This is a genomic window from Pseudomonas sp. GCM10022186, from assembly GCF_042656385.1.
Taxonomy (GTDB): Bacteria; Pseudomonadota; Gammaproteobacteria; order Pseudomonadales; family Pseudomonadaceae; genus Metapseudomonas.
Genome location: NZ_JBHSOU010000016.1, coordinates 1 through 56577, shown reverse-complemented (window position 1 = coordinate 56577; position 56577 = coordinate 1). Strand labels below are relative to the sequence as shown.

Below are 56577 nucleotides of genomic sequence, written 5' to 3'. Positions count from 1 at the left end.
GCAGACAGGTCAGGGCCTGTTCCACATGCAGCTGGTTGGGTGTGGCGAGGATGATGCCGTCGGGGCGGCCGGCCTCGAACAGAACTTCCAGCGAGGCGAACAGCGGCACGCAGGCGCGGCGGGCGACTGCCTCGGCGGCGGGGCTCGGGTCCACCAGTGCGGCAAGCTGGCAGGCCGGGTTGGCCTGGATGAGTTCGAGGTGGCGCTGGCCGATCAGGCCGGCGCCGGCAATGGCGATGCGGAGGTTGTTCATGGGGCGATCCATTCCTGGGGAAGCGGTGGATCGAAAGACTAATATTCGCTATCAAACCTATAATCAGCCCCCATGAAAAATCAGAATGCGCTATTAGCGAACAATGATCCCTTCCTGCGTGACCTGCTGCTGTTCTGCGCCGTGGCGCGGCGTTCCAGTTTCATCGCCGGAGCGACGGAGCTGGGCATTTCCCCTGCCCATGTCAGCAAGCGTATCGCCATGCTGGAAGAGTCCCTCGGGGTCAAGCTGTTCAACCGCACCACGCGGCGGGTGAACATCACCGCCGATGGCGAGGCGGCCTTCGCCTGGGCGCAGAAAATCCTCGAAGACGTGGAAGGCATGGTGGAATCGCTGTCCGGATCGCGCGGCGAACCGCGCGGGGTGCTGCGCATCGCCACCAGCCTGCGCCTGGGTCGCGACCACCTGTCGCCGGTGCTGTCCCTGCTGCGCCAGCGCCATCCGGGCCTCGAGGTCTGGCTGGAACTGCTGGACCGGCGGGTGGACCTGATCGGCGAGAACTTCGACATCGACCTGCGGGTGGGCGAGGTCCAGGAACCGCACCTGATCGCCCACAAGATCGCCGAGAGCCACCGGATGCTCTGCGCCGCTCCCTCCTACCTGGCGCGCCGCGGCCAGCCACGGACCCTGGCCGAACTGGCGCAGCACGACTGCCTGCTGTTCCGCGAGCGCGAGCTGGGTTTCGGCGTCTGGCGCCTGAGCGGACCGGGGGGCGAAGAAACGGTGAAAGTCACCGGCCCCATGGCCTCCAACCACAGCGACGTGGTGTGCCAGTGGGCCCACGAAGGGCACGGGGTGATCATGGCCTCGGTCTGGGACGCGGCCCCGAGCATCAGGGCCGGCAAGCTGGTACGGGTGCTGCCGGCCTACCAGCAGGCCGCCGACGTCTGGGCCGTCACCGCCGCGCGGGCTTCGGGCTCGGCCAAGGTGAAGCTCTGCATCGACTTCCTCAAGGAGCACCTGACCCAGGGCCCCCACGCCCTCGATACCCACCTCTGAACGCCGGTTCGACAAGCCCGCCAGCCTTGGCTAGACCTCTAGGCAAGTAGTCCCGCGTCGCGCGGGGCAGTACCTGGCAGGAAGCACCGACGTGACCCTCAATCCCCTCGAAACCCTTCTCCTGGCCGCCCTCGCACTGCTCCTCGGACGCTGGGTCAACCGCCTGATTCCCGTGCTGTCGCGCTACAACATCCCCGAGCCGATCACCGGCGGCCTGCTGTTCGCCATCGCCCTGTCGGTGGCCGGCGCGTTCAGCGATTTCCGCGTGGAATTCGACAGCACCATGAAGCCCGCCCTGCTGCTGGCATTCTTCTCCGCCGTGGGGCTGTCGGCGGACCTGGCCATGCTCAGGCACGGCGGCAAGCGGCTGGTGCTCTTCGTCATCACCCTGATCCCCTTCCTGTTCCTGCAGAACATCCTCGGCATCCTGGTCGCCTGGGGCCTGGACATGCACCCCTTGATGGGCCTGGTAGGCGGCACCATCACCCTGGTGGGTGGCCACGGCACGGGCGCGGCCTATGCCGAGCGCTTCGCCGAGGTGAACAACCTCCAGTCCATCATGGAGCTGTCGATGACCGGCGCCACCCTCGGCCTGGTGGCCGGCGGCATCATCGGCGGCCCCCTGGCCCAGTGGCTGATCAAGCGCCACAAGCTGGCCGGCAGCGGCCCCCGGGGCGAGCACCATGAAATCACCGGTGAATCGGCACCGCCGGTGACCACTACCAACTTCCTCAATGTGCTGGCCGCCACCATGGCCGCCCTGGTGGTCGGCCAGTTCCTGGCCGGGAAGTTCGGCGAAGGCGCGGTGACCCTGCCGAGCTTCATCTGGTGCCTGCTGCTGGGAGTGACCATCCGCAACACCCTGCCCCTGGTGGGTGTGCGACTGAACGACGGAGGCATCGACCTGCTGGCCTCGGTGACCCTGTCGCTGTTCCTGGTGATCACCATGATGGCGCTGAGCCTGGGTCACGTGGCCAGCGTGGCCGGCCCGCTGTTCGTGATGCTGATCGCCCAGTCGGCCCTGGCCATGGCCTTCGGCGCCTGGGTGGTGTACCGCTTCACCGGCCGCGACTATGAAAGCGCCGTGCTCTCGGCGGCCTTCTGCGGCTTCGCCATCGGCGCCACGGCCACCGCCATCGCCAACATGCAGGCCATCGCCCACAAGTACGGCCCGGCGCCGGAGGCCTTCATCGTCGCGCCGCTGGTGGGCGCCTTTCTCATCGACCTGCTCAACGCGCTGGTACTCACGGGTTTCCTCGCGTTGCCGGGAATGGGAGGTTGACCATGCTGCGCGCCCTCCTCCTCGCCCTGCTGTCCCTGGCCCTGGCCGCCTGCTCCAGGGGCCCCGACCAGACCACCCTGGAAGCCGAAGTGCAGCAGCGCCTGCAACAGGCCTTCGGCACCGGCGTACTCAGTCTCAGCGAACTGGACCGCCGCGGTTCGGCCAGCGACGCCAACGCACCGGAAGGCGAGAAACGCCTGGTGATCTATTTCGACAGCACCCTGAAAGTGGAGCGTGACCAGGACTTCGGTTCCTGGGATTCCCCCGGCGTCGCCAGCCTGATCAGCGCCCTGGGCGCCGGGCCGCGCGGGCTGTCCGGCATCCGCAACCAGGGCAACAAGCAGGGTGACCTGCTGAACGCCCACGGCAGCCTGATCTACCGCCAGACCGACAGCGGCTGGGAAGCCGTGGTGCCCCAGGGCTTCAAGGCGCCACCCGCGCCGGAAACCGTCGAGCCCGGCGTGGGCCAGCCCCGCGAGCAGCTGATGGCGGCGATGAGCACCGCGCTGAACCTCGCCCCCGGCGGTACCGGGGCGAAGGAGCGGGACATCATCTCCGACGAGCTGAACCGTTCCCTGAGCAATATCCAGGGCCGCCTGAGCCGTCTGCAGAAGGGTTTTCCCCTGGCCGGCGGGCCAGCCGCCGGGCAGTACGCGCGGCTGGCCCAGGCCATGACCAGCCTGCTGCGTGCCAAGGGCGTGCAACTGACGCCGCTGACCACCGAAGGCGGCCTGGACAACCTGCGCATGCTGCGCAGGGGCGATGTGGTGCTGGCCCTGTCCCAGAGCGATATGGCGCAGCTGGCGGTGAATGGCGCCGGCCCGTTCGCCGAATCCGGTCCCTACGCCAGCCTGCGCGCCCTGGCCAGCCTCTATCCCGAAATGGTGCATGTGCTGGCGCGTGCCGACGGGCCGGTGCGCGACATGGCCAGCCTGCGCGGCAAGCGGGTCAACCTCGGCCAGCCGGGCTCCGCCTCGCGGGATACCGCCATCGCCGTCCTGGCCGCCCACGGCATCGAGCCGGAGGACCTGGCCGCGGCCGCCAGCCTCGACCTGCAACAGGCGCTCACCGCCATCCGCGACGGCCAGCTGGACGCCACCCTGCAGGTGATAGGCGCCCCCGCCGACAGCATCCGCGCGGCCAGCGAGGCCATGCAGCTGCGCCTGGTGCCGCTGGACGAACAGGCCATTGGCCAGCTGGAAACCAACCGCCCCGGCACCTTCGCCACCCAGGTGGCGGCCGCCACCTACCCCAACCAGGCGGCGCCGGTGCCCACCCTCGCCGTCAGCGCCCTGCTGCTCTGCGACGAATCGCTGAGCGCGAGCGAAGCCGAACAGCTGATGGACCTGCTCTTCGCCACGGACAACGACTGGCTGGCGGCCGGCAGCATCCAGGGCGAGCAGTTGTCGAAGGCCAACGCGCGACGCGCCCTGGCCATTCCCCTGCATGAAGGTGCGTTGCAGGCGCTGGAGAAGCCGTGAACGAAGGGGCGTCAGCCGCCCGACCCATCCTACGAGCGACCGGCTGGAAGCTGGAAGCTGGAAGCTGGAAGCTGGAAGCTGGAAGCTGGAAGCTGGAAGCTGGAAGTGCGTAGGGTGGATGTCGCTTTTCACATCCACCAGCGGAGCCTGGGCGAACCGCGAAAGGTGGACCGGTGAAGCGTGGTCCACCCTACGGGGCCGCTGCGCAGCCCTTCGCGAATGAATTCACCCCACATCCCGTTTTTCGTCCAGCCTCCAGCCTTCAGCGCTTCTGTCGGCTTTTCCGACAGTTCAGCCGCTCAAGAGGGCATACCTGTCTCGTCGGCCTCCGGGCCACCACGGTCACCGACCCGGGAGCGGGCCTGGGCGCGGTGCTGGAGTTTGCGGCGCGCGGGCTCGGGGAGGTCGGTGTAGTTCAACAATCCCCGGCTCACCAGCACCTGCAGCAGATCCTCGAGTACCCTCACCAGCTCAAGGTCGGAGTGCTGCAGGGCCATCAGGTGGTCATGCAGGCAACGGCTGGCGAACCAGGTCCGCACCTCCGGGTCGTTGGCCGACAGGCTCTGGGTCATGCAGTCGAAGGGCTCGTGCTCCACCCGCAGGACCCTGCCCTTCTCGTCGCGCTGTACGTAAACCATGGTCCCTCCCCTGCCCCCGACACCTAGACGTCCACCTTGAGTGCGTTGTCTCCGAGCATGTTGTCGATGATCTGCGCCTCGTCGGTGGTGCCGTACAGCGTCGCAAGGTTCACGTTGTCCAGCACCACTTGCTGCTCCACGGGGCCCGTCGCCTCGGTCTTCACGGAGACGCTGGTGGTGGTCCCGGCGAAGGCGAAATCCAGGTAGTTCTGCAGCTCGTTCGGGTCCTGACCCACGCCGCCCAGCAGTTGCGACAGGTCGAGCACATCGGAGTTGGCGCCGCTGGTATCCACCTGGAAGTCGGTGATGTGATCGACGTTCCCATCCAGCCCGCCTTCCTGCCAGACGAAGCTGTCCTTGCCGGCGCCGCCGCTCAGCGTATCCGCCCCCAGGCCACCGACCAGCCAGTCATCGCCATCGCCGCCCTGCAGGACGTCGTTGCCGGCAAGGCCGAACAGATGGTTGTCGCCGCCGTTGCCGGTCAGGGTGTCGTTGTGATCGGAGCCGACGAGGTTCTCCAGGTTGGCCAGCGTGTCGCTGCCCGCTCCGCCGGTGTTCTGCGCCGTGGTGGTATCCAGGCTTACCGTGACGCCGCTGCCGGCATGCCGGTAGCTGGCGGTATCCATGCCACCCAGGCCATCGATCAGGTCATTGCCCGAAGTGCCCTGGATGACCTCGTCGGCGGCGCTGCCGGTGAAGCTCGAACCGTTGACGATGGCGACCTCCAGCACCTGGGGACTGGTCACGTCGCCGTCGGCATCGACCAGCGAGAAAGTGAAATCGAGGTTGGCGTTCTGGGTGTTGCTCTGGGTGGTGACCAGGCCTATGTCGACGATCTTGATGACATCCTGGTCCGCGGTATCGGCGACCACGCCGCCATTGGCCTCGAAGGCCACCAGGGCCGCCAGTGCCAGGGAAGACCCGCCGGCAATGCCGGTATTGCGGTTCAGGTTGATGCCATGGCCCGTCACGCTCTCGGTCGAGGTCAGCAACTGGGCGCCGTAGATGAGGTAGTTTTCGCCCGCGGCGTTGTAGTCGTTCGACTCGATGATCAAGACGCCATCAGAGCCGTCGCCGAAGGTGATGCCGTAGGGATTGGTCTCGCCGCTCAGGAAGATGTCGGCATAGTCGACGACCACCGCCCGGGTGATCATGGAGTTGTCATCCGGGTCGATCAGTTTCAGCAGGACCACGAAGTCCTCCTTCCCGGTCAACTGATCGATCTTGAGGAACATCGCATTGGCGCGGGCATCGCCGGGGCCGGGGTCTACCGCGCCGCCGGGGCTGGTGCGATAGAAGTCCATGTTCAGCGCATCGCCGGCCTTGATGGTGTCGCTGGACACCCCATTGGCATTCCCCGAAATGCTCACCCAGCCCTGCCCTGCGGTGAACACATCGTTGCTGCCGAGATCCAGGTCGCCACCGGTGGTTTTCAGGGGTGACGGGGTGGATTGTGCGAGCCCGGTGAAGCGCACGTAGAAATCCCCCGACAGCCTGGACACCACGATTTCCGGCTGCGACGCGCCACCCGACACCAGGTCGAAGGTCTCCCGGCTCAGGGTATTGCTGGTCTGGACGATGCTGTAGCTTTCGATGGGCGAGTCCAGTTCGACGTTGTAGGTCCCGGCCAGCTTGTCGAAGGTGAGCGTCCCCGTCGCCTGGGCCAGGGGGTTGCTCGAGGACAAGGGATCCGGGTCGTAGCTGAACTGGATCTTGAATACCGCCGACGTATCGCTCTCCGACATCCAGCTGACCGTCGCCGCGGAAATGGACGAGGCGCCCACGGTGCCACTCAGGGTGATGGCCGAGAAATCCGAATGGGAGGCGCTGTAGGACGTCCGCGTATCGGCACCTATCAGGTAGTCGAAGGTGCCGGTCCCGCCGGTCGAGCCATTGCTGGCGTTCGCGTACACCAGGTTGCTCCTGGCTATCACCGCCGGGACATCGTCGACTATCTCGATGCGGACAGTGGCCGAGGCGCTCGCCTGGCCGTCGTCCACGTTGACAAGAAAGCTGTCCGTCTCCGTTGCGGGGCCGTCGGTAGTCGCTTCGCTCAGGGTGTAGCTGAAGCTGTAGGTGCCGTTGCCGTCGTAGCCGGTGATCGTCACCTGGCCATGGGCGGTGCTGAAGCTCTGATCGATCAGGCTGGCAAAATCGAAGCCGCCGCCGCTGAGGTCGAACGTCAGGCTGCCGATGCTGAGGAATTTCAGATTATCCAGCCCGTCCGTATCGCCCAGCCTGAACGTGCCGGTGACCACATTGCTGCCGTCGCCGGCGCTGGAGCCGTCCGGCAGGCCCTGCTCGTACACCTTGGCCAGGTAGCCTTCGCCGCCAGGCGAGCTGACCCCCACCGTGGGGGCGTCATTGCTGCCGCAGATGGTGAGGGTCAGGGTCGACTCGCTGGTGTCGCCATCGGCATCGCGCATGCAGTAGGCGTACTCCAGGCTGACCCGTTCGCCCGGGGCCAGGCCCTGCACCGCCGCGGAACCATTGGCCAGTTCGAAGCTGTAGCCGCCGTCGGCATAGAGGGTCAGCAGGCCGTAGGGGGTATTCACCAGCAGGCTGCCGTTGTCGCCGGGAGTGGCGCCGGCCACGGCGTTCCAGCTGGTGAAGGCCTTGGGCTGGTCGGCGCCGCCGGCATCGTTGTCCAGCACATTGCCACTGAGGCTGGTGGAGGGGCCGTCTTCGCTCAGGCTGCCGCTGTCGGCATAGGCCCGCGGCGTATCGTCATCCACCTTGATGTAGAGCGAACCGTCGGCGCGGTCGCCATCGCGATCGACGATCTTGTACTCGACCTCGAAGGTCAGGTCGTTCTCGTCGTACCCGTCGGGATGCAGGATGGGGGCGTTCTGGACGACGGTGTAAGCGCCAGTGAACCTGTCCAGGGTAATGGTGATGACGGTCACCTCACCCTGCTTGATCAACAGGCCGTTCGAGGTTTCCACGTAGGTGAAGCCATAAGGCGCACCGCTGTCCTGCAGCTCGATCTCGCCGGGGCCGTCGGCGCCGAAATCGTGGGGGATGATGCCACTGGTGTTGTGGCTGTCCGGGTCACTGTCGCCCCAGCCACCGGGGTTACCGTAGGGCAAGGCGTCGTCGTCGAGGCAGACGGTCACATGGGGGTCGATGCAGGGAGCGTCATCCCGGAAGCTGATGGCGCCGCCCAGTTCGAGGGTCGCGCTGTCCGTGTCGCCATCGCCATCGGTGAGGGTGGCGGTCAGGGTGACCAGGTCGCCGGCAGCCAGGCCGGTCACCTGGTCCGGGCCGCTATCGGGGCTGTGGAAGATCGCCCGCGACTGTTCCAGGGTCAGGGTTCCATCGGCCGCCACGCTGACACGGAAGGCCAGTTGTCCGCCCCCGGCCACGCGGCCGACGATATCCGCCCCCTCCTTGAACAGCAGGATGCCGTTGCCGGTCGCGCTATCCCGCAGCCCGCTGTCCACACCCGGCGACTTCACACCCAGGCTGTAGCTGATGGCATTGCCGGGCGCGGCGCCGTCGGCACCGAATACGGACGTGAAAGCGCCGGCGAAGTTGGTACTGTCGGTGACGCCGAGCGTGGTTTCGTCCACCTGCAGCTCGAAGCCGTCCAGGCCCTGCACGCGGATGTCCGGCACATCGTCGATGATGGCCACGGTCAGGGTACCGGTGCCGGTGTTGCCATTGGCGTCGGTCACCAGGAAGGTGAAGGTCTCGGTGAACTGCAGGTTGTTGCCGTTATCGCCCGGGTTGACCTTGGGCGCCGAGGTCAGGGTGTAGCTGTAGCTACCGTCGCTGCCCACCACCAACTGGCCGTACTGGCCGATACCGGCACCGGCTCCCAGGCTGAAGCTGTAAGGGCCGCTGCCACCGCTGGCCACCAGGGTGCCGCTGGCGAGCTCGTCGTTGCTCGCCGGTTCGCTGCCGAAGCCGAGGGCGGCTTCGCGCACCTCGGTGTCGGAGCCCGCCCCTACGCCGCCGATCACGGTGATGCTGGCGACATCGATGGTCAGGGTCGTGGTGCTGATATCGCCGTCGGCGTCGACCATGGTGTAGGTGAAGGTGTCCACCGCGCCGGCCTGGGCCAGGCTGTCGGGGTTGCTGGTGTAGCTGTAGCTGCCATCGGCGTTGAGCACCAGGGTGCCGAACAGGGTATCGATGGGCACGCCCACGCCCCCCGACACCGGGGTCGTCGTATCGCCACCGGCACGCACACCGACGACGCCGGTGGTCGGCGACGGGCGGCCATCGGCGCCGAACCGGTCGGCCACATTCCCCAACCCGGCACCGGTCACCACGTTGCCGTTGACGCTGCCGCCTTCGCTGACAAAGGCACGGTCGGCCATTGCCCGGGGCAGGTCGTCGACTATCTCGATGCCGACCGTGGCCGAAGCGCTGGCCAGGCCGTCGCTCAGGGTCACCAGGAAACCATCCGTCTCCGGACCATCGGCGTCCATGGTGGTCTCGTTCAGGGTGTAGCTGAAGCTGTAAGCGGCGGCGGCGGCGTCGAACCCGGTGATCAGCACCGTACCGTGGGCCACGGCGAAGCTCTGCCCCACCAGGCTGGCGAAGCTGCCGGTGCCGAGGTCGAGGCTCAGGCTGCCGACCGTCAGGGACTTGAGCGTGTCCAGCCCATCGGAATCACCAAGGCTGAAACTGCCGTTGACCACGGTGCTGCCATCGCCGGCACTGGAGCCGCTCGAAAGGCCGCGCTCGAAGACCTGGGCCAGGCCGCCCTGGGTATCCGGGGAACTGACTTGCACCGTTGGCACGTCATTGCTGCCGAGAATGCTGATGGTCAGCACTGCATCGCTGGGGTCGCCATCGCCGTCCCGCATGGAGTAGGCGTACTGCAGGCTGACCTGCTCGCCCGCGTCCAGCGCTTCCACCGCCGCCGAGCCGTTGGCCAGCACGAAGGCGTAGCTGCCGTCGGCATTCAGGGTCACCAGGCCGTAGGGGGTATCCACCAGCAGGCTGCCATTCGCCCCGGGAGTGGCGCCGGCGACGCCGTTCCAGCTGGTGAAGGCCTTGGCCTGGTCGGCGCCGGACAGGTCATTGTCCAGCACGTTGCCAGCGAGGCTCGATGGCACGCCCCCCTCGGCCAGGCTGCCGCTATCCGGGTTGGCCCGCGGCAGGTCGTCGACTATCTCGATGCGGACAGTGGTCGAGGCGCTGGCCAGGCCATCGCTGACATTAATAAGGAAGCCGTCCGTCTCCGGACCGGCGGCATCGAGGGTGGCTTCGGTCAGGGTATAGCTGAAGCTGTAGCTGCCGCTTGCGACATCGAAGCCGGTGATCAGCACCGTGCCGTGTTCCGCCGCGAAGCTCTGCCCCACCAGGCTGGCGAAGCTGCTGGTGGTCAGGTCGAGGGTGAGGCCGCCCACGTTGAGGGACTTCAGGTCATCCAGGCCATCGGGGTCGCCGAGCTGGAAGTTGCCGTTCACCACCGTGCTGCCATCCCCGGCCCCGGAGCCGCCGGGCAGGCCGCGCTCGAATACCTGGATCAGGCCGCCTTCGCTCTGCGGGAAGCTGACCTCCACCGTTGGGCCGTCGTTGCGGCCGACGATGGTGATGGTGAGGGTCGCCGAGCTCTGGTCGCCATTGCTGTCCTCGATGGTGTAGCCAAAGCTGAGGTCGACGCGCTGGTCCTCGTCCAGCGCTCTCAGCAGCGGGATCGCCCTGGCCAGTTCGAAGTCGAAGCTGCCGTCCGGATTCAGGGTCACCACGCCAAAGTCGGTGTTCACCTGACGACTGCCATTGCTGCCCTCCAGGGCCACGCCGACCTGCCACGACACGAACCTGAGGGGCAGGTCCGGCCCGCTGTCGTCGTTATCCAGCACATTGCCCAGCACGCGCGGGCCATCCTCGTTGGCGGTCCGTCCATCGTCGCGCGCCTGCGGCACGCCGTTGGCCGGCTCGTCGGCCGGAATGGCCGTCTCGGGCAGGGGGAATTCCGGGACGGAGCCGATGGGGCCGGTGGGGAATCCGATGGCGGGGTCCACCGAGCCGGCGGTCTCGCCCAGCAGCACGAAGGAGTGCCCGCCACCGGCGTTGCCGCTTCCGGCGCCGCCTGAACCGGGCCCTGCGGCCGTGGCCTCGGCAGCCCTGGTGGGGTCGACCCCCGCCTCGATGGCGGCCTGCAGCTTCTCGACGTCGGTGAGGTCCTGCTGGCTGGGGGCCGCCGGTGCGCTGTCGGCGGTCCGCTCCGGGTCGGGACTGCCGGCCAGCAGGGTGTTGTCCAGCGTCATGCTGCTGTCGCGTCCGAGCACCAGTTCCCGGCCATTGCCCAGGGCCACCGCCACGGCCCCATTGCTGCCGGTTTCCAGTTGCTCGCCGAAATACACGCGGTCGCCTTCGCTGAGCAACCGGCGCAAGCCATCGAGCCTGACCGCAAAGACTTCACCAACGACCTGACGGACGACCCCGATTGATCCAGCCATGACTCCTTCCTCCCGCACGACGTGCTGCCAGCCGGACAGCGCCGATCCCAGTCAATGAGGGGTCACAGCACATCCGGACCGAATACGGGTACGTGAAGGAGCATCGGGGGTGGGGACCGCGCCGAAAGAACAAGCACGAGTCGTCAATAAAACGTCACGCAACCCGGCGCCTGTCGCAGCTCCGGATTTACCCCGCCCTGATGATTCTCTAGTTGTGCCTGACCGCAATCCGCATTCGCTGACCAGGGCCAAAGGCCCTGAAAAACGCGAGATGCTGGCGAAAAGATGTCCGGGATTTCCGACGAATGCATAAGAATTTTTGCTGATAACGCTTGTGAGGATTTCTTCTTAGCCAAGCCAAAAGTTGTTCTTAGCTCTGTTGTTACAAGCCTGAAACGGTTTGCCTTGGATTTTCGCCAATTTACTGGCGCCAGGGAGAGTAGTTCTGACAAGGAGAACGACCTGAAATGCGCACCCTCAACCCCCTGTGGAGCGGAATCTTCCTGGCCGTAGCCGCTTCGCAAATCCAGGCCATGACGCTGACCGACGCCATCCAGAGCACGATCGACAAGCACCCCGAACTCCTGGCAAGCGCCCAGAACCGGCTCGTCGCCGACGAAGAGGCGAAGGTCGCCAAAGGGGGCTACCAACCGACCGTCGACCTGATAACTGGCGTAGGTCGCGAGCACAGCGACAATCCCACCACCCGCGCCCTCGGCGATCACCACACCGAAACCCTGAACTTCCGCGATGCCGAACTGCGCCTGCGGCAGATGCTCTTCGACGGGTTCAACACCCCCAACGAAGTGAAACGCACCAAGGCCGTGGTCAACTCCCGTGCCTACTTCACCCTGGGCACGGCAGAAAGCCTGGCGCTGCGCACCGTGGAGGTCTACCTGGAGGTGCTCAAGCGCCGCGAGATGGTGGTCCTGGCGAAGAACAACCTGATGGCCCACGAGCGCATCCACGACCAGATCGGCCTGCGCAGCGAACGCGGCGTGGGCAGCACCGCGGATTTCGACCAGGCCGAGGCGCGCCTGGCCCTGGCGCGCAACAACCTCTACACCGAGGAAGTGAACCTGGCCGACGCCGAAGCCAACTTCTACAGCGCCGTGGGCCTGCCCGCCGATGAGCTGGTGACCCCGGGCACCATCAAGGGCGAGATGCCCGCCGACCTGCTGGCCGCGCGCCAGGGCGTGATGGATACCAACCCCTTGCTGAAATCGGCCCAGGCCGACGTGTACGCCGCCGAGAGCCAGTACGAGTCGGCAAAATCGCCCTTCTATCCGCGCCTGGATGCCGAGCTGGCCACCACCGCCGACGACAACGTGCAAGGCGACGAAGGCCACAACAACACCTGGCGGGCCGGCGTGGTGATGAATTACAACCTGTACAACGGCATGCGCGACAAGGCACGGCTGCAGGCCGCCGCGCATGAAATCAACCAGTCCATGGACATTCGCAACAACGCCCTGCGAGTGCTCAACGAGAATCTCTCCCTGGCCTGGAACGCCATGGAGAACGCCCGCAAGCAGACCCCCGAGGCCCGTACCTACGCCGACTACACCGCCCGTGTCCGCGAGGCCTACCAGCAGCAGTTCGGCCTTGGCCAACGCACCCTGCTCGACCTGCTGGACAGCGAGAACGAACTCTTCACCGCCAACCGCCGCTACGTGGAGGTGCGCTACACCGAGGAGTTCTCCATGTACCGGGTGCTCTCGGCCATGGGCGACCTGCTGCGGCGCCAGAATGTCGTGGTCCCGGCCGAAGCCGTCGCCCTCACCGAGGTGAAGAGCGAAGCCCGGTTGCCGGAAATGAAGTGAAGCACCATGGGAGGCCGTGATCATGACCACCATGGAGCGGACTGACAGTCCCCGGGACCCGCGCCAGGGCCATGACGACCCGCTGCTCGACGGCCTGCTGATCCTCTGCCGGCTGCATGGCTGCGCGGCCAGTCGCGCCAGCCTCTGCAGCGGCCTGCCGCTGCCGGGCCAGCGCCTGTCCGCCGACCTGCTGCCCCGTGCCGCGGCCCGCGCCGGCCTCCAGGGGCGCTTGCTGAGCCGCGAACTGGACGCCATCTCGCCGCTCAACCTGCCCCTGCTGCTGCTGCTCAAGGGCGGTCGCAGCGCGGTACTGACCCGGCTCGACGACAGCGGCCGCGCGCTGATCCTGCCCTGCGAGGCCGATGGCGGCGAGCAATGGGTCGCCCGCGAGCGGCTGGCCCTGGAATACACCGGCCAGGCCCTGTTCGCCCGCCCGCGCCATGAACTGGAAGACGCCCACAGCCCGCTGCTGCCCCGGGTGCAGTCCTGGTTCCGCGACACCCTGAAGCTGTCCCGCTGGCTCTACGCCGACGCCATGCTGGCGAGCCTGCTGATCAACCTGCTGGGCATGCTGGTACCGCTCTTCGTGATGCAGACCTACGACCGCGTGGTGCCCAACCAGGCCACCGCGACCCTCTGGGTGCTGACCATCGGCCTGTTGATCGGCAGCGGTTTCGACCTGCTGTTGCGCGTCCTGCGCGCCAACCTGCTGGACAACGCCGGGAAGAAGACCGACGTCGTGCTCTCGGCCACCCTCTTCGAGCGCATCACCGGCATGTCCCTCAAGGCGCGGCCGGCCACCGTCGGCGGCTTCGCCCAGAGCATCCACGACTTCCAGGGCCTGCGGGAATTCCTCACCGCGGTGACCCTCACCAGCCTGATCGACCTGCCCTTCTCGCTGCTGATGCTGCTAGTGATCGGCCTGCTCGCCGGCCCGCTGGTGGCGATCCCGCTCCTCGCCTTCCCGCTCACCGCGCTCTTCGCCTGGTTGATCCAGATGCGCCTGCGCGACACGGTGCAGCGCAGCCTGGCCCTCGGCGCCGAACGCCAGGCGCTGTTGATCGAGACCCTCGCCGGCCTGGAAACCCTCAAGGCCTGCGGCGCCGAAAGCGAGCGCCAGCACCGCTGGGAGCGCACCCATGGCGCCCTCGCCCGCCTCGACAGCCACGCCCGCTTCCTCTGCGCCCTGGCCACCAACGGCACCCTGTTCATGCAGCAGTTCGCCGGCCTGGCGATGATCGTCAGCGGCGTCTACGCCATCATCGACGGCAACCTCAGCGTCGGCGCCCTGGTGGCCTGCTACATGCTCAACAGCCGGGTGCTCTCGCCCCTCGGGCAGATCGCCGGGCTCATCACCCGCTACCAGCAGGCGCGGCTGACCATGAAGTCCACCGACGCGCTGATGGCCCTGCCCCAGGAACGCGAATCCGGGCAGAGGCCGCTGGAGCACCAGTCGTTCAAGGGCAACCTGGAAGTGCGCCATGTGGAGTTCCGCTACCCCGGGCAGGCGGCCCCGGCGCTGGACAGGATCAGCCTGCGGCTCAATGCCGGTGAACGGGTCGGCATCATCGGCCGCAGCGGCTCGGGCAAGAGCACCCTGGCGCGGCTGATCCTCGGGTTCTACGCCCCGGACCAGGGCCAGTTGCTGCTGGACGGCATCGACCTGCGACAGACCGATATCGGCGACCTGCGCCAGCAGATCGGCTACGTCAGCCATGACCTGCCCCTGTTGGCGGGCAGCCTGCGCGACAACCTGACCCTGGGCGCGCGCTACGTCAGCGACGAGCGCATGCTCGAAGTGGCGGAGCTGACTGGCGTCGCCGAACTCGCCCGGCAACACCCACAGGGTTACGAGCGCCCGGTGGGCGAGCGTGGCCAGCTGCTCTCCAGCGGCCAGCGCCAGGCCGTACTGCTGGCCCGGGCACTGTTGCTCGCCCCTCCCCTGCTGGTGCTCGACGAACCCACCAGCGCCATGGACAACAGCAGCGAGGAACAGCTGCGCCTGCGCCTGGCGGCCTGGTTGGCGGGCAAGACGCTGATCCTCATCACCCACCGCAGTTCGATGCTGGCGCTGGTGGATCGCCTGGTGGTGCTGGACAACGGCCAGATAGTCGCGGACGGCCCCAAGGACACCGTTATCGACGCGCTGCGCAAGGGTCGTGTCGGCCAGGGCAACGCTTGAGGAGACAGGTCATGGCCAGTGCAGAGACTCCCCGCAGCTACTTCGGCGGCAAGGCCGATACCGAATTCATGCCGGAAGTCGCCGGCGCCATGCTCGAAGACTCGCCCCGGGCCACGCGTATCACCGTCTGGGTCGCCTGCACCCTGCTGCTGGTGGCCCTGGCCTGGGCACGCTTGGCGGTGCTGGAAGAAGTCACCACGGGCGAAGGCAAGGCCATCCCCTCCAGCAAGGTGCAGGTCATCCAGAACCTCGAGGGCGGCATAGTCGCGGAAATCCTCGTGCGCGAAGGCCAGGTGGTGGACAAGGGTACCGTGCTGCTGCGCCTGGACGACACTCGTTTCCGCTCGAACAAGGGCGAGACCGAGGCCGACCGCCTGGCGCTGCTGGCCAAGGTGGAACGCCTTTCCGCCGAGGCCGAAGGCCGCGAGCTGGCCCTGCCCGAGGAAATCACCCGCGAAGCGCCGCAGCTGGCCGAGGACGAGAGGTCCCTCTACCGCGCCCGTATGCAGCGCCTGGACAGCGAGCAGCACATCCTCAGCGAACAGCTGCGGCAGAAGAAACAGGAACTGGCCGAATTCCGCTCCAAGAGCCAGCAGTACCGCTCCAGCCTGGGGTTGATCCAGCAGGAACTGAACATGTCCCAGCCGCTGGTGAAGGCCGGCGCCATCGCCCAGGTGGAAATCCTCCGCCTGCAGCGCAGCGCCGTGGAAACCCGTGGCGAGCTGGAGGCCACCAACCTGGCCATTCCCCGCGCCGAAGCGGCCGTGTCGGAGATCGAGCGGAAGATGGAGGAAAGCCGCCTGTCCTTCCGCTCCGACGCCTTCAAGGAGCTCAACGAGGCGCGCACCGAACTGTCGAAGATCACCTCCACCAGCAAGGCCATCGACGACCGCGTCAGCCGCACCACCGTGGTGTCGCCGGTGCACGGGGTGATCAAGCAGCTCAAGGTCAACACCATCGGCGGCGTGGTGCAGCCCGGCAGCGACCTGGTGGAAGTGGTGCCGCTGGAGGACAGCCTGCTGATCGAGGCGCGCATCCGCCCGCAGGACGTGGCCTTCCTCCATCCGGGCCAGAAGGCCATGGTCAAGTTCACCGCCTACGACTACACCATCTACGGCGGCCTCAAGGCCGACCTGGAACTGATCAGCGCCGACACCATCACGGACGAGGAAGGCAAGAGCTTCTACCTGATCCAGGTGCGCACCGAGAAGAGCCACCTGGGCAAGGACGATCACCCGCTGCTGATCATCCCCGGCATGGTCGCCACGGTGGACATCATCACCGGCGAGAAAAGCGTGCTGGATTACCTGCTCAAACCCGTGCTGAAAGCTCGGCAGGAGGCCATGCGCGAGCGCTAGTGCGTAGGGGGATAGCGCTCTTCTATCCACCATCGATGCCCAGCCCGACTCCTTTGGTGGAAACAAGAGCGGTTTCCACCCTACAGCCCGGCAGGAGGCCGTGCCGGTGCATTGACCAGGGCCGCTGCGCGGCCCTTTGCGAATGAATTCGCCCCCACAGAAAAGCAGCAGCCCGTGCCCGGCCCCGCAGTTGGGCCCTTCTCCTGTGGGGGCGATTTCAATCGCTGAGCAGGACGCAGTCCTGCCATGGACGCTACTCCCCGTCCCCATGATTGCGTCTGAAGGTTTCCTCCCCCATCGCTTCGATCTGCCCCTGGATCAATGCCTCGAACGGCCGTAGCAGTTCATCGAACCGAGCTGGCGCTTCGAGGATATCCAGGGCCACGGTGACGGCTTCGAGGGTGGACAGCGCCCCGGCCATGGGGGCCTTGCGCAGGCGGTAGCGCGAGGTCAGGCCCGCGGGCAGGGTCACCCTGGGCAGGGCCCTGAGTTCCGGATTCAGGTGCAGCAGTTTGCGCGCCTTGCGCCAGGTACCGTCCGGCACCACCAGCAGCAGCGGCCGCGGGTCGCTGGCGGCCATCTCCACCAGGGATCGGGCCTCCTCGCCCGGGAACAGCAGGCAGGCACGGTAATGGGGATCGGCCAGGCGTTCGCCCAGGTCCTCGAAGCGCTCGCCCACCCGCAGCTCGGCATTCTCCAGCCCCAGGGCGGCCAGGCGCGCGGTGTTCAGGGCATGGTTCACCTCGCTGGGATGCTGCAACAGCAGCACGCGGGTGCGGCTCGCCAGATGGGGGATCAGCGGGCACAGGCAATGGCTTGCGGGGCGCTGGCAGCGCGGGCAGTGCGGACGGCGCATGACGGCAATTCCTCAGCGCAGGTTGAGCTGCGCGCGCAGCAGGTCGCGGAAGGTCAGGATCAGCGGTTCCTTGGCCCGCCCGCGGCGCAGGATCATGGAGAACGGCGCCTGGTAGCCGAAGGTGGCCGGCAGCAGCGCGCGCAGGCGTTTCTGCTCGATCCAGGGATGGGCGTAGTGCTCCGGCAGATAGCCGATATAGGCGCCGGAGAGCACCAGGATCAGCTGCGCCTCCATGGATTCCACCGTCGCCGCGCTGTGCTTGAAGCCGTGCCGCGCCAGCTCCGCCTGGCTCCAGTAGCCGCGCCCCACCATGCGCTGCTGGGTGATGAGTTCGGCGGGGATGCGCCGCTCGTTGTACAGCGGATGGCGCTCGCTGCAGTAGAGCCAGTGCTGCTCGCGGTAGAGCGGCTGGTAGACCAGGCCGTTCATGCGCGTGGAGAAGGCGCCGATGGCCAGGTCCAGGCGGTTGTCCAGCACGCCGAGCTGCAGGTCGTAGGGGCTCATCACCGACAGGTGCAGGTGCACCGCGGCGTGCTCCTGGCTGTAGGCACCGATCACCTCGGCCAGCGGCAGGGCCGGGTCGCTCACCGTGGAGTCGAGCACGCCGAGGTTGAGGGTGCCACGCAGCTCGCCCTTGAGGGAGGCCGAATAGCGCTCGAAGCTTTCCAGTTCGCCCAACAGACGCAGGGTCTCCTGGTAGAACAGCTCGCCCTTGCTGGTCAGGCGGAAGCCGGCCCGGCCGCGGTGGCAGAGGCTCAGCCCCACCTGCGCCTCCAGCTGGCTCATGTAGGTGCTGATGGCCGAGGTGGAGAGGTTCAGCTCCTGCTGCGCGGCGGCGAAGCCCTGGTGGCGCACCACGCTGGCGAAGATGCGCAGGAGCTTGAGGTCGGGCATGGCGGTGGACATGGGGCGCTCACGAATCCAGGTGCGATTAAACGATGTAGGGGCGAATTCATTCGCCAAGCAGGACGCAGTCCTGCTCCTTCCCTGGAGCCGAAAGGGGCCGCTGCGCGACCCTTGGCGAATGAATTCGCCCCTACAGGGAAAGAAGCCCCTGCCGGCAAGGGGCATCTTACCCGCTCCCGATAGTTTAGAAATCCTTGAAGTAATTATTTGCGGCCAGCGATTTTTCGGTGATGGCACTGTCACCAGAATCGGCCCCACTACCTACAACCACAACAACGTGAGGCCACCCCGTGGACAAGAAACTCCATCAGCCCCTCGGTGGTAACGAAATGCCCCGCTTCGGCGGCATCGCCACCATGCTGCGCCTGCCGCACATCCAGACCCCTGCCGAACTCGAAGCCCTCGACGCCGCTTTCGTCGGCGTGCCGCTGGACATCGGCACCTCCCTGCGTTCCGGTACCCGCTTCGGCCCGCGCGAGATCCGCGCCGAATCGGTGATGATCCGCCCGTACAACATGGCGACCGGCGCCGCGCCCTTCGATTCGCTGAACGTGGCCGACATCGGCGACGTGGCCATCAACACCTTCAACCTGCTGGAAGCCGTGCGCATCATCGAGCAGGAATACGACCGCATCCTCGGCCACGGCATCGTCCCGCTGACCCTGGGCGGCGACCACACCATCACCCTGCCGATCCTGCGTGCCATCAACAAGGTGCACGGCAAGGTGGGCCTGGTGCACATCGACGCCCACGCCGACGTCAACGACCACATGTTCGGCGAGAAGATCGCCCACGGCACCACCTTCCGCCGCGCCGTGGAAGAAGGCCTGCTGGATTGCGACCGCGTGGTGCAGATCGGCCTGCGCGCCCAGGGCTACACCGCCGAAGACTTCAACTGGAGCCGCAAGCAGGGCTTCCGTGTGGTCCAGGCCGAAGAGTGCTGGCACAAGTCGCTGGAACCCCTGATGGCCGAAGTCCGCGAGAAAGTCGGCGGCGGCCCGGTCTACCTGTCCTTCGACATCGACGGTATCGACCCGGCCTGGGCGCCCGGCACCGGCACCCCGGAAATCGGCGGCCTGACCACCATCCAGGCGATGGAAATCATCCGTGGCTGCCAGGGCCTGGACGTCATCGGCTGCGACCTGGTCGAAGTCTCCCCGCCCTACGACACCACCGGCAACACTTCGCTGCTGGGCGCCAACCTGCTCTACGAAATGCTCTGCATCCTGCCCGGCGTAGAGCGCCGCTGAGAGCAGCCATGAGCGAACGCGGCCGGAACTGGCGAGGCATGGGCGCCTGGATCCCCAGTGCGCTGGTGGGCCTATGCTTTGTAAACCTCCCGGGCCAGTTCGTCGGCCCGCCTGGCGAGCTGGCCGGTGGCATCGATATCAGCCTGCCGGTCACTCTGGGCACGGCCGCCCTGCTGTACCTGGTACTGCTGGCGATCTTCCCGGAACCGGCCGCCGTCTACGGTCCCCAGGGCCCCCGCTGGGTCCCCACGAAGACTTCCCAAGCATCCCTTCAGGGTCCCCCTGAAGCTGCGTGACAACGAAATAGCTCCACTTTATTGCGACTGCCTACAACAACAACCACTGCAAAACGCCTTGAAGGAGTTACCGATGAGCAATCGTCCGCTGAAACTGTTTGCCCTGGCCGGCCTGTTCGCCGCCACCCTGAGTGGTGGCGCCACGGCCGCCGATGGCAAACCCTCGTTCGTGAGCTCGGGAAGTTTCCAGGTTTGTTCCGACCCGACCTTCCCGCCGCTGGAGTTTTTCGAGAAGACCGGTGACCGCGAGCCCAGCGGCTTCGACGCGGACCTGATACGCGCCCTGGCCAAGCACTGGGGCGTGAAGCCGCGCTTCATCGTCACCGAGTTCACCGGCCTGCTGCCGGGCCTGGATGCCAAGCGTTGCGACGCGGTCATCAGCGGCACCCTGATCACCCCCGAGCGGGTCCAGAAGCTGAATGCCGTGCCCTACCTGGCCAGCGCCACCATCGTCTTCGGCAGCGGCAAGGGCGACCTCAAGCTGAACTCCCTGGAAGACCTCTCCGGCAAGGTGGTGGCGGTGCAGTCCGGCACCCGCTACGTGACCATCATGGAAAAGCTCAACGCCGACCTGAAGGCCGCCGGCAAGACCCCGGCCGTGCTGCAGACCTATCCCAAGGGCAGCGACGTGGCCCAGCAGGTGCTGGTGGGCCGCGCCGCCGCCGGCCTGTCCCAGGACACCGAACTGGCCTACCGCGAACTGCAGACCCCCGGCCAGTTCAAGACCCTCTACGCCTTCCCCGAGAAGGACATCTTCGGCGCCTACATGCGGCCGAACCCGGAAGACAAGCAGGCCGTCCAGGACGCCGTGTCTGCCCTGAAGGCCGATGGAACCCTCAAGGCCATCGCCGAGAAATGGAAGCTCGACCCGGCCAACCTGGAAACCGCCGCGCAGTAAGCAAGGCCAGCCACCCGCCCCTCTCCCGTACGCGGGAGAGAGTGCGAAGGCACGCTTCCATTCACGCAGGACACGTACATGAACTTCGATGTGACTGTCTTCTGGGACGCCCTGACGTCCTGGCACTTCTTCCGCGGCGCCTGCATCACCCTGATCCTGGCGCTGGTGTCCCACTCGGTGGGCATCCTCATCTCCATTCCCTGCGCCCTGGCGCTGGACGGCCCGCCCACGGTCTGGCGCAGTACCCTGCGCGCGGTGCTCAGCGTCTTCCGTGGCGCCCCTACCCTGCTGCAGCTGCTGTTCGTGTGGAACGCCCTGCCGCAGTTCTTCCCGGCCTTCCGTGAAGAGTGGTTCACCCCCTTCATCGCCGCCTGGATCGCGCTCTCCATCAACGAAGCCGCCTACCAGGTGGAGATCAACCGCGCCGCGCTGAAATCCGTGGACCGCGGCCAGTACGCCGCCGGCCATGCCCTGGGCCTGTCGCGCTGGCACATCTTCCGCTACGTGGTCCTGCCGCAAGCCGCGCGCATCGCCGTGCCGCCGACGGCCAACGAGTTCATCACCCTGCTGAAGATCACCTCGCTGGCTTCGGTCATCTCCCTGCAGGAACTGATGGCGGTGACCTCGCAGACGGTCTCCACCACCTTCCAGTTCTCCGAGTACTACGCCGTCGCCCTCGTCTACTACCTCGCCATGGTCTACACCCTGACCTGGATGCAGGGTGGCCTCGAACGGCGCCTGGCCTGGGACGTCCAGGGCAGCGCCAGCAGCAAATCCGTCGGCCTGGTGCAACGCACCCTGGCCCGCATGCGCCGTATCTGAGGAGCCCGACATGAACGAAATCATCCGTCTGCAGAATGTCGGCAAGCGCTACGACGATTTCCAGGTGCTGCAAGGCATCAACCTGACCGTGCGCCAGGGCGAGAAGATCGTCATCTGCGGTCCCTCGGGCTCCGGCAAGTCCACCCTGATCCGCTGCATCAACCGCCTCAACCCCCATGACACCGGCACCATCACGGTGGAGGACCAGGACATCGCCACCAGGTCCGGCAGCGAGCACGTGCGCCGCGAAGTGGGCATGGTGTTCCAGAACTTCAACCTGTTCCCCCACCTGACCGTGCTGGAGAACTGCACCCTGGCGCCGATGAAGGTGCGCGACCTGTCGCGCAAGGAAGCCGAGGAACTCGCCCTGCGCTACCTCAACCGCGTGCACATCGGTTCCCAGGCGCACAAGAAGCCCGGCCAGCTCTCCGGCGGCCAGCAGCAGCGCGTGGCCATCGCCCGCGCCCTGTGCATGAACCCCAAGGTGATGCTGTTCGATGAGCCCACCTCGGCGCTGGACCCGGAAATGGTCGGCGAAGTGCTGGAAGTGATGACCGAACTGGCCCAGGACGGCATGACCATGCTCTGCGTGACCCATGAGATGGGCTTCGCCCGCAAGGTGGCGGACCGCGTGGTGTTCATGGACGCCGGCCAGATAGTCGAGACAGCCACCCCGGCGGAGTTCTTCGACAACCCCCAACACCCGCGCACCCGCGCATTCCTTTCGCAGATCCGCCACTGATGAACGTGCAGAACGAAGCCATCCTGCGCCGGGACCTGGCGGCCGCCTACCGGCTGGCCGCCCTGTTCGGCTGGGACGACACCCTCTACACCCACTTCTCGGTGCGCCTGCCGGGCGTGGAGCCGCGCTTCTTGATCAACCCCTTCGGGCTGATGTTCGAGGAAATCCGCGCCAGCGACCTGATAGTGGTGGACATGCACGGCCGTGTGGTGGAAGGCAACGCCGACTACAACGTCGCCGGCTTCACCATCCACAGCGCGGTGCACATGGCCCGCGCCGATGCCCACTGCGTGATCCACACCCATACCCTGGCGGGCATGGCGGTGGCCGCGGCGGACAACGGCCTGGCCCAGCTCAACCAGATCAGCGCCGAGTTCCACCAGCGGGTCGGTTACCACAACTATGAAGGCATCGCCCTGGACCTGGGCGAACGCGATCGGCTGGTGGCGTCGCTGGGCGACAACATCGCGCTGATCCTGCGCCACCACGGCCTGCTCAGCGTCGGCGCCAGCGTCGCCGATGCCTTCTACGTCATGTACTACCTGAACAAGGCCTGCGAGATCCAGGTCGCCGCCTCCACCCTGCGCGGCATCCGCGAGATGCCGAACGAACTCAGCGTGCACGCCTGCGAGCAGTTCCAGGCCAGCGAATGGCAGCGCCAACTGGTCTGGGAAGCCTGGCTGCGCAAGCTCGAAAGGGAATGCCCGCAATACAAGGACTAGGACGAATTCAAGAGGCGCAGTGTGAAGCGTTGCGCGCCTTGCGACACCTGCCGCGGCCTTACCCGCCGCGGCAACAACAATAGAAAGAGAGACCTGAAATGGCTTTGGATATTTTCGTAGTACTGATCTATGCCGCCGGCATGCTGCTGCTCGGCTGGTACGGCATGCGCCGCGCCAAGTCCCATGAGGAGTTCCTGGTGGCGGGCCGTAACCTCGGCCCGGCCTTCTACATGGGTACCATGGCCGCTACCGTGCTCGGTGGCGCCTCCACCGTCGGCACCGTGCGCCTGGGCTATGTCCATGGCATTTCCGGTTTCTGGCTCTGCGCCGCCCTGGGCGCGGGCATCATCGTGCTCAACCTGTTCCTCGCCAAGCCGCTGCTGAAGCTGCGTATCTTCACCGTCACCCAGATCCTCGAGCGCCGCTACAACCCCATGGCGCGCCAGGCCAGCGCGGTGATCATGTTCGCCTACGCACTGATGATCGGCGTGGTCTCCACCCTGGCCATCGGCACCGTCATGGAAGTGCTGTTCGGCCTGCCCTTCTGGGTGTCCGTCCTGCTCGGCGGCGGCGTGGTGGTGGCCTACTCCACCATCGGCGGCATGTGGTCCCTGACCCTGACCGACATCGTGCAGTTCATCATCAAGACCGTGGGCCTGATGTTCCTGCTCTTGCCGATCTGCCTGTACCGCGTGGGTGGCTGGGACGAGCTGGTGGCGAAGCTGCCGGAAACCGCCTTCAACTTCACCACCATCGGCTACGACACCATCATCACCTACTTCCTGATCTACTTCTTCGGCATCCTCATCGGCCAGGACATCTGGCAGCGCGTGTTCACCGCGCGCAGCGAGGGCGTGGCCAAGTACGCCGGCACCGTGGCCGGCGTCTACTGCGTGATCTACGGCCTGGTGGGCGCCCTGATCGGCATGTGCGCCAAGGTGCTGCTGCCTGAGCTGGACAACGTCAACAACGCCTTCGCCGCCATCGTCCAGGCCTCCCTGCCGGACGGCATCCGCGGCCTGGTGATCGCCGCCGCCCTGGCTGCGATGATGTCCACCGCCAGCGCCGGCCTGCTCGCCGCCTCCACCACCATCTCCGAAGACCTGCTGCCCAAGCTGCGTGGCGGCAAGGAATCCAGCCTCGGCATGAGCCGCATGCTGACCCTGCTCACCGGCCTCGTGGTGCTGGTCATCGCCCTGATCGTCAACGACGTGCTCGGCGCCCTGACCCTGGCCTACAACCTGCTGGTGGGCGGCATGCTGATCCCGCTGCTGGGCGCCATCTACTGGAAGCGCGCCACCACCGCCGGCGCTATCGCCAGCATGGGCCTGGGCTGCATCACCGCCCTGGTGTTCATGTTCACCGACGGCCTGGAAGCCAACACCCCGATCTACTACAGCCTGGCCGTGGGCCTGGCGAGCTTCGTGGTGGTCAGCCTGCTGTCCCGCCCCACCGAGGCGGTTGCCGACCTGGCCTGACATGCACTGCCGCCTCTCCCCGGAGGCGGCCTTGACGCCCCGGTGCGGCCCTGCCGACCGGGGCTTTTTTTCAACAGCCAGCGGCCTCCGCGTCCCAGGCGACCTAACCTTGTAGGGGCGAATTCATTCGCCAAGCAGGCCGAAGGTCTGCCTGCAAGGCCTCAGGGGGCAGCTGCGCCGCCCTTGGCGAATGAATTCGCCCCTACAGGTTCAGCCCTCAGGCGACCTACGCAAGGAGCACACCCCATGAAAATCGTCAGCCGCGACCAGTGGTTCGAAGTCGAGCACCGCTACGACGGCATCAGCCTGATCAGCGAACCCTTCGTGCGGCCCTTCTACCGCTGCAATCTCTGGCACGTTCAAGGCCGCGACAAGGACCTGCTGATCGACTCCGGTTCCGGCCTGGTGAGCCTGCGCGAACAGCTCCCCTGGCTCACCCAGCGCCCGCTGCTGGCGGTGGCCAGCCATACCCATTTCGACCATATCGCCGGTCACCACGAGTTCCCCGAACGCCTGGTGCACCCGGCGGAAGCGGACATCCTGGCCGCCCCCACCGGGGCCAATACCCTGGCGGCGGACTACGTCGGTGACGAGATGTTCGAGGCGCACCCGGACTGCCCGCTGTGCTATGCCGAGTACCGCGTGAAGGCGGCGCCGGCGACGCGGCTGATCGATGAGGGCGATGTGCTGGACCTGGGCGACCGGGTCCTGGAGGTGCTGCATACCCCCGGCCATTCACCGGGCGGCATCAGCCTGTGGGAAGCGAAGACGGGAACGCTGTTCAGCGGCGACATCATCTACGACGGCCCGCTTGTCGATAATGCCTACCACTCGAACCTTGAAGACTACGCCACAAGCCTTGCACGGTTGCGCGACCTTCCGGTGCGCACCGTGCATGGTGGCCATTTCCCCAGCTTTTCCGGTGAGCGCCTGCGCGAGCTGGCGGACAACTGGCTCAGGGCCCACGAGTAGGCCGGTTACTGCCTCAAGCGGCGCTGCTCGGCGAGGCGGCGCTGCTCTTCACTACGGACGGGAATGGGTTGCAGGCGCGGTGCCTCGATCAGGCCCAGCGCGACACCCAGTTGCCACATCCACGCTTCTAGCCGCTTTTTCATGCTTGACCCCCTTTCCTGGGACGTTGGGCGGGCGGCCCGTGCTTCTTGGGCCACCCTGTCAGGAGCTTAGTTGCTCCGGGCAGGAACCAAAATACGCCCCCTCGGAAATTTCCTGCTGATCTGAATCAAACCGCTGAACGGTAGGGGGGAAACTCCCTACAGGGTCGACAACCCTAGGCTGGTGAATCGCTGAAGGCTGAAGGCTGAACGAATGTCTGGTCCGTGCTCGCTCCCCCTCGTTCAGCCTCCAGCGCTCTTATCGGCTTTCTGGCCCTGCAGGTCGATCCAGGCCCGGAGGTTGGCGCCAAGCATGCCCTTGCGCCACATCAGCCAGGTGGTGGTGCGGTTGAACGGCGCCACCAGCTCATGCACCCGCACTTCCTCGCGGCCCGGCAGGCTTTCCAGCATGGAGCGCGGTACCAGGGCGATGCCGCCGCCGGCGATCACGCAGGCCAGCATGCTGTGGTAGGACTCGATTTCCATGGGCGGCGCCATGGGCACCCGCGAGGCGACGAACCAGGCTTCCAGCCGGCGCCGGTAGGAGCAGCTCTGGCGGAAGGCGTAGACCTCCAGCCCCGCCACATCCTCGGCTGAGCGCACCGGCCCATGCCCGGACTCGGTGATCAACACCATCTCCTCCTCGAACATCGGCAGGCCGTCCAGTTCGGCGAATTCCAGCGGGCCATCCACCAGCGCCGCGTCCAGGCGGCCGCCGAGCAGGCCATCCAGCAACTCGCCGCTGGGCGCCGTCTGCACCTGCAGGTTCACCGCCGGCCAGGTGCGGTGGTAGCGCACCAGCATGGGCGGCAGGTGGATGGCGGCCGTGCTGAACATCGAACCGATGACGAAGTCCCCCGCCGGCTCGCCGCCGCGCAGGGCCGCCTCGGCTTCCGCCTGCAGGGCGAACATGCGCTCGGCGTAGCCCAGCAGCACCTTGCCCGCTGGCGACAAGGTCAGGCGCTGGCGCTCACGCAGGAACAGCTCGACGCCCAGGTTTTCCTCCAGCTGCCTGAGGCGCGTGGAGAGATTGGACGGCACCCGGTGCAGGCGGGTGGCGGCGCGGGTGATGGAGCCCTCCTCGGCCACGGCCTGGAAAATGCGGAGCTGGCTGAGTTCCATGGATTCACCATTCAACAAAAGAGAACAATTACATTCTTTTTTATTCGTTTTTAATGAAAATCGCCACTACCTGGGATGGAATTCCGATGATTTGCCCCGGAGCTCCCCCATATCCCCGCTGATCCGCTTGCTCGCCCGCGCCTGATGGCTGGCCTCTGGGCTTGCGTACTGCTGACCCTGCTCACCCGGCCGCTGCTGCCTTTGGCGGCGGTGAGCAGTCATCCGGGTGGCGACCTGCAGCCGGCACTCTATGTGGCCGGAGCCGGCTTGCTGCTGGCCGGCGGGTTGATGCTCGGTGCAAGGGGCGGGGAACCTGTAGGGGCGAATTCATTCGCCAAGCAGGCCGAAGGCCTGCCCTGCCGCAATCGAGGTTGTGAGCAGGGCCCCGCGAAACCCATCGATCCGCACCGATGGGTTTCGCTTCGCTCTACACCATCCTACGAGGCTTGCCCTAGGTCCCGGTCTTGATCCTGGTCCAGGTGCGGGTACGCAGGCGTTCCATCTTCGGCGGCAGCATTTCCACCGAGAACAATCTGGCCTGCACCTCGGCCGGCGGGTAGACGTTGGGGTTGTCGCGCAGCTCCGCCGAGATCAGGGCGTCCGCCGCCTGGTTGGGGTTGGCATAGGCCACATGATCGGAGATGGGCGCCACCACTTCCGGGCGCAACAGGTAGTTGAGGAAGGCGTGGGCCTGCTCGACGTTCTTCGCGTCCTTCGGGATCGCCAGCACATCGAACCAGGCCGCGGTGCCTTCCCTGGGAATGCGGTACTCGACCTTCACCCCGTTACCGGCTTCCCGCGCCCGGGCCGCCGCCTGCATGGCGCCGCCGGACCAGGCCAGGGCCACGCAGACCTCGCCGTTGGCAAGATCGGTGACGAACTTCGACGAGCTGAAGTAGCTGACGTGGGGGCGCAGCTTCGCCAGCAGTTCCTCGGCCTTCCTGTAGTCATCCGGGTTGTGGCTGTTGGGCGGCAGGCCCAGGTAATGCAGCACTTCCGGGATCACCTCGGTGGGCGAGTCGAGGAAGGCCACGCCGCACGCCTTGAGCTTGGCCAGGTTGTCCGGGTTGAAGATCAGCTCCCAGGAATCCACCGGCGCGTTCTCGCCCAGCACCGCCTTCACCTTGTCGACGTTGTAGGCGATGCCGTTGGTGCCCCACATGTAGGGCATCACGTACTGGTTGCCCGGGTCCTTGGCGGCCAGCACCTTGAGCAGTGCCGGGTTGAGGTTCTTCCAGTTGGGCAGCTTGCTCTTGTCCAGCGGCTGGAACACCCCGGCCTTCATGTAGTTGGGCAGGAAGCCGTCGCTGGGCACCACCAGGTCGTAGCCGGAATTGCCGGAAAGCAGCTTGGCCTCGAGCACTTCGTTGCTGTCGTAGACGTCGTACTGGGGCTTGATGCCGCTGTCGGCCTGGAAGTTCTTCAGGGTGTCCGGGGCGATGTAGTCGAACCAGTTGTAGATGCGCACCACGGGCTCGGCGGCGGCATTCAGCGAGGCGCCCAGCAGGGCCCCCGCCAGCAGGATGCGGGCCTTCATTGCGCGGCTCCTTCGTAACCCTGCAGCACATTTACCGCGTTGACGCCGATGGCTTCCACCGCGTAGCCGCCTTCCATGATGAACAGGGTGGGCAGGCCGAGGGCGGCGATACGCTGGCCCATGCGGAGGTAGTCGGGCGAGTCCAGCTTGAACCTGGAAATCGGGTCGTCCTTGTAGGTGTCCACGCCCAGGGAGATCACCAGGGCATCCGGGGCGTAGGCGGCGATCTTGCGGCAGGCGTCGTCCAGGGCGGCGGCCCAGCCGTCCCAGCCGGTGCCGTGGGGCAACGGGTAGTTGTGGTTGAAGCCGGCACCCGCGCCTTCGCCGCGCTCGTCGGAATGGCCCAGGTAATAGGGGTATTCCACCAGCGGGTCGCCGTGGATGGAGGCGAAGAGCACATCATTGCGCGCGTAGAACAGCTCCTGGGTGCCGTTGCCGTGGTGGTAGTCGACGTCGAGGATGGCCACCCGCCTGGCACCCTGGTCGAGGAAGGCCTGGGTGACGATGGCGGCATTATTGAAGAAGCAGTAGCCGCCCATGAAATCGCTGCCGGCGTGGTGTCCCGGCGGACGACAGAGGGCGAAGGCGGTATTGGCGCCCTGGCGCATGTGGTCCTGGGCCGTCAGCGCGACCTGCGCCGAGCTGTACACTGCCTGCCAGGTGCCGGCGGTGATGGGCGCCTCGGTGTCGAAGCAGTAGTGACCGAGCTGGCCATGCAGTGCGGTGGGAATGGGGCCGTCGCGGCGCAGGCGGCGCGCCGGGAAGGTGGTGGGCAGCATGTCGCAGCTGTGGCCTTCGGCGGCCCAGCGGTCCCAGGCACCCTTGAGGAACTCCACGTAGGCGGCGTCATGCACCCGCAGGATGGGTTCCAGGCCGAAGTCCTTCGGCTCGATCACCTCGCCGATTTCCTGCTGGCGAACCCGCGCCAGCACCGTGTCGGCGCGGCTGGGCATTTCGAAGCAGGGCTGGAGCTTGCCGTCGACCAGTTCCGACTGGCCGAAGTGGAGACGGTGATCGTCGCTGTAGACGGTCAGCATGGAGGGCACCTCATTCGGGTCTTGTTATTGGTGAGGTGATTCTGTGGCGGATCAGAGGTGTTTGCGCAGTGGTGGCGGCGGCCAATAGGGGATCGATATGGCCATCATGTTTGGCCGAACACCCTCTCCCCCGGCCCCTCTCCCTGAAGAGGAGAGGGGTGACTCGCGCCTGATGCTTTTGCGTACCTGCCGGACAACACGTAGTGATGCGAAGCTACGAACTCTTCTCGGCACGATTTAGCTCCCCTCGCCCTTCAGGGAGAGGGGCTGGGGGAGAGGGCAGCCGAGCCAATCCGAAATATCCGACACCCCAACCGCATTGCCGTCCTACAAGCCCCTTGGGCAGCATCCGCCCTCGTTACGACTTCGGTTGTGACCCGGGATTAGAACCCCGGACAACACAGCGTGCAGTAAAGCCATGCAGGTCGACTGGGCATTTTCCAGCTCCCTGGCAGTCATGGCGGACTGTGCGAGGCGGGCATTCGCCCGGCCGGCCGCTGTGTCCGGTGGTTCTAACCTTGCACAGTCCGCCACCCTTTCAGGATGCATCCGGGTGGCGGCTCCTCAACGCTCGACAGGGAGCTGCACCATGAGCACCACCTTCTACGAAACCCGCCACTTCTTCCGCCACGGCCGCCTGCTGCGCGCCACCCTCATCGGCCACGAACCCTGGTTCGCCGCCCGCGACCTGGGCCGCCTGCTGGGCGTTTCCGCCAACTTCCGACTGAACGATGGCCTCGACGCCGACCAGTGGCGCACCGGCCTGCTCAAGTGCGGCCGTGGCCTGGTGGAGGAAGAACTGATGATCAGCGAATCGGGCAGCTACGACCTGCTGCTGCGCCGCTTCTATCACCCGGAAAACCGCAATCTGCGCCGCTGGCTGACCCACGAGGTGATTCCCGCCCTGCGTGCGGCGCGCCGGGCGGCGTAAATCCTGTAGGGGCGAATTCATTCGCCAAGGGCAGCGCAGCTGCCCCGCGAGGCCCGGCAGGGCGAACCTGCGGTCCGCTTGGCGAATGAATTCGCCCCTACAAGGAAATTCCCGCCACCATCCTCACCCCCGGAAATGACTCGGCGGCTGTCCGCTCCAGCGCTGGAAGGCGTGGCGCAAGCTGGCGGTCTCGCTGAAGCCGAGTTCCTCGGCGATGCGGTAGATGGGGATGTCGCCCTGCTGGAGCATTTCCTTGGCGCGGGTGAAGCGCAGTTCGTCCAGCAGTTGCTGGTAGCTGGTCTGCTGCTGGGCCAGGTGGCGGCGCAGGCTGCGCGAGGAGCAGTTCATCTGCCGCGCCAGTTCCTCCAACCCCGGCGGACTCTGCAGGCGGGCGGCAAGCAGTCCGCGTACCCTTTCCAGCCAGGCGCGGCGGGCGGCGAGCTCGACGTTCTGGCGGCGGCACTGTTCGAGCATTTCCTTGTGGGTCACCGGGTCGGCCAGGGGCAGGCGGCGGTCCAGCCAGGCGGCGTCGAAGCCGATGGCGCTGCGGCTCGCGCCGAATGCCACCGGGCAGCCGAACCCCCGTGCGTAAGGTCGCGCCATGCCGCTGCCGGCCGGGTAGTCCAGTTGCACCGCGCGCAGCGGCAGGGGCTGGCCCAGCAGGTCGGCGAAGGTGACCTTGAGCGACCCCAGGCAGACTTCGGTGTTGAAGGCGCGCAGCGACTCGGCCTCGCTGTAGCCGGTGGCAGTGAGCCAGGCAGTGTCGCCGTCCCGCTCCAGGGCCAGGCGGAAATAAGTGCCCAGCAACACCGGGTAGGCGAGGCCGATGCGCAGCGCCTCGCCGAAGGTCGGTGCGCAAAGCATGGCGTAGCCCACCAGGCCATAGGCGGAAATGCGTGTGCGCAGCCCGAGGGTCAGGCCCAGGGCAGGACAAGGTGCCAGGCGCACGGCATTGGCGTAGACCTGCTGTTCCTGCTCGGGATTGACCAGGCGCTGCAGCTCGACGAGGTCCTGCTCGCTGATACCGCTGCCGGCCAGGACTTCGCAGGCGGCTATGCCCTCCTCCCGCAGCAATGCCACGGTCAGTGCCGACATGTGCAGCGAGTTCAGCCAGGTGGCGCGGGAAAAAACCTGTTCGACCATGGCGGCTCCGGCCCTACTGGATGGCTTCCGTCAGTTCCCGCTCCTGGCGCCGGTAGGGGAAGACGTCGATCACATTGCCGGAGCGGATGGCCGCCTGCAGGGACTTCCAGTACTCGGCGTCATAGAGGTCGCCATGCAGCTTGGCGAACAGCCGGCGCTGCTTGAGGTCGGCGAACAGGAAGCGCGGGAATTCCTCGGGGAACACATCATTGGGCGCCACCGAATACCAGGGCTCCGCCGACATCTCGTCCTCCGGGTAGCGGGGCGGCGGGATGACGCGGAAGTTGACCTCGGTGAGGAAGCAGATCTCGTCGTAGTCGTAGAACACCACGCGGCCGTGGCGGGTGACGCCGAAGTTCTTCAGCAGCATGTCGCCGGGGAAGATATTGGCCGCCGCCAGCTGTTTGATGGCCAGGCCGTAGTCGTAGAGCGCCTCGTGCACCTGGGCCTCGCTGGCGCTCTCCAGGTAGATGTTCAGCGGCGTCATGCGGCGCTCGGTCCAGCAGTGGCGGATCAGCACCACGTCGCCTTCCACGGCGATGGTGGACGGCGCCACCTCCAGCAGCTCGGCCAGGCAGTCCGGGTCGAACTTGGACCTGGGGAAGCGGAAGTCGGCGAACTCCTGGGTGTCGGCCATGCGCCCCACCCGGTCGACGTTCTTCACCAGGCGGTACTTCTCGATAACGGTGTTGCGGTCCACGGTCTTGGCGTGGGCGAAGCGGTCCTTGATTACCTTGAACACGGTATTGAAGCCCGGCAGGGTGAACACGCTCATCACCATGCCCCGCACACCGGGGGCCATGATGAAACGGTCGTCGCTGTTGGCGAGATGGTTGATCAGGGCGCGGTAGAACTCCGACTTGCCGTGCTTGTAGAAGCCGATGGAGGTGTACAGCTCGGCGATGTGCTTGCCCGGCAGGATGCGCTTGAGGAAGCCGACGAACTCGGCGGGCACCGCCACGTCCACCATGAAGTAGGAGCGGGTGAAGGAGAAGATGATCGACACTTCCGCTTCATCGGTGATCACCGCATCGGCCTGGATACCGCGGCCTTCGCGGTGCAGCAACGGGATCACCAGGGGCCACTGCTCGTCACGGGTGTAGACGCGCCCCACCAGGTAGGCCCCCTTGTTGCGGTAGAGGGGCGAGGCGAAGAGTTCGATGCACAGCTCGCGGTCCTTGCATACCCAGTCCGGGAGGTGCTCGCGCAATTGGACCTCCAGGCGCTCCAGGTCCCCGGCGCGGTCGTCGTAGGACACGTCGAAGCGGAAGTCGTCGAGTATCGCCGACAGCGCCGCACGCAACCGGCCCTCGGGGCGATAGCTGCGGGTCTGCGGTGCGCGCTCGTGGGCACGCAGTGAAGGCCGCGTGGTATGGATGAACATGCAGCCGTCGCTGATCAGGTCGTGGCTGAACAGGCTGCAGAAGATCGAGTTGTACCAGGTCTCGGACAGCTCATCGTCGAGGCGCAGGTCGATCAGGTCGATGTAGGCGCTCTTCACCAGGGGCCAGAGCTGCACATCGAGCAGTTCCTCGGTGGAATAGGCCGCACGCAGGCGCCCGCTGGTTTCGCCGACTTTCACCTCATAGAGGGCGATACGTTCAGCGGCGGCCAACTGGGTCGCCTGCCACTGCGCCTGCTCGAAACGGGCACGGGCGCCGTCGGTGATCTGGCGAAAATGCTCGCGGTAATCATCGAAGCCTTCGAGGATCAGTCGGGCGATGCCTTCGGCCGGCCATTGCTGCGCCATGGGGATGTCTCGGCTGAGGAGGAGGAATGCCGAGCTTAGCCAGAAAAAATTCCTCGTTGTAGGGGCGAACTCATTCGCCAGGGGCTGCGAAGCAGCCCCCTTCAGCTCCCAATGGCAGGCCTTCGGCCCGCTTGGCGAATGAATTCGCCCCTACAAGAAAGCTTCGCCCCAACCCTGTGCCCGGGATCAGGCAATCCTTTTCTCGCGCAGATACCCCTCCAGCACCTCGATGAACACCCGCACCTTGCGGGTACGCCGGCGGTGGGCGAGGTAGAGGACATGGACCCAGGGGCCGAAGGCATCGGGCTCCAGCAGGTATTCGGGCATCACCCGCACCAGTTGGCCGCTGGCCAGGTAGGGCGCGGCGCTCCAGCGCGGGAGCACCTGCAGGCCATGGCCGCGCAGCAGGCAGGCGAGCAGGAAGTCGTAGTTGTCGCTGGCCATTCGCGGTACGGGCTGCGCGATGCGGATGCGTTCCTCGCCCAGGCGCAGCCACCAGTAGTGCCGGTTGAGCAGCGGATGCTGGAAGATCAGCCAGTCGTGCTGCTGGTAGGTCTCCAGCGACACGTCGATGCCCTTGCGCTGCAGGTAGGCCGGGCTGCCGCAGAGGTAGATGCGGTTCTCGGTCAACGGCCGGGCGATCAGCCCCGGCAGGTCGGTGGGACCGTCGCGCAGGGCGAGGTCGTAGCCGCCGTCGATGAGGTCGACGAAGGCGTCGTTCAGGTCCACCTCCAGGCGTACCTGCGGGTGCTCGGTCATGAAGCGGCAGCAGACCTCATTGAGAAAGGCCGGGCCGAAGGACGGTGGCGCGGTGAGGCGCAGGGTGCCGCGCAGCTCGTGTTGCAACTGGTCCACTTCCTCCCCGGCCAGCCGCAGCTGCATCAGCGCCTGGCGCGCGCCTTCCAGGTAGATGTGGCCGGCCTCGGTCAGCGCCATGCGCCGGGTGGTGCGCTCGAACAGGCGCACGCCCAGCTCGGACTCCAGATGGCCCACCGCCTTGGTCAGGGCCGATGGCGTCTTGCCCAATTGTTCGGCGGCGCGGCTGAAGCTGCCATGTTCGGCGGTGGCGACGAACATGGTGAGGGCGCTGAGCTTGTCCATGTATCTGTTCCGGTTCGGCACAAAAGTTGTGCGAAAACATAGCATTCTGCTGCCGCTCCGGCTTGGTTAGGCTCAGCGCCATACCAACAAGAACCGGAACGCATCCGATGAAAACCTTCGCTCCTACCCTCATGGCCGCTGCCCTGGCCTGTGCCTCCATGGAAAGCATGGCGGCGGTCGACCTTATCCTGCACAACGCCAAGGTCTACACCGCCGAACCCGGCCAGCCCCTGCAGCAGGCGGTCGCCGTGGAAGACGGCAAGATCCGCGCGGTGGGCAACGATGCCGAGGTACTGCGACTCAAGGAAGCCGGCACCCGTGTCGTCGACCTGGGCGGCAAGGTGCTGATGCCGGGCTTCGTCGATTCCCACTCCCACGCGGTGATGGGCGGCCTGGAGCTGGCCTCGGCCAATGTGAACACGCAGCTCCTGCCCATGGACGAACTGGAACGGCGCCTGCGCCAGTGGCGCGACGACGGCAAGGCGCGCCACGGCGAGATCCTCAGCGTCGGCGGCCTGCCCTCGGCCTACTGGAGCCAGGTGGCGGAGTTCGAGCGGCGCTTCAACCAGGGCGAATGGAAGGATGAACCCATCGTCTTCGTCGGCTGGGACCACCACACCGGCTGGGCCAACCGGGCCATGCTGGAACGCGCCGGCATCGACGCCGACACCGTGAAGGCCCTCAAGGGCGAAGAGCTGGCCACCATCGGCCATCACCCGGACAAGCGCCCCAACGGCTTCCTCGCCGACGCCGGCCTGGACCCGGTGCTGGCGCAGTTCCCGCAGGCCACCGCCGAGCAGTTGCTGGACGCCGGCCGCGCGGCCCTGCGCTACAACCTCAGCCTGGGCATCACCGCCTGGATGGACCCGGCGGCCAACGCCGCGCCCGGCGAGCCGCTGTTCGACTTCAAGCCCACCGCCCAGACCCTAGGTATCCTGCCGGTGTACAAGGCCATGGCCGAAAAGGGCGAGCTGACCGCCCACGTCGCCGCGCTGCTGGTGGCCCACCCACAGAGCAGGCCGGCCGACCTGGATACCCTGGACAAGGTGCGCCGGCAGTTCCAGGGCCTGCCCAACCTGAGCCTGCCGGGCATCAAGATCTTCGCCGACGGCGTGCCCGAGTACCCGGCACAGACCGCCGCCCTGCTGGAGCCCTACAAGAACTCGCAGAAGTACGGCGAGCTGCTGATCGACCCGGCACACTTCGGCGAGTTGGTGAGCGCGGCCGATGCCCGTGGCTGGCTGGTGCACGTGCATGCCATCGGCGACCGCGCGGTGCGCGAATCCCTCAACGGCATCGAGCGGGCGCGCCGCGACCGGCAGAGCGGCATCGCCCACTCGGTCACCCACCTGCAGATGGTCAACCCCAAGGAATTCGCCCGCTTCAAGCCGCTCGACGTGATCGCCTCCATGCAGCTCTACTGGGCCAGCGCCGACGACTCCACCCTCGACCTGGTACAGCCCTACATCAGCGCCATGGCCTTCCAGTACCAGTATCCGGCGCGCTCGCTGCTGAAGAACGGCGCCAGCATTTCCGGCGCCAGCGACTGGCCGGTGACCACCCCGGAGCCCTGGAAAGCCATCTACCAGGCGGTCAGCCGCAAGGGGCCCAAGGGCGTGTTGAACCCGGACGAGGAAATCGACCGCGAGACCATGTTCCAGGCCTACACCCTCAACTCGGCCCGCACCCTCGGCCTGGAAGAGAAGATCGGCTCCCTCGCCCCCGGCAAGCAGGCCGACCTGATCCTGCTGGACCGCGACGTGTTCCAGGTCGAACCCGAGGCCCTGCGCGACACCCGCGTACTGAAGACCTGGTTCGCCGGCCGCGAAGTCTTCGAAGCCGCCCCCTAAGCACAAGCCCCCCCCTGCTCCCTTCCCTGCTCCCGCGTCCGCGCGGGGGCCGGGCGGAGTCTTGCCCGCATCTGCCAGAACAATCACAACAACTGGAAAACTAGATGAAACGCAGCGCTCTCCTCGCCCTCACCCTGGCCCCCCTCGCCTGCCAGGCCGTACAGCTCTCCAACGACTTTTCCCTGCAGGTCGACCTGACCCTGGCCAGCGACTACCGCACCCGCGGCATCTCCCAGACGCAGAACGACCCGGCGGCCCAGGCCGGCGCCACCCTGCTGCACTCCAGCGGCCTCTATGCCGGAGTCTGGACCTCCAATGTGGACTTCGGCTTCGACCTCAAGACCCGCCAGGAAGTGGACTACTACGCCGGCTGGTACTGGCAGGCCACCGACGAGCTGAGCCTGGATGCGGGCTATGTCAAATACGCCTATCCGAAGGAAAGCCAGTTCAACCAGAGCGAGGTCTACGCCATCCTCGGCGCCTACGGCTTCAAACTGGCCGCCTACTACTCCGACGACGCCACCAACGTCTTCGGCGAGCAACAGGACATCCTCTACAGCTACATCGGCTACGAAACCACCCTGCCCCTGGATCTGGGCCTGGAGCTGCGCTACGGGCGCAATGACTTCAAGGACCCGATGTTCTGGTCCACCAGCGGCGAAAGCACCGACGACTATCACGAATGGGAAGCCAAGCTGACCCGTGACTTCATCGGCGTGACCTGGGGCCTGGCCTATGTCGACACCGACCTGTCCGAGGCCGAATGCGCCAGTTACTACGGTTTCACCGATGTCTGCAGCGCGACCTGGGTGGCGAGCCTGAGCAAGAGCTTCTAGCAGCCGCACGATCCGTCCACTGTAGGGGCGAATTCATTCGCCAAGGAGCACGCAGTACTCCCCCAGGCGCCAAAGGGCAGACCTTCGGCCTGCTTGGCGAATGAATTCGCCCCTACAAGAAACCTATCCGCCCCCACCTGCCCCTCGCCTCGAAACTGTTCCGCCAATTTGAAAGCAAGTTGTGGATTGCGCCGCAGTACGGGCGGGTTCATCGTGCCGGCTCCCCTGCCTGGAGCCCCGCCATGAAACCCGCCGATCTCATCCGCCTACTGAGCCTCGCCGCCATCTGGGGTGCCAGCTTCCTGTTCATCCGCATGCTGGTGCCGCAGATCGGCGCCCTGCCCACGGCCTTCCTGCGGGTGCTGCTGTCGGCCATCGGTCTGGCGGTGATCCTCGCCGTGTTGCGCAGCAACTGGGATTTTCGCGGCAAGCTGGGCAAGACCCTGCTGATCGGCATCGTCAGTTCCGGAGTACCAGCGGCCATGTACGCCCTGGCGGCCCAGGTGCTGCCGGCCGGCTATTCGGCAATCTTCAATGCCACTACGCCGCTGATGGGGGTTCTGATCGGCGCGCTGTTCTTCGCCGAGAAGCTCAACGGCGCCAAGGCCGCCGGGGTGCTGCTGGGCCTGGCCGGGGTGGCGGTGCTGACCCGCACCGGACCGGTGGCCTTCGATGCCCAGCTGCTATGGGGCGCCGCTGCCTGCCTGGTGGCGACCACCTGCTACGGTTTCGCCGGCTTCATGACCAAGCGCTGGATCACCGAGGCCGGTGGGATGGACAGCGGCATGGTGGCCCTGGGCTGCCAGATCGGCGCCACCCTTTGCCTGTTGCCGGCCTTCGCCTGGGACGTTCCGGCCATGCCCCTGGCACCGCTGCGGGAGCCCTCGACCTGGCTGGCCCTGGCGGCACTGGGCTTGGTCTGCACTTCCTTCGCCTACATCCTCTACTTCCGCCTGATCGCCAGCGTCGGACCGGTGAAGACCATGACGGTGACCTTCCTGATCCCGCCTTTCGGCGTGTTCTGGGGCGTGCTGCTGCTGGACGAGTCGGTGTCCGTCGCGCACCTTCAGGGCGGGGTGCTGATCGCCCTGGCGCTGTGGCTGGTGCTCAAGCCGCAATCGCTGCCGGCCGCGGCGAAGTCGGTGGGTTGATACCTGCGGTGGGGGCGGCTTTTCTGTAGGGAGAGGGGGCAGCCGCGTAGGGTGGATAGCGCTTTTCTATCCACCAGCGAAGCACTGTGAGGCACCGATGGTGGAAATCCCCAAGGAGATTTCCACCCTACGGCTTGATCGCGAATGAATTCGCTCCTACTGCTGCAGCTCCTGCTCGGTGAACAGGCCGTCGAACAGCATGCTGGAGAGGTAGCGTTCGCCCGAGTCGGGCAGGACTACCACGATGGTCTTGCCTTCCATTTCCGGGCGTTCGGCCAGGCGCACGGCCACCGCCATGGCGGCGCCGGAGGAGATGCCGCAGAGGATGCCCTCTTCACGCATCAGGCGCAGGGCCATGGCCTTGGCCTCGTCGTCGCTGCTCTGCTCGACGCGATCCACCAGGCTCAGGTCGAGGTTCTTCGGCACGAAGCCGGCGCCGATGCCCTGGATCTTGTGCGGGCTGGGCTTCACGTCCTCTCCGGCCAGGGTCTGGCTGATCACGGGTGAAGTCACCGGCTCCACCGCCACCGAGAGGATCGGCTTGCCGCAGGTCTGCTTGATGTAGCGCGACACGCCGGTGATGGTGCCGCCGGTGCCGACGCCGGCCACCAGCACATCCACCGCGCCTTCGGTGTCGTTCCAGATTTCCGGGCCGGTGGTCTTCTCGTGGATGGCGGGGTTGGCCGGGTTCTCGAACTGCTGCAGCAGCAGGTACTGCCCAGGGTTGGACGCCGCCAGCTCACTGGCCTTCTCGATGGCGCCCTTCATGCCCTTGGCCGGCTCGGTGAGCACCAGCTCGGCGCCCAGGGCCTTCAGCACCTTGCGCCGCTCCAGGCTCATGGAGGCGGGCATGGTGAGGATCAGCTTGTAGCCACGGGCGGCGGCGACGAAGGCCAGGCCGATGCCGGTGTTGCCGGAGGTGGGCTCCACCAGGGTCATGCCCGGCTTGAGGCGGCCGGAAGCCTCCGCATCCCAGATCATGCTGGCGCCGATGCGGCATTTGACCGAGTAGGCGGGGTTGCGGCCCTCGATCTTGGCGAGGAGGGTCACCCCGCGCGGTCCCAGGTGATTGATGCGCACCAGCGGGGTGTTGCCGATGGCTTGCGAATTGTCTGCGTAGATACGACTCATGGCGGACTCCTTGTCATGGCAGGAAAAGGGTCCAAGCCTAAGGCGGCACCACCTGGTCGTCCAGCACGGCCCGAGTCGGGTCGAGGGCAAATCTGCCATTCAGTGACTGAATGAAACGTCTGCGTTCACAGTCGACTGGCGCGCGCGTTATAGTCAGCGCTTTCCCAAATACTGAACCGTCCGGTTTGCCAACCGGCGCCTTAAGTCCGAGGATTCCCTGATGAAGTTCGAAGGCACCCAGTCCTACGTCGCCACCGACGACCTCAAGCTCGCGGTGAACGCCGCCATCACCCTGCAGCGCCCGCTGCTGGTCAAGGGCGAACCGGGTACCGGCAAGACCATGCTGGCCGAGCAACTGGCCGAGGCCTTCGGCGCCAGGCTGATCACCTGGCACATCAAGTCCACCACCAAGGCGCACCAGGGCCTGTACGAATACGACGCGGTGAGCCGCCTGCGGGATTCCCAGCTCAATTCCGACAAGGTCCATGACGTTCGCAACTACATCAAGAAGGGCAAGCTGTGGGAGGCCTTCGAGGCCGATGAGCGCGTGATCCTGCTGATCGACGAGATCGACAAGGCCGATATCGAGTTCCCCAACGACCTGCTGCAGGAACTCGACAAGATGGAGTTCTACGTCTACGAGACCAACGAAACCATCAAGGCCAGGCAGCGCCCGATCATCATCATCACCTCCAACAACGAGAAGGAGCTGCCGGACGCCTTCCTGCGCCGCTGCTTCTTCCACTACATCGCCTTCCCCGACCGCGAGACCCTGAAGAAGATCGTCGACGTGCACTACCCCAACATCAGCGGCGAGCTGGTGTCCGAGGCCCTGGACGTGTTCTTCGACGTGCGCAAGGTGCCGGGCCTGAAGAAGAAGCCCTCCACCAGCGAACTGGTGGACTGGCTGAAGCTGCTGATGGCCGACAACATCGGCGAAGCCGTGCTACGCGAGCGCGACCCCACCAAGGCCATCCCGCCGCTGGCCGGCGCCCTGGTGAAGAACGAGCAGGACGTGCAGCTGCTGGAACGCCTGGCCTTCATGGCCCGCCGCGCCAGCCGCTGACCAGCGTCCTCCCCTCTCTCGCTTGCGGGAGAGGGGTCGGGGGAGAGGGCAATCCGACCCACCCAGGAGAATCCCAGCCATGCACCACGGCAGTTGCCTGTGCGGCGCGGTGAAGTACGAGATCGACGCGCCCATCGAGTCCGCCACCCATTGCCATTGCAGCCAGTGCCGCAAGGGCCACGGCGCGGCGTTCGCCTCCTACGGCAATGTGCGCCGCAAGCATTTCCGCTTCATCCAGGGGCTGGATTCGGTGGCCGAGTTTCACTCGTCTCCCGGGGTGACCCGGACCTTCTGCCGGCAATGCGGCTCGAACCTGCAATGGTTCGCCGACCATCCTTACCCCGACTGGGTATCGGTGGCGCTGGGCACCCTGGACTCGCCGCTGGGGCCAATCCCGCAGAAGCACATCTACGCGGAATCCAAGGCCGACTGGTACACCATTGCCGACGGCCTGCCCCAGGAAGCCCGCTACTGAGAACCGAAAGATAACGAGGGTGCAGCCATGCTGCTCAACCTGTTCAACGAAATGCGCGCAGCCAAGGTACCGGTGTCGGTCCGCGAGCTGCTGGACCTGATCAACGCGTTGAAACACAACGTGGTGTTCGCCGACATGGACGAGTTCTACTTCCTCGCCCGCACGGTGCTGGTCAAGGACGAGCGCCATTTCGACAAGTTCGACCGTGCCTTCTCCGCCTACTTCAAGGGCCTGGAGAAGCTCGACGACTACCTCCAGGCGCTGATTCCCGAGGAATGGCTGCGCAAGGAGTTCGAACGCATGCTCACCGACGAGGAGCGTGCGCAGATCCAGTCCCTGGGCGGCCTGGACAAGCTCATCGAGGAATTCAAGAAACGCCTCGAAGAGCAGAAGGAACGCCACGCCGGCGGCAACAAGTGGATCGGCACCGGCGGCACCAGCCCCTTCGGCTCCGGCGGCTTCAACCCCGAGGGCATTCGCGTGGGCGATGCCGGCAAGCGCCAGGGCCGCGCCGTGAAGGTCTGGGACCAGCGCGAGTACAAGAACCTCGACGACCAGGTGGAACTGGGCACCCGCAATATCAAGGTCGCCCTGCGCCGCCTGCGCAAGTTCGCCCGCGAAGGCGCGGCGGAAGAGCTCGACCTCGACGGCACCATCGACCACACCGCACGGGATGCCGGCCTGCTCAACATCCAGATGCGCCCGGAGCGCCGCAACACCGTGAAGCTGCTCCTGCTGCTGGATATCGGCGGCTCCATGGACGCCCACGTGAAGGTCTGCGAAGAACTCTTCTCCGCCTGCAAGACCGAGTTCAAGCACCTGGAGTACTTCTACTTCCACAACTTCATCTACGAGTCGGTGTGGAAGAACAACCTGCGCCGCACCTCCGAGCGTACCGCCACCCTGGACCTGCTGCACAAGTACGGCCCGGACTACAAGGTGGTGTTCGTCGGCGATGCCGCCATGGCGCCCTACGAAATCACCCAGGCCGGCGGCAGCGTCGAGCACTGGAACGAAGAACCGGGCTACGTCTGGATGAAGCGCTTCATGGAGAAGTACAAGAAGCTCATCTGGATCAACCCCTACCCCAAGGACACCTGGAACTACACCGCCTCCACCAACATCGTCCGCGAACTGATCAACGAACAGATGTTCCCGCTGACCCTGCAGGGGCTGGAAGACGGGATGAAGTTCCTGTCCAAGTAAACATCCACGTTCGTAGAACCTGGACTTGCATCTTGGAGCTGGCTACCAACTGCCGCATAGCCCCCCGCAGGATGGGTCGGGCGGCGTTCCGCGAGCTTGCGATACCCATCAGCCCTGTCCGCATGGGTATCGCTCCGCTCCACCCATCCTACGAACTTCATCTGGGGCGAAAGTCCTGCACTTGCCTGACCGTAGGGTGCGCCATGTGCACACCAACAGCGGGATCAGCTCCGCGCGACGTCCAACCGCTGGTGCGCACGGCGCACCCTACCTGGTCAGCTATGGGGCCCCACGGGGCCCGTTTTCATTGCGAGAGGGGTGCCTTGGGTGCTGCGGACGGACGTTTCGCCGCGATGATCTTGCGAGCCGTCTCGACAAAGGGGGTGACGATCAGGCTGTAGAGCGTCAGGTAACGCTCGTCATCCTTTTCCCGGGTACCGAAGCGAATGCTCTCGGGCTTCGAGCTGGTGACATAGAGGGTGCCGAACATCCAGTCCCAGAGTGACAGGTTGGTACCGAAGTTCTTGTTGAAGTGCCGGGGCGCGTCACTGTGGTGGATCTGGTGCTGGGCCGGGCTGTTCAGCACATGCTCGACCGCCGGGCCGAACGAAAGCCACACATGGCTGTGACGCAGGTTTGCCGCCAGCCCGTTGAAGATGAACACCAGGTAGGTCACGCCGAACAGGGTGTAGCGGCTGACTTCCCCGCCACAGGCGTACCAGAAGACACCGGCGAAGAGACCGAGGCAAATGGCGGTGGTCAGTTTCTCGACGATCTTTTCCACGAAGTGAACCCGGCTCGCCGTCGCCGGCACCAGGACGGGCGCCGAATGATGGACCTTGTGAAACGCCCAGAGCCACCGGGAATGAAAGGCTCGATGGGCCCAGTAATGCACGAAGTCTTTCAGCAGAAACACGCCCAGCCCGTAGAGCAGCGAGAGGGAGAGGTTCTCACCCGGTCGCGGCCGCGCGCCCCACAGGTTGGTGAAAAAGGCGAGGTAATCCCCGGAGCGCAGGATGTAAGGGTCGACCAGGCCGACGATGGGCAGAACCAGGGTGACTTTCAGGATGGCCCGCACGAAGTAGTAGCGGTAATCCAGCAACGCCGAGCGATGGAAATACACCCGGCCGCCGCCGATGAACTGCCAGAACGAGCACGCGTCCGTCAGCCCGCGATGCTTCCTGAAGCGGAACAGGCCATAGGCGATGCCATAGGAAATGCAGAGAAACAGCACGCCGAAGCGGCCGTTGAGATCGAAAATGCCAGCGAACTGGTGGGCGACCGGCTCGACCACCCACTTGGCCAGGCGCTCATAGACATAGGCGAGAACATCCATGAAAGGCTGGCCTCCATCAAAGGGCGGGCATTGTAAATCAAAATGTAAATCACCTGCTCTTCCATCCTGATATCTTCGCACTCGGACGATAATCGGCAGCGCAAGCGTTGCTTGCGGACACATGCCCGGACCGATGGGCCGCGCGGAACTCAGCTGCCAGGGAATGTGTTGGCATCACCGCCCATCCAGCGCCGATAACACCGAGTGAACTCCACCCGCTCGCCCGCTGTCTGTCTGCAGTCGGCCCATAGGGTGGATTACATGGCCATTCGCCACCTGGGCGACTACGCTCTGTTCCACACCAATCGCGTTCCTGTCTACGCCAATTGGCTTGGCCGGCCTTTATCGCGCCCGTTTGCCGGGTTTCGTTCCATCGCCATGTGAAGATTGCCCATGCCCCTGACCCGTCATTGCTCCGCTCATGTTTCCCCGCTCCAGCCCCGCGCCCTCGGTGCCTGCCTGTTAAGCGGCCTGCTGGCCACGACCGCCCCGGCGCAGGCCGAGGAGACCGCCGGCAATCAGCGCTGGGTGAGCGATAGCCTGAGTACCTATGTGCGCAGCGGACCGACCGACGGCTACCGCATCGTCGGCACCCTCACCTCAGGACAAAAGGTCGAGCTGCTGAGCACCCAGGGGGACTACAGCCAGGTGCGCGGCGAGAACGGCAACACCGTATGGATTCCCAGCCGCGACCTGCAGGAGGTGCCTGGCAAGGCCGAGCGCCTGCCGCAGCTGGAGCAGAAGGTGGCGGAGCTCAGTGCCGAACTGGAAGGCATCGACAACACCTGGAAGAACCGTGTGCAGGGCATGCAGGAGACGCTGGATTCGCGCAAGGTGCTGATCGACGAGTTGCAGGCGGCGCGCACGGCGCTGGATAACGAGCTGACCCAGGCCCGCTCCGAGTTGCGCGACGTGCAGGCCCAGTTGGGCGAAGAGAGCCAGCAGGTGCTGATGCGCTACATGGTGTACGGCGGCGGCATCGCCGGCGCCGGCTTGCTCGCCGGGCTGATCCTGCCGACCCTGCTGCGGGTAAAGCGCAAGCGCAACGATCAGTGGATCTGATACCGGCCCGCCGGACGGCAGCCGGCTCAGCGCGAGTGCCGCTGCCTGCTGCGTCCGGTACGCTCAGGTGCAGCCCTGGTCGACGATCTCGCCTCGGCGCCAGAGAATCCATTCGCCCGGCTGGTAGAGATTCCAGGTTTCGTTCTCGGTCAGGGGCTCGGTGGCGATCACCGTGACCACGTCCTTCGGCGTGGTTTCCGACTGGAAGTCCACCGTCAGGTCGGCGTCCTTCAGGCGCGCCGGACCGAAAGGCGCGCGCCGGGTGATATGGGCCAGCTTGGTGGAACAGAAGCTGAACAGCCAGTCGCCATCGCTCAGCAGGCAGTTGAATACGCCCTTCTGGCGGAACTCGACGCACACCTGGATCAGCACCGGCAAGAGAATTTCCGCCATCACCGGCTCGGGGAATGCGCCGCGCACGCGGTTCAGCAGGTGGCAGAAAGCCGCCTCACTGTCAGTGTCGCCCACCGGCCAGTAGAAACCTTGCGGCGCCTCGAAACCGGCCAGTTGGCCATTGTGGGCGAAGCACCAGTTGCGCCCCCAGAGTTCACGGACGAAGGGATGGGTGTTGGACAGGCAGACCTTGCCGACGTTGGCCTGGCGGATATGGCCGATCACCGTCTCGCTCTTGATCGGGTAGCGTTGCACCAGGCGCGCCACTTCGGACTCGACGCTGGCCGCCGGGTCCTGGAACAGGCGCAGCCCGCGCCCTTCGTAGAAGCCGATGCCCCAGCCGTCGCGGTGCGGGCCGGTACCGCCGCCGCGCTGCATCAGGCCGGTGAAGCTGAAGACGATATCGGTGGGGACGTTGGCACTCATGCCAAGCAGTTCGCACATGGTTCAGGACTCTGGCGTCAGGCGTTCTTGGGGTGGGGCGGCGTGCCGGCGCGCATGGCCGCGAAGCGGATCGGGGCGCTTGTTCACCGGGAATGGCCCATGCTGAACGCGCCCGGGCCGGGCTGCAAGGCCCGGCGAGTCAGAGACGGGGTTCGATGCGCAGTCGGCGGTCGCCGTTCTGGTCGTAGCGGGTATCCGCTTCCGGCTTGCGCTCGCGCACGACTTCGCGAAGGGTCGGCTCTTCTTCGGCCTGTTCCGCGGCGGCGCGGGCGTTACGCTGGGCCTTGAGCTTCTTCTCGATCGGCCAGCGGATGCTGGCGAACACCAGGTAGAGGGTGAAGGCGATGATGCTGTACATGGTCAGGTCGAGCGTCGCCTTCCAGGCGTTGTTGCCGACCTTGAACAGCAGATCCAGCGCGGTGATGGCCACGGCCGGGGCGAACATGTCCTTGGCCGGGTCGACTATGGTGGGCGTCAGCAGCAGTACCGCCACCAGCAGCCGCAGCGGCTCGCGCAGCCAGCGCCACATCCAGCCGGTGAGGCGAAACCAGACCAGCAGGCAGCCGAGCGCGGCGAGTCCATAGGCGGCCCAGGCGAGCAGGTAGTCGTTTTCAGTCATTGGCGTCCGTGGCAAGGCTGGCAAAAGGGCGCTTATGATAACGGCTTTTCGCGGTTCCGGCGCTCCTGCCGTCGCCACACCGCCCAGCCTTCGAGACTGCCCATGCCCCAAGCCCCCATCGCCCGCATCGAATCCGGTGACGACCCCTACCGCTGGCTGGAGGAGCGCGACGCCCCCGAAGTGCTCGCCCACCTCGAAGCGGAGAACGCCTGGCTGGAAGCCGAACTGGCCGGCCAGCAGGAGCTGCGCGAGGCGCTGTTCCAGGAGATCAAGGGCCGCATCCGCGAGACCGACCTGTCCCTGCCGGTGCCCTGGGGCCCCTGGCTCTATTACCAGCGCACCACCGCCGGCGACGAGTATCCGCGCCACTACCGCTGCCCGCGCCCCGGGGACGGCTCCCTGGCCCTGGACGAAGCCCGCGAGGAACTGCTGCTCGATCCGAACGAACTGGCGGCCGGCGGCTTCCTGTCCATCGGCGCGTTCAGCATCAGCCCCGACCATGCGCGCCTGGCCTACAGCCTGGATACCAGCGGCGACGAGACCTACCAGCTCCACGTCAAGGAGCTGGCCAGCGGCGAGGTCCACAGCCTGCCCTTCCCACAGTGCGACGGCAGCATGACCTGGGCCAACGACAGCGCCACCCTGTTCTTCGGCGAACTGGACGACACCCACCGCCCCCATCGCCTCTACCGCCACCGCCTCGGCCAGGAGGGCGTCGAGCTGGTGTTCGAGGAAGTCGACGGCCGTTTCTTCCTCAGCTGCTACCGCGCCAGTTCCGAACGCCAGCTGATCCTGCTGCTGAACAGCAAGACCACCAGCGAGACCTGGGTGCTGGACGCCGACACGCCCGAAGGCGCCTGGACCTGCCTGGCGCCGCGCGAAGAGAACCACGAGTACTACGCCGACCACGGCAAGCTGGACGGGCAATGGACCTGGCTGATCCGCAGCAACCAGACCGGCATCAACTTCGCCCTGTACCAGGCCGCGGAAACCGCACCCGGCCGCGCCCACTGGCGCGAACTGCTCGCCCATGACGAGGCGCGCATGCTCGAAGGCGTCAGCCTGAACGCCGGAGGCTTCGTCCTCAGCCTGCGCGAAGGCGGCCTGCCGATCATCCAGGTGCACCCGGAGGGCGCCGCGCCCTACCCGCTGCAACTGCCGGACGCGGCCTACAGCCTCTACGTGCAGGACAGCCTGGAGTTCGACAGCCCGGTGATCCGCCTGCGCTACGAGGCGCTGAACCGTCCGGCCCAGATCCGCCAGCTGGATCTGGCCAGCGGTGCCCAGCAGGTGCTCAAGGAAACCCCGGTGGAAGGCCCCTTCGATGCCGATGCCTATGTCAGCCAGCGCCTCTGGGCCACGGCGGCGGACGGCACCCGCATCCCCATCAGCCTGGTGGCCCGCCGTGAGACCCTGGGCCAGCCCGCACCGCTCTATCTCTATGGCTATGGCGCCTATGGCGAGAGCCTCGACCCCTGGTTCTCCCACGCCCGCCTGAGCCTGCTGGAGCGCGGTTTCGTCTTCGCCATCGCCCATGTGCGCGGCGGCGGCGAGCTGGGCGAGGCCTGGTACCGCGCCGGCAAGCTGGAGCACAAGACCAACAGCTTCGGCGACTTCATCGCCTGCGCCGAGCACCTGATCGCCGAGAGTTACACAACGCCCGCGCAACTGGCCATCAGCGGCGGCAGCGCCGGCGGACTGCTGATCGGCGCGGTGCTCAACCTGCGTCCGGAGCTCTTCGCCGCGGCCATCGCCGAAGTGCCCTTCGTCGACGTGCTCAACACCATGCAGAACCCGGACCTGCCGCTGACCGTCACCGAGTACGACGAATGGGGCGATCCGTCCGATCCCGAGGTGTTCGAACGAATCCGCGCCTATGCGCCCTACGAAAACGTGCGTGCCCAGGCCTATCCGGCGATGCTGGTGGTGGCCGGCTACAACGACAGCCGCGTGCAGTACTGGGAAGCCGCCAAGTGGGTGGCCCGCCTGCGCGCCAGCAAGACCGACGACCATCCGCTGCTGCTCAAGACCGACCTCGGCGCCGGCCATGGCGGCATGAGCGGCCGCTACCAGGCGCTGCGCGACGTCGCCCTGGAATACGCCTTCCTGCTCAAGGTGCTGGGCCTGCCCCAGGGCTGATCAGGGGTTCCCGAGCCCCCGGGTATTGCGCTCCAGCTGCTGCTCCAGCACCGGGATGGGCTGGTCGCGCTGCTCCAGGGATTCACGCAGGCGCTGCTCCTGGTCCGGACGCTTCATGAGCTGCGGGCTGCCACTCTGCGGCACCGGGCTGGTGACCGCACGGGGCACCACCTGCGGATAAGGCTGCGGCGTGACGGTGCCGGGCGCCCCGGCCGGCGCCTGCAGCGGGGCACGCAACAGCGGTGGATTCTGCGCCGCCACCCCGCCGGCGACCAGCGCCAACGCCAGCAGCAGGGAATTTCGGAATAGGGTCATGGTGCGGGCCTCCTGCTCACAGGTGTTTCCAGTCTAAACCCGGCAGGCCCGCGCAGCGCCGCTCACGACGGGATGCCGGCGCAGGACTGCGCCCGGTCTAGACTTTCCTCGATACCCCGGACAAGAGAACAGCGGATGAGCACGGAACCCTCGGCACGCCCCGCGAGCAAGCTGGACAAGCTGCTCGCCGAGGAACGCAAGCGGCGCGAGAAGAGCTACCGGGAGCAGGCGCTCAAGCTCTTCCCCTGGGTCTGCGCCCGTTGCGGCCGCGAATTCAGTGGCAAACGCCTGTCCGAACTCACGGTGCACCATCGCGATCACAACCATGACAACAATCCGCCGGACGGGTCGAATTGGGAGCTACTCTGCCTCTACTGCCATGACAACGAGCACTCCCGCTACACCGACCAGCAGTGGCACAGCGAGGAAAAACCCGGCGCGGGGTCGGCACCCCGCGCCACCTACAAGGCGTTCGCCGCCATCGGCGACCTGTTGAAGCGCGATGAATAGCCCGCCCGGGCCATTCTGCCAAGTCCGCAAGGAGATCACGATGAAGATCCTGATGGTACTGACCTCCCACGATCGGTTGGGCGACACCGGCAAGAAGACCGGTTTCTGGCTGGAAGAGTTCGCCGCGCCCTACTTCGCCTTCCGCGACGCCGGCGCCGAGGTGGTGCTGGCCTCGCCCAAGGGGGGTCACCCGCCATTGGACCCCAAGAGCGACGACCCGGAGGCCCAGACCGAGGCGACCCGCCGTTTCCACGACGACGACGAAGCCCGCCGCGCCCTGGCCAACACCCATACGCTCGCCGGACTGATGCCCGGCGACTACGATGCGCTCTTCTACCCCGGCGGCCATGGCCCGATGTGGGACCTGGTGGACGACCTGCATTCCATCGTGATGGTGGAAAGCTTCTACGCCGCCGGCAAGCCGGTGGGCGCCGTGTGCCACGCGCCGGCGGTGCTGCTCAACGCCAAGGCCCCCGATGGCGCGCCGCTGGTCCAGGGCAATGCGGTGACCGGCTTCGCCAACTCCGAGGAAAGCGCCGTGGGCCTGGCCGAAGTAGTGCCTTTCCTGCTGGAAGACGCGCTCAAGGAAAAAGGCGGGCATTACTCCAAGGTGACGGATTGGCAACCCCATGTGGTCAGCGACGGCAACCTGATCACCGGCCAGAACCCGGCCTCCTCCGAGCCGACGGCGGCGGCGTTGCTGGAGCTGCTGAGCGGGCGGCGGGAGGAGATGTAGGGCAATCGACGGTGATTGAATCCCTGTAGGGGCGAATTCATTCGCCAAGGGACGCGCAGCGTCCCCCTTCGAACCCCATTGGCAGACCTTCGGCCTGCTTGGCGAATGAATTCGCCCCCACAGGAAAAGCGAATGCCGCGTGGCTCAATGCAGCAGCTTGGTATCCAGCACTTCCGACGCGCTGCCCATGATGTTCTCGGTGATTTCGATGAAGTCCTTGGTGCTGGCCTTGTCCAGGCGCATCAGGCCCCGGGCGACATCGTCCATGGAATGCTTGCCGTCGGTGCGCAGGCGGATTTCCTTGTCCAGGTCCTGCAGCAGCAGCACCGCGCGGGCGGTGACGGCGCCGCTGGCGTGCTCGCCGCGCAGGCTGTCGACCTTCTTGCTCCACTCGCGCAGTTGCTTGCGAATGGCCTCATAGCGGTCGTCGCCCATGCCGCCGGCGCGACGCATCAATTCGATGGCGTAGTACTCCGAGATACCTTCGCTGATCCAATCGCTGCGGTCGGTGTCGCTGATCCGGCTGAGCACGTGCACCAGTTCGTGCACCAGCGAGCTGGTGCCGTTCTCGCTCACCAGCGGGCGCGCCGAGTGCATGAAGAAGGAATTGGGCGCCGACAGGCCGCCGCGCCACATGGGGTCGTTGGCTCCGACTATCAGCAGCTTGCCCGGCTCACGGGGGAAGACCTCCTGGGCGTGGGGCCAGACGAAAGTCAGCAGGGTGAGGATGTCCATGCGGCGCATGCCCTCCCCCACCGGCGCGCTGACGGTGACGTCGGTATTGCCCAGGCTGGCGCGGCGACTGCCCAGCTTGCCGGCCAGGATCCAGCCGGTGGGACGGTCGAACAGGCGCTCGGAATTGTCGATGCGGAAGCGGTTCTTGCCGATGCGCGGCCAGCCGGTTTCCACGGCCTGCCAGCCCTTGGGCAGCTCGAACTGCAGGCGGGCGACCAGCTCGACGCCCTCCAGCGAGTCCAGGCGGGCGCTGGGCACCAGGTCATCGCCGCGCAGCAGGGCCCAGTCCGGGGTCATGCGCGCATCGAAGCGGCCGTCACCACGCGGGTGACTGATGCGCACCTTGTAGCTCAGGCTGGCCTTGCCGCTGGTGGGCGTCCAGGTACCGTGGCCCGGGTCGTCCTGGGTCCAGCCACCGCTGGCCTTGAAGTCGCTGTAGTACCCCTTGTCGCCCAGGTCGAAGCGCAGGCTGCGCACCACCTCGCCCTTCTCCAGCACCAGGCTGACCTCGGCCTGGTCGCTCTCGGGCAGGAAGCGCACCTGGTAGTCGAGATCGACCTTCTTCGCCGCCCACAGCGGGGCGCTCAGGGTCAGCAGGAGGGAGGACAGCAGCAGCTGGGTGCGGGCGGACATCGAGGATGGCTTCCTTGGTGGGTGTGACGGTCAGTCCCTGAGACTCGAAACACGGCGGTTCGATCCCTGGCCGGGCTCAACCCGCGCGAAAAATCAGGTAGTCCTCCCAATCGTCCTCCGCCACGCTGCTTTCGCTGAGCATGCGTCCGGACTGGGAGATGCCGGCCTTGTGCACGGCTTCGGGGTCATTGCAGACCAGATGGTGCCAGGGCGGCAGGTCCTTGCCTTCGGCCACCAGCCGGTAACCGCAGGTGGGTGGCAGCCAGCGGAACTCGTCGGCCTGGGCCGGCGTGAGCTGGATGCAGTCGGCGACGAACTGGCGGCGATTGGCGTAGTCGGTGCAGCGGCAGGTCTTGAGGTCCAGCAGCTTGCAGGCGATGCGCGTGTAATAGACGCTGCCGTCATCCTCGTCCTCGAGCTTCTGCAGGCAGCAGAGGCCGCAGCCGTCGCAGAGGGATTCCCACTCCTCCTGATCGAGCTGATCGAGGGTCTTGCGCTTCCAGAAAGGTTCGACTTTGGCGGCCATGGCGTGCGGGGGTTGATTCGGGGGCGCGTAGTCTAGTCGGGTCCGGGGTGTGGGCCAAGCATAGCTGACCATTGGTTGCAGCGCGGCCGGCCCTCAGTAGCCGCGCTGGAAGTCCACCCGACCGCGCAGGGCTTCGCCGCTGCGATAGCGATTGAGGTTGTCGACGAAGAGTCCCGCCATGGCGCTGGGCAGCGTGGGCGCTGAGCTGTGGCCGGTGACCAGCAGGTTGGGCGCGGTCCAGAAGGGGTGCCAGGCCGGCAGCGGCTCTTCGCGGCAAACGTCGATCACCGCTCCGGCCAGCTGGCCGGCGGCGAGCGCCGCCACCAGGTCATGGTCCACCACCGCCACGCCGCGCCCGGCGTTGATGAAGAGCGCGGTGGGGCACATGCGTGCGAAGAGCGCGGCGTCGTAGATGTCGTGGGTAGCGGGTGTGTCCGGCAGCAGGTTCACCACGCAGTCGGCCCAGGCCACCTGTTCGGCCAGCACCTCCATGCCGAAGACCCGCTCGAAGGGTTCCAGCGGCCGGGGCTCGCGGGCGATGCCATGGAGTTCGACGCCGAAGGGTTCGAGGAAGCCGGCCACGCTCTGGCCGATGTCGCCGCTGCCGACGATCAGCACCCGCTTGCCTTCCAGGCTGCGCGGCAGGCGGTTGTCCCAGCGCTTCTCCGCCTGCGCGGCGAAGCGTGAAAGGAGCTGCCGCTGGTGGGCCAGCAGGTAGGTGAGCACGTACTCGGCCATCACCTGGCCGAAAATGCCCACGGCGCGGGTCAGCTGGTAGTCCTGGGGCAGGTCGTCGGCCAGCAGCGGCGTGATGCCGGCCCAGGTGGACTGCATCCACTCGGGCTTGCAGCCCTTGCGCAGCAGGTGCGCCATCAGGTCGGGCTCGCCGAGCCAGATGGGGCATTCCCGTGCGGCTTCGACCAGCCGCTCCACCTCGCTGCCGCCGTGCAACTGCAGGCCGGACTCGGTGCGCAGCAGGTCGGCGTAGAGGGCGAACTCTTCTTCGACGATCAGGATCTTCATCAGATGGGGTCGTTCATCCGCAACAATTCTTCGGGCAGGTGTTCGATGTACTCCTCCTGTGCCGGCGGCATCTGCAGGTGGAAGCCCTGCTTCTCGATGTTTTCCAGCACTTTGTCGATGTCCTCGCGGGCCAGCTTGCGCTCGGGGGTGAGCACCAGGTCGAAGGCGTGCTGCGGGGCACCGAAGGCGTTCAGCAGGGCCTCGGGCACTCGGCTCAGGGCCTCGCGCTTGTCGACGTAGAGGTACATCTCGTTCTTGCGCGGGCTTTTGTAGATGGAGCAGATACGTTTCATGGTCAGGCTCGTGGGGCGTGCCGTGCCGGCCGGCACGGCGGAATGGTTCATTGGCCGGCGCTGGCCAGGGTGTCCAGCAAGGCCTGGCCCATCAGTGCGCGGCGCCAGCCGCGCAGGCCTTCGGGCAGGCTGTAGGGGCCATCGGGGAAACCGCTTTTCAGCAGGGCTTCCAGGTGTTTCTTGCGCAGCATCAGCTCCGGGGCCATGCCCAGGCGCTCGGCCTCGGCCTGGCCGACGGCGCGGAGTTTCTTCAGCAGCGGCGAAGCGTCCGCCGGCAGCGGCTCGGGTAGTGCCTCGGGCCAATGCTCGGGCGGCGTTTGCGCGGCCTCGCGGATCAATTTAAGCAGGGTATTGCCGTCCTGGCGCACGGTGCGCGGGTGCATGTCGTCGATTCGCGCCAGGGACACCAGGTTGTCGGGCTGGAAGCGCGCCAGGGGCCAGAGGCTGTTCTCGCGCAGGATGCGGTTGCGCGGCTGGTCGCGCAGGCGCGCCTCGGTTTCGCGCCAGGCGCAGAGCTCGCGGAGCACGGCGAGCTGGGCGCGGGACAGTTTCCAGGCCAGCTTGGCTTCGCGATAGAGCTCTTCGGGGATGACTTCGCGGCGCAGATTGGCCACCAGCTCGGAGCCGTCTTCCAGCACCCAGGCACGCTTGGGTTCGGTGAGGCGGGGCGCCAGGGCGGTATAGAGCTCGGCCAGGTGCTGCGCATCCTCGGCGGCATAGCGCACCTGCATTTCGGTGAGGGGGCGCTGCAGCCAGTCGGAACGGGTTTCGTCCTTGGGCAGCTCGATGCCGAGCACCGCCTGAACCAGGCGCGAATAGCCCATGGAATAACCGATGCCGAGGTAACCGGCGGCCAGCTGGGTATCCAGCAGCGGCTGCGGCAGTGCCCCGGTCAGGCGCAGGAAAACTTCCAGGTCCTCGCTGCAGGCGTGCAGCACCTTGAGCACGGCGGCATCTTCCAGCAACCCGGCGAAGGGCGACCAGTCGCCGATCAGCAGCGGGTCGATGAGGTAGGCTCGCTCGCCGTCGCCGACCTGCACCAGGCCGGCCTTGGGATAGAAGGTGTCGACCCGCATGAACTCGGTGTCCAGGGCCACGAAGGGCAGGCGTCGCCATTCGGCGCAGTGTTTGGCCAGCGCGGTGTCGTCGCGGATCCAGATAATGTCGATGGCCACAGGGCTCTCCTTGAATCAGTGGCGCGCAGTATATATCGCGCCGGGCCCTCGCTTCGCGTCTTGCATCGTTCCCGCCCCGTCGCGGCCGGTCCACCCGGGGCGGGCCCGCGCCTAGGCCAGCTCGGCGCGCAGTCGCTGCAGCAGGGCTGCGGAGCTGCGCTGCATGGGCGGGCGCAGCTCGTCGGCGATCAGCCCCTGCATGGCCAGCAGGCTCTTCACCGGCGCCGGATTGGGCTCGGCGAAGGCCAGGCGGATCAGCGGCAGCAGTCTTTGGAAGATCCCGCGCGCGGCTTCGAGTTCACCCTTGGCGACGCAATCGGCCAGGCGCACGAACTCTCGGGGCTGGATATGCGCCGAGGCGGCGATCGCCCCCTGGCCGCCCAGGCAGAGGGTGGTGAAGATCTGCCCGTCTTCGCCGGTCAGCACGTCCAGCTCGCCATCGGCGATGAGCGCCAGGGTGGTCTCCGGATTGCCGCCGCAGTCCTTGATGGCCACCACCTTCGGATGCCGTGCCAACTGCCGCAGGGTCTCCAGCTCCAGGCGCACACCGGTGCGGTAGGGAATGTCATAGAGGATCACGGGGACCTCGGCGGCGTCGGCGATAGCACCGAACCAGGCCAGCAGGCCCTGCTGGGACGGGCGGATGTAGTAGGGCGCGGGCACCAGGACCCCGGCGATCGGGCGGCGCTGCACCTCGCGCTGGAAGGCCAGCACCTCGGCCAGGTTGTCGCCCGCCAGCCCCATCACCAGGCGGTCGCCGGGCACCTCCTCCAGCAGCGCGTCCAGCACCGCCAGTTGCTCGTCCTTGGATAATGCTGCGGCCTCGCCCGTGGTACCACAGGCCACCAGACCGGCGACGCCGGCATCCAGCAGGTGCCGGGACAGGCGGCGCAGGGCGGGAAAGTCGATGGCACCGTCATTGAAGGGGGTCACCAGGGCAACCCAGATTCCGGAAAACACAGGCATTGCAGATCTCCTTTGGCTGACCGTCAGAGTCACCGTCGGAGGGATGCAGGAAGGGAGATTCGGGGAGGTTCGACCTGATTCGCGCCCACTGTCCTGTCAGCCCATCTGACGGGACAGCGCGCCCCGGTCAAATGAGCGACTGTTTCTTCGATTTACCCGCAGCAACGCCAAAGGCCCGCGCCCGGGCCGGGAGGGCCGGGACGAAAGCAGTGGCGGAGGCGATGGCGGGCATTGAAAGCTCGGCGAATGCGACGAAGGCCCCGATACTGCGCAGGCCGGCCCGCGACTGTCAACTGCGGCCTGATCGATGCTGCGACATTCAGCCCTGGCACCACGCGCGGCCGACTGCTAAAAAAGCCCGCGCGCAGAGGCGCCAGGCTCCGGCCGATCACACCACCTCAAGGGATACAAGAAAATGAAGAAGCTGCTGGGCCTGTTCGCCCTGCTGGTCGCCGCCCTGGCGGTCTACCTCGCCGTCACGCCCGCTCCCATCGATCCGCTGGCCTGGGACGCACCCAAGGCGCCCGACATGACCGGCGTGCTGGAGCCCAACGACACCCTGATGAAGGCCGAACTGATCGCCCAGGGCCAGTTGCACGGGCCGGAGGATACTGCCGTCGACGCCCAGGGCCGTCTCTATGCCGGGCTCCATGACGGGCGCATCGTGCGCATCGGCGCGGACGGCAAAGCGGAAACCTTCGTCGAAACCGGCGGCCGCCCGCTGGGCATGGACTTCGACGCCGCCGGCAACCTGGTGGTCGGCGATGCCTACAAGGGCCTGTTGCGCATCGACCCGCAAGGTCAGGTCAGCGTGCTCGCCACCGAGGCCGAAGGCGTACCCTTCCGCTTCACCGACGACCTGGATATCGCCCGCGACGGCCGCATCTACTTCACCGACGCCTCCAGCAAGTTCCAGCAGCCGGACTACCTGCTCGACCTGCTGGAAGCCCGCCCCCACGGCCGCCTGATGCGTTTCGACCCAGCCACGGGCAAGACCGAGGTGCTGCTCAAGGATCTCTACTTCGCCAATGGCGTGGCGCTGTCGGCCAACGAAGACTTCGTGCTGGTCAATGAAACCTACCGCTACCGCATCACCCGCTACTGGCTGACAGGGGACAAGGCTGGCAGCCATGACCTGTTCATCGACAACCTGCCGGGCCTGCCGGATAACCTCCAGGGCGATCGCCAGGGCAACTTCTGGGTCGCCCTGCCCTCGCCGCGCAAGGCCGATGCCGACTTCCTGCACACCCAGCCATGGCTCAAGGCGCAGATCGCCAAGCTGCCGCGCATGTTCTGGCCCAAGCCGGTGCCCTATGGCCTGGTGCTGCAGCTGAACGAGAACGGCGAGATCATCCACAGCCTGCACGACACCAGCGGCACCCACCTGCGCATGGTCACCTCGGTGAAACCGGTGGGGGACTACCTCTACCTGGGCAGCCTGGACAACGACCGGATCGGCAAGCTGAAGATTCGCTGAGGGCGGAAATCCGGGCTCAACCCAGGGGGCCGCTGCGCGGCCCTTTCGCGAGTAAACATCCACGTTCGTGGAACGTGGACTTGCGCTAGCCCCCTGGAAGGGGGCGAATCCTCCCCGTGCACAAGGCCGCCCCCTTTCGCCTGGCCTGGACCCTAGGGTGCGCTGCGCGCACCGATTCCGGGTTCGGCTTCGGCACCACGTCAAACCGCCGGTGCGCACGGTGTTCAGCCGGGATACATGGGTAACGCCTGTCGGGGGACATGGGTAACGGGTGGATGGTCATGTTGTCCGCTGCCTCAGGTCGACCTGGCGGATGGTTCGGTG

The 56577-nt window shown here is 66.3% G+C and carries 48 protein-coding genes and 1 pseudogene (1 of these 49 only partly in view); 26 read left to right on the top strand and 23 right to left on the bottom strand.

The window, feature by feature from the left end; translation table 11 throughout:
* A protein-coding gene (locus ACFPU0_RS09055; RefSeq protein WP_377692586.1) for a Gfo/Idh/MocA family protein crosses the window boundary here: on the bottom strand, nucleotides 1–253 show its 5' portion. Its footprint begins 794 nt before the window's first position; only the first 253 of its 1047 coding nucleotides appear in the window; its start codon is at nucleotides 251–253; the stop codon falls past the left edge of the window.
* A 72-nt stretch (nucleotides 254–325) separates the two neighbouring features.
* Here ACFPU0_RS09055 and ACFPU0_RS09050 point away from each other — a divergent pair, with 72 nt between their 5' ends.
* From ACFPU0_RS09050 to ACFPU0_RS09040, 3 genes are all read left to right on the top strand, one after another.
* A complete protein-coding gene (locus tag ACFPU0_RS09050; protein WP_377692585.1) occupies nucleotides 326–1270 on the top strand; it encodes a LysR family transcriptional regulator in 945 nt (314 codons plus the stop codon).
* Nucleotides 1271–1361: 91 nt separating this feature from the next.
* Entirely contained in the window at nucleotides 1362–2552 is a 1191-nt protein-coding gene (gene gltS, locus ACFPU0_RS09045) for a sodium/glutamate symporter (RefSeq protein WP_377692584.1), read from the top strand.
* 2 nt (nucleotides 2553–2554) lie between these two features.
* Nucleotides 2555–4033, top strand: a complete 1479-nt coding sequence (locus tag ACFPU0_RS09040; RefSeq protein WP_377692582.1) for a TAXI family TRAP transporter solute-binding subunit — start codon at nucleotides 2555–2557, stop codon at nucleotides 4031–4033.
* 299 nt (nucleotides 4034–4332) lie between these two features.
* Here the strand turns inward: ACFPU0_RS09040 and ACFPU0_RS09035 are convergent, their stop codons facing one another.
* Together ACFPU0_RS09035 and ACFPU0_RS09030 are read right to left on the bottom strand one after the other, a co-directional pair.
* The gene (locus ACFPU0_RS09035; protein ID WP_377692580.1) at nucleotides 4333–4671 is read right to left on the bottom strand and encodes a tryptophan synthase subunit beta; all 339 of its coding nucleotides are present in this window, start codon (nucleotides 4669–4671) and stop codon (nucleotides 4333–4335) included.
* A gap of 23 nt (nucleotides 4672–4694) precedes the next feature.
* Nucleotides 4695–11090: a retention module-containing protein gene (locus ACFPU0_RS09030; RefSeq protein ID WP_377692578.1), complete on the bottom strand. Its 6396-nt coding sequence runs from the start codon at nucleotides 11088–11090 to the stop codon at nucleotides 4695–4697.
* A gap of 467 nt (nucleotides 11091–11557) precedes the next feature.
* Between ACFPU0_RS09030 and ACFPU0_RS09025 the strand changes: the two genes are divergently transcribed.
* Genes ACFPU0_RS09025 through ACFPU0_RS09015 form a run of 3 tightly spaced genes read left to right on the top strand, consistent with a single transcriptional unit; the run spans nucleotide 11558 to nucleotide 16453 of the window.
* Nucleotides 11558–12913, top strand: a complete 1356-nt coding sequence (locus tag ACFPU0_RS09025; RefSeq protein WP_377692577.1) for a TolC family outer membrane protein — start codon at nucleotides 11558–11560, stop codon at nucleotides 12911–12913.
* 22 nt (nucleotides 12914–12935) lie between these two features.
* Nucleotides 12936–15095 (top strand): type I secretion system permease/ATPase, encoded by a 2160-nt coding sequence (locus tag ACFPU0_RS09020; RefSeq protein ID WP_377692575.1) that lies wholly within the window; start codon nucleotides 12936–12938, stop codon nucleotides 15093–15095.
* Between the two features lie 11 nt (nucleotides 15096–15106).
* Nucleotides 15107–16453, top strand: coding sequence for an HlyD family type I secretion periplasmic adaptor subunit (locus ACFPU0_RS09015; protein ID WP_377692574.1), 1347 nt, complete (start codon nucleotides 15107–15109; stop codon nucleotides 16451–16453).
* A 253-nt stretch (nucleotides 16454–16706) separates the two neighbouring features.
* On the opposite strand, the gene ACFPU0_RS09010 is transcribed toward ACFPU0_RS09015, so the two are convergent.
* Together ACFPU0_RS09010 and ACFPU0_RS09005 are read right to left on the bottom strand one after the other, a co-directional pair.
* Nucleotides 16707–17309: a tRNA-uridine aminocarboxypropyltransferase gene (locus ACFPU0_RS09010; protein ID WP_377692572.1), complete on the bottom strand. Its 603-nt coding sequence runs from the start codon at nucleotides 17307–17309 to the stop codon at nucleotides 16707–16709.
* A gap of 12 nt (nucleotides 17310–17321) precedes the next feature.
* Entirely contained in the window at nucleotides 17322–18215 is an 894-nt protein-coding gene (locus ACFPU0_RS09005) for a LysR family transcriptional regulator (protein ID WP_377692570.1), read from the bottom strand.
* 290 nt (nucleotides 18216–18505) lie between these two features.
* Between ACFPU0_RS09005 and speB the strand changes: the two genes are divergently transcribed.
* The 8 genes and pseudogenes from speB to ACFPU0_RS08965 all read left to right on the top strand — a co-directional run bounded on the left by speB (nucleotide 18506) and on the right by ACFPU0_RS08965 (nucleotide 25395).
* Complete coding sequence (gene speB / locus ACFPU0_RS09000) at nucleotides 18506–19465, top strand: agmatinase (protein WP_377692568.1); 960 nt, start codon at nucleotides 18506–18508, stop codon at nucleotides 19463–19465.
* Nucleotides 19466–19479: 14 nt separating this feature from the next.
* Nucleotides 19480–19761, top strand: a pseudogene (locus ACFPU0_RS08995) (cytosine permease); the annotation flags it as partial.
* A 73-nt stretch (nucleotides 19762–19834) separates the two neighbouring features.
* Entirely contained in the window at nucleotides 19835–20659 is an 825-nt protein-coding gene (locus tag ACFPU0_RS08990; protein ID WP_377692566.1) for a transporter substrate-binding domain-containing protein, read from the top strand.
* A gap of 78 nt (nucleotides 20660–20737) precedes the next feature.
* Nucleotides 20738–21481: an amino acid ABC transporter permease gene (locus tag ACFPU0_RS08985; protein ID WP_377692565.1), complete on the top strand. Its 744-nt coding sequence runs from the start codon at nucleotides 20738–20740 to the stop codon at nucleotides 21479–21481.
* A 10-nt stretch (nucleotides 21482–21491) separates the two neighbouring features.
* Complete coding sequence (locus ACFPU0_RS08980; protein ID WP_377692563.1) at nucleotides 21492–22223, top strand: amino acid ABC transporter ATP-binding protein; 732 nt, start codon at nucleotides 21492–21494, stop codon at nucleotides 22221–22223.
* Nucleotides 22223–22945, top strand: a complete 723-nt coding sequence (locus ACFPU0_RS08975) for a class II aldolase/adducin family protein (RefSeq protein ID WP_377692561.1) — start codon at nucleotides 22223–22225, stop codon at nucleotides 22943–22945. Before ACFPU0_RS08980 ends, ACFPU0_RS08975 begins: the two co-directional genes overlap by 1 nt.
* A gap of 98 nt (nucleotides 22946–23043) precedes the next feature.
* On the top strand, nucleotides 23044–24423 hold the full coding sequence (locus ACFPU0_RS08970; RefSeq protein WP_377692560.1) for a sodium:solute symporter: 1380 nt from the start codon (nucleotides 23044–23046) through the stop codon (nucleotides 24421–24423).
* 246 nt (nucleotides 24424–24669) lie between these two features.
* Nucleotides 24670–25395: an MBL fold metallo-hydrolase gene (locus ACFPU0_RS08965; protein WP_377692559.1), complete on the top strand. Its 726-nt coding sequence runs from the start codon at nucleotides 24670–24672 to the stop codon at nucleotides 25393–25395.
* Nucleotides 25396–25400: 5 nt separating this feature from the next.
* Here the strand turns inward: ACFPU0_RS08965 and ACFPU0_RS08960 are convergent, their stop codons facing one another.
* The 4 genes from ACFPU0_RS08960 to ACFPU0_RS08945 form a co-directional block, all read right to left on the bottom strand.
* Complete coding sequence (locus ACFPU0_RS08960) at nucleotides 25401–25538, bottom strand: PA1414 family protein (RefSeq protein ID WP_377692558.1); 138 nt, start codon at nucleotides 25536–25538, stop codon at nucleotides 25401–25403.
* Nucleotides 25539–25778: 240 nt separating this feature from the next.
* Nucleotides 25779–26657, bottom strand: a complete 879-nt coding sequence (ptrR, locus tag ACFPU0_RS08955) for a putrescine utilization regulator PtrR (RefSeq protein WP_377692557.1) — start codon at nucleotides 26655–26657, stop codon at nucleotides 25779–25781.
* 451 nt (nucleotides 26658–27108) lie between these two features.
* Nucleotides 27109–28194, bottom strand: coding sequence for an extracellular solute-binding protein (locus ACFPU0_RS08950; protein WP_377692556.1), 1086 nt, complete (start codon nucleotides 28192–28194; stop codon nucleotides 27109–27111).
* Nucleotides 28191–29231 carry a histone deacetylase family protein gene (locus tag ACFPU0_RS08945; RefSeq protein ID WP_377692555.1) on the bottom strand — a complete coding sequence of 347 codons (1041 nt, stop codon included), beginning with the start codon at nucleotides 29229–29231 and terminating at the stop codon, nucleotides 28191–28193. Before ACFPU0_RS08945 ends, ACFPU0_RS08950 begins: the two co-directional genes overlap by 4 nt.
* 589 nt (nucleotides 29232–29820) lie before the next feature.
* Between ACFPU0_RS08945 and ACFPU0_RS08940 the strand changes: the two genes are divergently transcribed.
* Nucleotides 29821–30162, top strand: coding sequence for a Bro-N domain-containing protein (locus ACFPU0_RS08940; protein WP_377692553.1), 342 nt, complete (start codon nucleotides 29821–29823; stop codon nucleotides 30160–30162).
* 123 nt (nucleotides 30163–30285) lie between these two features.
* Here ACFPU0_RS08940 and ACFPU0_RS08935 read toward each other — a convergent pair whose 3' ends face one another.
* The 3 genes from ACFPU0_RS08935 to ACFPU0_RS08925 form a co-directional block, all read right to left on the bottom strand.
* Nucleotides 30286–31305 (bottom strand): AraC family transcriptional regulator, encoded by a 1020-nt coding sequence (locus ACFPU0_RS08935; protein WP_377692552.1) that lies wholly within the window; start codon nucleotides 31303–31305, stop codon nucleotides 30286–30288.
* A gap of 13 nt (nucleotides 31306–31318) precedes the next feature.
* On the bottom strand, nucleotides 31319–33055 hold the full coding sequence (aceK, locus tag ACFPU0_RS08930; RefSeq protein ID WP_377692551.1) for a bifunctional isocitrate dehydrogenase kinase/phosphatase: 1737 nt from the start codon (nucleotides 33053–33055) through the stop codon (nucleotides 31319–31321).
* 186 nt (nucleotides 33056–33241) lie between these two features.
* The gene (locus ACFPU0_RS08925) at nucleotides 33242–34156 is read right to left on the bottom strand and encodes a LysR family transcriptional regulator (protein ID WP_377692550.1); all 915 of its coding nucleotides are present in this window, start codon (nucleotides 34154–34156) and stop codon (nucleotides 33242–33244) included.
* A gap of 107 nt (nucleotides 34157–34263) precedes the next feature.
* Between ACFPU0_RS08925 and ACFPU0_RS08920 the strand changes: the two genes are divergently transcribed.
* The 3 genes from ACFPU0_RS08920 to ACFPU0_RS08910 all read left to right on the top strand — a co-directional run bounded on the left by ACFPU0_RS08920 (nucleotide 34264) and on the right by ACFPU0_RS08910 (nucleotide 37993).
* Nucleotides 34264–36006: an amidohydrolase gene (locus ACFPU0_RS08920; RefSeq protein ID WP_377692549.1), complete on the top strand. Its 1743-nt coding sequence runs from the start codon at nucleotides 34264–34266 to the stop codon at nucleotides 36004–36006.
* A gap of 104 nt (nucleotides 36007–36110) precedes the next feature.
* Entirely contained in the window at nucleotides 36111–36842 is a 732-nt protein-coding gene (locus ACFPU0_RS08915) for a TorF family putative porin (protein ID WP_377692548.1), read from the top strand.
* A 242-nt stretch (nucleotides 36843–37084) separates the two neighbouring features.
* Complete coding sequence (locus ACFPU0_RS08910) at nucleotides 37085–37993, top strand: DMT family transporter (RefSeq protein WP_377692546.1); 909 nt, start codon at nucleotides 37085–37087, stop codon at nucleotides 37991–37993.
* 156 nt (nucleotides 37994–38149) lie between these two features.
* On the opposite strand, the gene cysK is transcribed toward ACFPU0_RS08910, so the two are convergent.
* The gene (gene cysK / locus ACFPU0_RS08905; RefSeq protein WP_377692544.1) at nucleotides 38150–39124 is read right to left on the bottom strand and encodes a cysteine synthase A; all 975 of its coding nucleotides are present in this window, start codon (nucleotides 39122–39124) and stop codon (nucleotides 38150–38152) included.
* 220 nt (nucleotides 39125–39344) lie between these two features.
* On the opposite strand from cysK, the gene ACFPU0_RS08900 reads away from it, so the two are divergent.
* The 3 genes from ACFPU0_RS08900 to ACFPU0_RS08890 all read left to right on the top strand — a co-directional run bounded on the left by ACFPU0_RS08900 (nucleotide 39345) and on the right by ACFPU0_RS08890 (nucleotide 41871).
* The gene (locus ACFPU0_RS08900; protein ID WP_377692542.1) at nucleotides 39345–40190 is read left to right on the top strand and encodes an AAA family ATPase; all 846 of its coding nucleotides are present in this window, start codon (nucleotides 39345–39347) and stop codon (nucleotides 40188–40190) included.
* Nucleotides 40191–40269: 79 nt separating this feature from the next.
* Complete coding sequence (locus tag ACFPU0_RS08895) at nucleotides 40270–40665, top strand: GFA family protein (protein WP_377692541.1); 396 nt, start codon at nucleotides 40270–40272, stop codon at nucleotides 40663–40665.
* A gap of 27 nt (nucleotides 40666–40692) precedes the next feature.
* A complete protein-coding gene (locus ACFPU0_RS08890; RefSeq protein ID WP_377692540.1) occupies nucleotides 40693–41871 on the top strand; it encodes a vWA domain-containing protein in 1179 nt (392 codons plus the stop codon).
* Nucleotides 41872–42175: 304 nt separating this feature from the next.
* Here ACFPU0_RS08890 and ACFPU0_RS08885 read toward each other — a convergent pair whose 3' ends face one another.
* Entirely contained in the window at nucleotides 42176–43207 is a 1032-nt protein-coding gene (locus ACFPU0_RS08885) for a sterol desaturase family protein (protein ID WP_377692539.1), read from the bottom strand.
* Nucleotides 43208–43600: 393 nt separating this feature from the next.
* Between ACFPU0_RS08885 and ACFPU0_RS08880 the strand changes: the two genes are divergently transcribed.
* Nucleotides 43601–44269 carry a TIGR04211 family SH3 domain-containing protein gene (locus ACFPU0_RS08880; RefSeq protein ID WP_377692537.1) on the top strand — a complete coding sequence of 223 codons (669 nt, stop codon included), beginning with the start codon at nucleotides 43601–43603 and terminating at the stop codon, nucleotides 44267–44269.
* A gap of 63 nt (nucleotides 44270–44332) precedes the next feature.
* On the opposite strand, the gene ACFPU0_RS08875 is transcribed toward ACFPU0_RS08880, so the two are convergent.
* Nucleotides 44333–45106: a class II glutamine amidotransferase gene (locus ACFPU0_RS08875; protein ID WP_377692535.1), complete on the bottom strand. Its 774-nt coding sequence runs from the start codon at nucleotides 45104–45106 to the stop codon at nucleotides 44333–44335.
* Between the two features lie 139 nt (nucleotides 45107–45245).
* Nucleotides 45246–45725: an MFS transporter gene (locus ACFPU0_RS08870; protein ID WP_377692533.1), complete on the bottom strand. Its 480-nt coding sequence runs from the start codon at nucleotides 45723–45725 to the stop codon at nucleotides 45246–45248.
* A gap of 96 nt (nucleotides 45726–45821) precedes the next feature.
* Between ACFPU0_RS08870 and ACFPU0_RS08865 the strand changes: the two genes are divergently transcribed.
* Nucleotides 45822–47864 carry a S9 family peptidase gene (locus ACFPU0_RS08865; protein WP_377692709.1) on the top strand — a complete coding sequence of 681 codons (2043 nt, stop codon included), beginning with the start codon at nucleotides 45822–45824 and terminating at the stop codon, nucleotides 47862–47864.
* Here the strand turns inward: ACFPU0_RS08865 and ACFPU0_RS08860 are convergent, their stop codons facing one another.
* Nucleotides 47865–48179, bottom strand: a complete 315-nt coding sequence (locus ACFPU0_RS08860; RefSeq protein WP_377692531.1) for a hypothetical protein — start codon at nucleotides 48177–48179, stop codon at nucleotides 47865–47867. It abuts the gene before it with no gap.
* A 135-nt stretch (nucleotides 48180–48314) separates the two neighbouring features.
* Here ACFPU0_RS08860 and ACFPU0_RS08855 point away from each other — a divergent pair, with 135 nt between their 5' ends.
* Nucleotides 48315–48689, top strand: a complete 375-nt coding sequence (locus ACFPU0_RS08855; protein ID WP_377692530.1) for a YajD family HNH nuclease — start codon at nucleotides 48315–48317, stop codon at nucleotides 48687–48689.
* 40 nt (nucleotides 48690–48729) lie between these two features.
* Entirely contained in the window at nucleotides 48730–49425 is a 696-nt protein-coding gene (locus tag ACFPU0_RS08850) for a type 1 glutamine amidotransferase domain-containing protein (RefSeq protein ID WP_377692529.1), read from the top strand.
* 144 nt (nucleotides 49426–49569) lie between these two features.
* Here the strand turns inward: ACFPU0_RS08850 and ACFPU0_RS08845 are convergent, their stop codons facing one another.
* From ACFPU0_RS08845 to dapA, 6 genes are all read right to left on the bottom strand, one after another.
* Complete coding sequence (locus tag ACFPU0_RS08845; RefSeq protein WP_377692528.1) at nucleotides 49570–50793, bottom strand: hypothetical protein; 1224 nt, start codon at nucleotides 50791–50793, stop codon at nucleotides 49570–49572.
* A 76-nt stretch (nucleotides 50794–50869) separates the two neighbouring features.
* Nucleotides 50870–51319 (bottom strand): YcgN family cysteine cluster protein, encoded by a 450-nt coding sequence (locus ACFPU0_RS08840; protein WP_377692527.1) that lies wholly within the window; start codon nucleotides 51317–51319, stop codon nucleotides 50870–50872.
* Between the two features lie 93 nt (nucleotides 51320–51412).
* On the bottom strand, nucleotides 51413–52342 hold the full coding sequence (locus ACFPU0_RS08835) for a D-2-hydroxyacid dehydrogenase (RefSeq protein WP_377692525.1): 930 nt from the start codon (nucleotides 52340–52342) through the stop codon (nucleotides 51413–51415).
* A complete protein-coding gene (locus ACFPU0_RS08830) occupies nucleotides 52342–52635 on the bottom strand; it encodes a YcgL domain-containing protein (RefSeq protein ID WP_377692524.1) in 294 nt (97 codons plus the stop codon). The genes ACFPU0_RS08835 and ACFPU0_RS08830 overlap by 1 nt, the downstream gene beginning before the upstream one ends.
* Before the next feature lie 47 nt (nucleotides 52636–52682).
* On the bottom strand, nucleotides 52683–53810 hold the full coding sequence (rnd, locus tag ACFPU0_RS08825; RefSeq protein ID WP_377692523.1) for a ribonuclease D: 1128 nt from the start codon (nucleotides 53808–53810) through the stop codon (nucleotides 52683–52685).
* Between the two features lie 111 nt (nucleotides 53811–53921).
* Nucleotides 53922–54776, bottom strand: coding sequence for a 4-hydroxy-tetrahydrodipicolinate synthase (gene dapA / locus ACFPU0_RS08820; protein WP_377692521.1), 855 nt, complete (start codon nucleotides 54774–54776; stop codon nucleotides 53922–53924).
* A 415-nt stretch (nucleotides 54777–55191) separates the two neighbouring features.
* Here dapA and ACFPU0_RS08815 point away from each other — a divergent pair, with 415 nt between their 5' ends.
* Nucleotides 55192–56253, top strand: a complete 1062-nt coding sequence (locus ACFPU0_RS08815; RefSeq protein ID WP_377692520.1) for an SMP-30/gluconolactonase/LRE family protein — start codon at nucleotides 55192–55194, stop codon at nucleotides 56251–56253.
* Nucleotides 56254–56577 lie beyond the last annotated feature (324 nt).

Bases quoted from the DNA above. Each gene is read 5' to 3' on its own strand.
- ACFPU0_RS08950 (WP_377692556.1), bottom strand. From the start codon at position 28,194: ATGAAGGCCCGCATCCTGCTGGCGGGGGCCCTGCTGGGCGCCTCGCTG.
- ACFPU0_RS08840 (WP_377692527.1), bottom strand. From the start codon at position 51,319: ATGGCCGCCAAAGTCGAACCTTTCTGGAAGCGCAAGACCCTCGATCAG.
- cysK (WP_377692544.1), bottom strand. From the start codon at position 39,124: ATGAGTCGTATCTACGCAGACAATTCGCAAGCCATCGGCAACACCCCG.
- ACFPU0_RS08895 (WP_377692541.1), top strand. From the start codon at position 40,270: ATGCACCACGGCAGTTGCCTGTGCGGCGCGGTGAAGTACGAGATCGAC.
- ACFPU0_RS08910 (WP_377692546.1), top strand. From the start codon at position 37,085: ATGAAACCCGCCGATCTCATCCGCCTACTGAGCCTCGCCGCCATCTGG.
- aceK (WP_377692551.1), bottom strand. From the start codon at position 33,055: ATGGCGCAGCAATGGCCGGCCGAAGGCATCGCCCGACTGATCCTCGAA.
- ACFPU0_RS09050 (WP_377692585.1), top strand. From the start codon at position 326: ATGAAAAATCAGAATGCGCTATTAGCGAACAATGATCCCTTCCTGCGT.
- ACFPU0_RS08885 (WP_377692539.1), bottom strand. From the start codon at position 43,207: ATGGATGTTCTCGCCTATGTCTATGAGCGCCTGGCCAAGTGGGTGGTC.
- ACFPU0_RS09030 (WP_377692578.1), bottom strand. From the start codon at position 11,090: ATGGCTGGATCAATCGGGGTCGTCCGTCAGGTCGTTGGTGAAGTCTTT.
- ACFPU0_RS09015 (WP_377692574.1), top strand. From the start codon at position 15,107: ATGGCCAGTGCAGAGACTCCCCGCAGCTACTTCGGCGGCAAGGCCGAT.
- ACFPU0_RS08835 (WP_377692525.1), bottom strand. From the start codon at position 52,342: ATGAAGATCCTGATCGTCGAAGAAGAGTTCGCCCTCTACGCCGACCTG.
- ACFPU0_RS09005 (WP_377692570.1), bottom strand. From the start codon at position 18,215: ATGTCCACCGCCATGCCCGACCTCAAGCTCCTGCGCATCTTCGCCAGC.
- dapA (WP_377692521.1), bottom strand. From the start codon at position 54,776: ATGCCTGTGTTTTCCGGAATCTGGGTTGCCCTGGTGACCCCCTTCAAT.
- ACFPU0_RS09025 (WP_377692577.1), top strand. From the start codon at position 11,558: ATGCGCACCCTCAACCCCCTGTGGAGCGGAATCTTCCTGGCCGTAGCC.
- ACFPU0_RS08855 (WP_377692530.1), top strand. From the start codon at position 48,315: ATGAGCACGGAACCCTCGGCACGCCCCGCGAGCAAGCTGGACAAGCTG.
- ACFPU0_RS08925 (WP_377692550.1), bottom strand. From the start codon at position 34,156: ATGGACAAGCTCAGCGCCCTCACCATGTTCGTCGCCACCGCCGAACAT.
- ACFPU0_RS08920 (WP_377692549.1), top strand. From the start codon at position 34,264: ATGAAAACCTTCGCTCCTACCCTCATGGCCGCTGCCCTGGCCTGTGCC.
- ACFPU0_RS08970 (WP_377692560.1), top strand. From the start codon at position 23,044: ATGGCTTTGGATATTTTCGTAGTACTGATCTATGCCGCCGGCATGCTG.
- ACFPU0_RS08845 (WP_377692528.1), bottom strand. From the start codon at position 50,793: ATGTCCGCCCGCACCCAGCTGCTGCTGTCCTCCCTCCTGCTGACCCTG.
- ACFPU0_RS08850 (WP_377692529.1), top strand. From the start codon at position 48,730: ATGAAGATCCTGATGGTACTGACCTCCCACGATCGGTTGGGCGACACC.
- ACFPU0_RS08980 (WP_377692563.1), top strand. From the start codon at position 21,492: ATGAACGAAATCATCCGTCTGCAGAATGTCGGCAAGCGCTACGACGAT.
- ACFPU0_RS08940 (WP_377692553.1), top strand. From the start codon at position 29,821: ATGAGCACCACCTTCTACGAAACCCGCCACTTCTTCCGCCACGGCCGC.
- ACFPU0_RS08830 (WP_377692524.1), bottom strand. From the start codon at position 52,635: ATGAAACGTATCTGCTCCATCTACAAAAGCCCGCGCAAGAACGAGATG.
- ACFPU0_RS08960 (WP_377692558.1), bottom strand. From the start codon at position 25,538: ATGAAAAAGCGGCTAGAAGCGTGGATGTGGCAACTGGGTGTCGCGCTG.
- ACFPU0_RS08975 (WP_377692561.1), top strand. From the start codon at position 22,223: ATGAACGTGCAGAACGAAGCCATCCTGCGCCGGGACCTGGCGGCCGCC.
- ACFPU0_RS09035 (WP_377692580.1), bottom strand. From the start codon at position 4,671: ATGGTTTACGTACAGCGCGACGAGAAGGGCAGGGTCCTGCGGGTGGAG.
- ACFPU0_RS08990 (WP_377692566.1), top strand. From the start codon at position 19,835: ATGAGCAATCGTCCGCTGAAACTGTTTGCCCTGGCCGGCCTGTTCGCC.
- ACFPU0_RS08900 (WP_377692542.1), top strand. From the start codon at position 39,345: ATGAAGTTCGAAGGCACCCAGTCCTACGTCGCCACCGACGACCTCAAG.
- ACFPU0_RS08890 (WP_377692540.1), top strand. From the start codon at position 40,693: ATGCTGCTCAACCTGTTCAACGAAATGCGCGCAGCCAAGGTACCGGTG.
- ACFPU0_RS09020 (WP_377692575.1), top strand. From the start codon at position 12,936: ATGACCACCATGGAGCGGACTGACAGTCCCCGGGACCCGCGCCAGGGC.
- ACFPU0_RS08945 (WP_377692555.1), bottom strand. From the start codon at position 29,231: ATGCTGACCGTCTACAGCGACGATCACCGTCTCCACTTCGGCCAGTCG.
- ACFPU0_RS08935 (WP_377692552.1), bottom strand. From the start codon at position 31,305: ATGGTCGAACAGGTTTTTTCCCGCGCCACCTGGCTGAACTCGCTGCAC.
- ACFPU0_RS08985 (WP_377692565.1), top strand. From the start codon at position 20,738: ATGAACTTCGATGTGACTGTCTTCTGGGACGCCCTGACGTCCTGGCAC.
- ACFPU0_RS08875 (WP_377692535.1), bottom strand. From the start codon at position 45,106: ATGTGCGAACTGCTTGGCATGAGTGCCAACGTCCCCACCGATATCGTC.
- ACFPU0_RS08915 (WP_377692548.1), top strand. From the start codon at position 36,111: ATGAAACGCAGCGCTCTCCTCGCCCTCACCCTGGCCCCCCTCGCCTGC.
- ACFPU0_RS09010 (WP_377692572.1), bottom strand. From the start codon at position 17,309: ATGCGCCGTCCGCACTGCCCGCGCTGCCAGCGCCCCGCAAGCCATTGC.
- ACFPU0_RS09040 (WP_377692582.1), top strand. From the start codon at position 2,555: ATGCTGCGCGCCCTCCTCCTCGCCCTGCTGTCCCTGGCCCTGGCCGCC.
- ACFPU0_RS08815 (WP_377692520.1), top strand. From the start codon at position 55,192: ATGAAGAAGCTGCTGGGCCTGTTCGCCCTGCTGGTCGCCGCCCTGGCG.
- ACFPU0_RS08870 (WP_377692533.1), bottom strand. From the start codon at position 45,725: ATGACTGAAAACGACTACCTGCTCGCCTGGGCCGCCTATGGACTCGCC.
- ptrR (WP_377692557.1), bottom strand. From the start codon at position 26,657: ATGGAACTCAGCCAGCTCCGCATTTTCCAGGCCGTGGCCGAGGAGGGC.
- ACFPU0_RS08860 (WP_377692531.1), bottom strand. From the start codon at position 48,179: ATGACCCTATTCCGAAATTCCCTGCTGCTGGCGTTGGCGCTGGTCGCC.
- ACFPU0_RS08965 (WP_377692559.1), top strand. From the start codon at position 24,670: ATGAAAATCGTCAGCCGCGACCAGTGGTTCGAAGTCGAGCACCGCTAC.
- ACFPU0_RS08880 (WP_377692537.1), top strand. From the start codon at position 43,601: ATGCCCCTGACCCGTCATTGCTCCGCTCATGTTTCCCCGCTCCAGCCC.